This window comes from Pseudomonas sp. CC6-YY-74 (genome assembly GCF_002025205.1).
Taxonomy (GTDB): Bacteria; Pseudomonadota; Gammaproteobacteria; order Pseudomonadales; family Pseudomonadaceae; genus Aquipseudomonas; species Aquipseudomonas paeninsulae.
Genome location: NZ_CP019947.1, coordinates 7501 through 63366, shown reverse-complemented (window position 1 = coordinate 63366; position 55866 = coordinate 7501). Strand labels below are relative to the sequence as shown.

55 protein-coding genes, 3 tRNA genes, 2 rRNA genes and 2 pseudogenes (2 of these 62 cut by a window edge) are annotated in these 55866 nt (G+C 61.8%); 33 read left to right on the top strand and 29 right to left on the bottom strand.

Going from position 1 to position 55866, the window contains the following annotated elements:
- A protein-coding gene (locus tag B2D37_RS00335) for a hypoxanthine-guanine phosphoribosyltransferase (protein WP_079200860.1) crosses the window boundary here: on the bottom strand, nt 1-358 show its 5' portion. The gene continues 200 nt to the left of window position 1, outside the view; 358 of the gene's 558 nt are visible here — the first part of the coding sequence; the start codon lies at nt 356-358; its stop codon lies beyond the left edge, outside the window.
- Here B2D37_RS00335 and B2D37_RS22925 point away from each other — a divergent pair.
- Genes B2D37_RS22925 through B2D37_RS00325 form a run of 3 tightly spaced genes read left to right on the top strand, consistent with a single transcriptional unit; the run spans nt 357 to nt 2517 of the window.
- The gene (locus tag B2D37_RS22925; protein WP_154067009.1) at nt 357-572 is read left to right on the top strand and encodes a hypothetical protein; all 216 of its coding nucleotides are present in this window, start codon (nt 357-359) and stop codon (nt 570-572) included. The two genes, B2D37_RS00335 and B2D37_RS22925, sit on opposite strands and share 2 nt — an antisense overlap.
- Before the next feature lie 38 nt (nt 573-610).
- Nucleotides 611-1249, top strand: a complete 639-nt coding sequence (gene upp / locus B2D37_RS00330) for a uracil phosphoribosyltransferase (RefSeq protein WP_079200859.1) — start codon at nt 611-613, stop codon at nt 1247-1249.
- A 2-nt stretch (nt 1250-1251) separates the two neighbouring features.
- Nucleotides 1252-2517 carry a uracil-xanthine permease family protein gene (locus B2D37_RS00325; RefSeq protein WP_079200858.1) on the top strand — a complete coding sequence of 422 codons (1266 nt, stop codon included), beginning with the start codon at nt 1252-1254 and terminating at the stop codon, nt 2515-2517.
- Nucleotides 2518-2609: 92 nt separating this feature from the next.
- Here B2D37_RS00325 and B2D37_RS00320 read toward each other — a convergent pair whose 3' ends face one another.
- From B2D37_RS00320 to B2D37_RS00310, 3 genes are all read right to left on the bottom strand, one after another.
- Entirely contained in the window at nt 2610-3941 is a 1332-nt protein-coding gene (locus B2D37_RS00320) for an MFS transporter (protein WP_079200857.1), read from the bottom strand.
- A gap of 279 nt (nt 3942-4220) precedes the next feature.
- On the bottom strand, nt 4221-5243 hold the full coding sequence (gene hemH, locus B2D37_RS00315; RefSeq protein WP_079200856.1) for a ferrochelatase: 1023 nt from the start codon (nt 5241-5243) through the stop codon (nt 4221-4223).
- A gap of 16 nt (nt 5244-5259) precedes the next feature.
- Nucleotides 5260-6162, bottom strand: a complete 903-nt coding sequence (locus B2D37_RS00310; RefSeq protein ID WP_079200855.1) for a TIGR01777 family oxidoreductase — start codon at nt 6160-6162, stop codon at nt 5260-5262.
- Nucleotides 6163-6361: 199 nt separating this feature from the next.
- On the opposite strand from B2D37_RS00310, the gene B2D37_RS00305 reads away from it, so the two are divergent.
- From B2D37_RS00305 to B2D37_RS00250, 13 genes and pseudogenes are all read left to right on the top strand, one after another.
- Nucleotides 6362-7348 (top strand): NAD(P)/FAD-dependent oxidoreductase, encoded by a 987-nt coding sequence (locus B2D37_RS00305; protein WP_079200854.1) that lies wholly within the window; start codon nt 6362-6364, stop codon nt 7346-7348.
- On the top strand, nt 7345-7587 hold the full coding sequence (locus B2D37_RS00300) for a TIGR02450 family Trp-rich protein (protein WP_079200853.1): 243 nt from the start codon (nt 7345-7347) through the stop codon (nt 7585-7587). Before B2D37_RS00305 ends, B2D37_RS00300 begins: the two co-directional genes overlap by 4 nt.
- 256 nt (nt 7588-7843) lie before the next feature.
- Nucleotides 7844-8244: pseudogene (locus tag B2D37_RS24005) on the top strand (DUF523 domain-containing protein); the annotation flags it as partial.
- A gap of 198 nt (nt 8245-8442) precedes the next feature.
- The gene (locus B2D37_RS24000; RefSeq protein ID WP_371915438.1) at nt 8443-8811 is read left to right on the top strand and encodes a YbgA family protein; all 369 of its coding nucleotides are present in this window, start codon (nt 8443-8445) and stop codon (nt 8809-8811) included.
- 2 nt (nt 8812-8813) lie between these two features.
- Nucleotides 8814-9764 (top strand): MerR family transcriptional regulator, encoded by a 951-nt coding sequence (locus B2D37_RS00290; protein ID WP_079200852.1) that lies wholly within the window; start codon nt 8814-8816, stop codon nt 9762-9764.
- Nucleotides 9761-11209, top strand: a complete 1449-nt coding sequence (gene phrB / locus B2D37_RS00285; RefSeq protein ID WP_079200851.1) for a deoxyribodipyrimidine photo-lyase — start codon at nt 9761-9763, stop codon at nt 11207-11209. The genes B2D37_RS00290 and phrB overlap by 4 nt, the downstream gene beginning before the upstream one ends.
- Nucleotides 11206-11628, top strand: coding sequence for a nuclear transport factor 2 family protein (locus B2D37_RS00280; RefSeq protein WP_079200850.1), 423 nt, complete (start codon nt 11206-11208; stop codon nt 11626-11628). Before phrB ends, B2D37_RS00280 begins: the two co-directional genes overlap by 4 nt.
- On the top strand, nt 11625-12383 hold the full coding sequence (locus B2D37_RS00275; protein WP_079200849.1) for an SDR family oxidoreductase: 759 nt from the start codon (nt 11625-11627) through the stop codon (nt 12381-12383). Before B2D37_RS00280 ends, B2D37_RS00275 begins: the two co-directional genes overlap by 4 nt.
- A complete protein-coding gene (locus B2D37_RS00270) occupies nt 12380-13627 on the top strand; it encodes an NAD(P)/FAD-dependent oxidoreductase (protein ID WP_079200848.1) in 1248 nt (415 codons plus the stop codon). The genes B2D37_RS00275 and B2D37_RS00270 overlap by 4 nt, the downstream gene beginning before the upstream one ends.
- Nucleotides 13627-14439, top strand: a complete 813-nt coding sequence (locus tag B2D37_RS00265; protein ID WP_079200847.1) for a DUF1365 domain-containing protein — start codon at nt 13627-13629, stop codon at nt 14437-14439. The genes B2D37_RS00270 and B2D37_RS00265 overlap by 1 nt, the downstream gene beginning before the upstream one ends.
- Nucleotides 14426-15700 (top strand): cyclopropane-fatty-acyl-phospholipid synthase family protein, encoded by a 1275-nt coding sequence (locus B2D37_RS00260; RefSeq protein WP_079200846.1) that lies wholly within the window; start codon nt 14426-14428, stop codon nt 15698-15700. Before B2D37_RS00265 ends, B2D37_RS00260 begins: the two co-directional genes overlap by 14 nt.
- Complete coding sequence (locus tag B2D37_RS00255) at nt 15693-16220, top strand: DUF2878 domain-containing protein (protein WP_079200845.1); 528 nt, start codon at nt 15693-15695, stop codon at nt 16218-16220. Before B2D37_RS00260 ends, B2D37_RS00255 begins: the two co-directional genes overlap by 8 nt.
- 120 nt (nt 16221-16340) lie before the next feature.
- Complete coding sequence (locus B2D37_RS00250; protein ID WP_371915419.1) at nt 16341-16676, top strand: YkgJ family cysteine cluster protein; 336 nt, start codon at nt 16341-16343, stop codon at nt 16674-16676.
- A gap of 57 nt (nt 16677-16733) precedes the next feature.
- Here the strand turns inward: B2D37_RS00250 and B2D37_RS00245 are convergent, their stop codons facing one another.
- The 6 genes from B2D37_RS00245 to hemA form a co-directional block, all read right to left on the bottom strand.
- On the bottom strand, nt 16734-17249 hold the full coding sequence (locus tag B2D37_RS00245) for an acyloxyacyl hydrolase (RefSeq protein ID WP_079200844.1): 516 nt from the start codon (nt 17247-17249) through the stop codon (nt 16734-16736).
- 114 nt (nt 17250-17363) lie between these two features.
- Nucleotides 17364-18152 (bottom strand): glutamate racemase, encoded by a 789-nt coding sequence (gene murI / locus B2D37_RS00240; RefSeq protein ID WP_256573129.1) that lies wholly within the window; start codon nt 18150-18152, stop codon nt 17364-17366.
- Nucleotides 18145-18903 (bottom strand): molybdopterin-synthase adenylyltransferase MoeB, encoded by a 759-nt coding sequence (locus B2D37_RS00235; RefSeq protein WP_079204848.1) that lies wholly within the window; start codon nt 18901-18903, stop codon nt 18145-18147. Before B2D37_RS00235 ends, murI begins: the two co-directional genes overlap by 8 nt.
- Before the next feature lie 7 nt (nt 18904-18910).
- Complete coding sequence (gene prmC, locus B2D37_RS00230) at nt 18911-19744, bottom strand: peptide chain release factor N(5)-glutamine methyltransferase (protein ID WP_079200842.1); 834 nt, start codon at nt 19742-19744, stop codon at nt 18911-18913.
- An 81-nt stretch (nt 19745-19825) separates the two neighbouring features.
- Nucleotides 19826-20908 carry a peptide chain release factor 1 gene (gene prfA / locus B2D37_RS00225; RefSeq protein WP_079200841.1) on the bottom strand — a complete coding sequence of 361 codons (1083 nt, stop codon included), beginning with the start codon at nt 20906-20908 and terminating at the stop codon, nt 19826-19828.
- Complete coding sequence (gene hemA, locus B2D37_RS00220; RefSeq protein WP_079200840.1) at nt 20905-22185, bottom strand: glutamyl-tRNA reductase; 1281 nt, start codon at nt 22183-22185, stop codon at nt 20905-20907. Before hemA ends, prfA begins: the two co-directional genes overlap by 4 nt.
- 174 nt (nt 22186-22359) lie before the next feature.
- On the opposite strand from hemA, the gene B2D37_RS00215 reads away from it, so the two are divergent.
- The 10 genes from B2D37_RS00215 to B2D37_RS00170 all read left to right on the top strand — a co-directional run bounded on the left by B2D37_RS00215 (nt 22360) and on the right by B2D37_RS00170 (nt 29474).
- Nucleotides 22360-24090 carry a tetratricopeptide repeat protein gene (locus B2D37_RS00215; RefSeq protein WP_079200839.1) on the top strand — a complete coding sequence of 577 codons (1731 nt, stop codon included), beginning with the start codon at nt 22360-22362 and terminating at the stop codon, nt 24088-24090.
- On the top strand, nt 24090-24707 hold the full coding sequence (gene lolB / locus B2D37_RS00210) for a lipoprotein insertase outer membrane protein LolB (protein ID WP_079200838.1): 618 nt from the start codon (nt 24090-24092) through the stop codon (nt 24705-24707). Before B2D37_RS00215 ends, lolB begins: the two co-directional genes overlap by 1 nt.
- Nucleotides 24704-25579: a 4-(cytidine 5'-diphospho)-2-C-methyl-D-erythritol kinase gene (gene ispE, locus B2D37_RS00205; RefSeq protein WP_079200837.1), complete on the top strand. Its 876-nt coding sequence runs from the start codon at nt 24704-24706 to the stop codon at nt 25577-25579. Before lolB ends, ispE begins: the two co-directional genes overlap by 4 nt.
- A gap of 18 nt (nt 25580-25597) precedes the next feature.
- A tRNA-Gln gene (locus B2D37_RS00200) sits at nt 25598-25672 on the top strand.
- 55 nt (nt 25673-25727) lie between these two features.
- Nucleotides 25728-25802 (top strand) — tRNA-Gln (locus tag B2D37_RS00195).
- 46 nt (nt 25803-25848) lie between these two features.
- Entirely contained in the window at nt 25849-26790 is a 942-nt protein-coding gene (locus B2D37_RS00190) for a ribose-phosphate pyrophosphokinase (RefSeq protein WP_079204847.1), read from the top strand.
- 115 nt (nt 26791-26905) lie between these two features.
- The gene (locus tag B2D37_RS00185; RefSeq protein WP_079200836.1) at nt 26906-27541 is read left to right on the top strand and encodes a 50S ribosomal protein L25/general stress protein Ctc; all 636 of its coding nucleotides are present in this window, start codon (nt 26906-26908) and stop codon (nt 27539-27541) included.
- 69 nt (nt 27542-27610) lie between these two features.
- Nucleotides 27611-28201, top strand: a complete 591-nt coding sequence (gene pth, locus B2D37_RS00180) for an aminoacyl-tRNA hydrolase (protein WP_079200835.1) — start codon at nt 27611-27613, stop codon at nt 28199-28201.
- A gap of 20 nt (nt 28202-28221) precedes the next feature.
- Complete coding sequence (ychF, locus tag B2D37_RS00175) at nt 28222-29319, top strand: redox-regulated ATPase YchF (protein ID WP_079200834.1); 1098 nt, start codon at nt 28222-28224, stop codon at nt 29317-29319.
- Nucleotides 29320-29397: 78 nt separating this feature from the next.
- Nucleotides 29398-29474, top strand: a tRNA-Met gene (locus B2D37_RS00170).
- Nucleotides 29475-29574: 100 nt separating this feature from the next.
- Here B2D37_RS00170 and B2D37_RS00165 read toward each other — a convergent pair.
- The 6 genes and pseudogenes from B2D37_RS00165 to B2D37_RS00140 all read right to left on the bottom strand — a co-directional run bounded on the left by B2D37_RS00165 (nt 29575) and on the right by B2D37_RS00140 (nt 32774).
- Entirely contained in the window at nt 29575-29901 is a 327-nt protein-coding gene (locus B2D37_RS00165; protein WP_079200833.1) for an excalibur calcium-binding domain-containing protein, read from the bottom strand.
- An 86-nt stretch (nt 29902-29987) separates the two neighbouring features.
- Nucleotides 29988-30407: a type II toxin-antitoxin system VapC family toxin gene (locus B2D37_RS00160; protein WP_079200832.1), complete on the bottom strand. Its 420-nt coding sequence runs from the start codon at nt 30405-30407 to the stop codon at nt 29988-29990.
- Nucleotides 30404-30649 (bottom strand): plasmid stabilization protein, encoded by a 246-nt coding sequence (locus B2D37_RS00155; protein ID WP_079200831.1) that lies wholly within the window; start codon nt 30647-30649, stop codon nt 30404-30406. The genes B2D37_RS00160 and B2D37_RS00155 overlap by 4 nt, the downstream gene beginning before the upstream one ends.
- Nucleotides 30650-30684: 35 nt before the next feature.
- Nucleotides 30685-31674: a tyrosine-type recombinase/integrase gene (locus B2D37_RS00150; protein WP_079200830.1), complete on the bottom strand. Its 990-nt coding sequence runs from the start codon at nt 31672-31674 to the stop codon at nt 30685-30687.
- Nucleotides 31671-32330: pseudogene (locus tag B2D37_RS00145) on the bottom strand (hypothetical protein); the annotation flags it as partial. The pseudogene B2D37_RS00145 and the gene B2D37_RS00150, both read right to left, overlap by 4 nt.
- Before the next feature lie 168 nt (nt 32331-32498).
- Nucleotides 32499-32774, bottom strand: coding sequence for a hypothetical protein (locus B2D37_RS00140; RefSeq protein ID WP_079200829.1), 276 nt, complete (start codon nt 32772-32774; stop codon nt 32499-32501).
- A gap of 348 nt (nt 32775-33122) precedes the next feature.
- On the opposite strand from B2D37_RS00140, the gene B2D37_RS22920 reads away from it, so the two are divergent.
- From B2D37_RS22920 to B2D37_RS00130, 3 genes are all read left to right on the top strand, one after another.
- Nucleotides 33123-33350 (top strand): hypothetical protein, encoded by a 228-nt coding sequence (locus B2D37_RS22920; protein ID WP_154067008.1) that lies wholly within the window; start codon nt 33123-33125, stop codon nt 33348-33350.
- Nucleotides 33351-33470: 120 nt separating this feature from the next.
- Complete coding sequence (gene gfa / locus B2D37_RS00135) at nt 33471-34049, top strand: S-(hydroxymethyl)glutathione synthase (RefSeq protein WP_079200828.1); 579 nt, start codon at nt 33471-33473, stop codon at nt 34047-34049.
- Between the two features lie 253 nt (nt 34050-34302).
- Complete coding sequence (locus B2D37_RS00130; protein WP_079200827.1) at nt 34303-34836, top strand: DUF3087 domain-containing protein; 534 nt, start codon at nt 34303-34305, stop codon at nt 34834-34836.
- A 107-nt stretch (nt 34837-34943) separates the two neighbouring features.
- Here the strand turns inward: B2D37_RS00130 and B2D37_RS00125 are convergent, their stop codons facing one another.
- On the bottom strand, nt 34944-35834 hold the full coding sequence (locus B2D37_RS00125) for a DMT family transporter (protein WP_079204846.1): 891 nt from the start codon (nt 35832-35834) through the stop codon (nt 34944-34946).
- 28 nt (nt 35835-35862) lie between these two features.
- Complete coding sequence (gene can, locus B2D37_RS00120; RefSeq protein WP_079200826.1) at nt 35863-36507, bottom strand: carbonate dehydratase; 645 nt, start codon at nt 36505-36507, stop codon at nt 35863-35865.
- Nucleotides 36508-36866: 359 nt separating this feature from the next.
- Here can and B2D37_RS00115 point away from each other — a divergent pair, with 359 nt between their 5' ends.
- Nucleotides 36867-37274 carry a hypothetical protein gene (locus tag B2D37_RS00115; protein WP_079200825.1) on the top strand — a complete coding sequence of 136 codons (408 nt, stop codon included), beginning with the start codon at nt 36867-36869 and terminating at the stop codon, nt 37272-37274.
- Here B2D37_RS00115 and rimI read toward each other — a convergent pair.
- The 6 genes from rimI to B2D37_RS00085 all read right to left on the bottom strand — a co-directional run bounded on the left by rimI (nt 37263) and on the right by B2D37_RS00085 (nt 43822).
- A complete protein-coding gene (gene rimI / locus B2D37_RS00110; protein ID WP_079200824.1) occupies nt 37263-37715 on the bottom strand; it encodes a ribosomal protein S18-alanine N-acetyltransferase in 453 nt (150 codons plus the stop codon). The two genes, B2D37_RS00115 and rimI, sit on opposite strands and share 12 nt — an antisense overlap.
- Before the next feature lie 67 nt (nt 37716-37782).
- Nucleotides 37783-38577, bottom strand: a complete 795-nt coding sequence (locus B2D37_RS00105; protein WP_079200823.1) for an energy transducer TonB — start codon at nt 38575-38577, stop codon at nt 37783-37785.
- On the bottom strand, nt 38574-40121 hold the full coding sequence (locus tag B2D37_RS00100) for a 2-isopropylmalate synthase (RefSeq protein ID WP_079200822.1): 1548 nt from the start codon (nt 40119-40121) through the stop codon (nt 38574-38576). Before B2D37_RS00100 ends, B2D37_RS00105 begins: the two co-directional genes overlap by 4 nt.
- A 423-nt stretch (nt 40122-40544) precedes the next feature.
- On the bottom strand, nt 40545-41789 hold the full coding sequence (locus B2D37_RS00095) for a saccharopine dehydrogenase family protein (RefSeq protein ID WP_079200821.1): 1245 nt from the start codon (nt 41787-41789) through the stop codon (nt 40545-40547).
- A 30-nt stretch (nt 41790-41819) separates the two neighbouring features.
- Nucleotides 41820-42917, bottom strand: a complete 1098-nt coding sequence (locus B2D37_RS00090) for a carboxynorspermidine decarboxylase (protein ID WP_079200820.1) — start codon at nt 42915-42917, stop codon at nt 41820-41822.
- Between the two features lie 296 nt (nt 42918-43213).
- Nucleotides 43214-43822 carry a hypothetical protein gene (locus tag B2D37_RS00085; RefSeq protein WP_079204845.1) on the bottom strand — a complete coding sequence of 203 codons (609 nt, stop codon included), beginning with the start codon at nt 43820-43822 and terminating at the stop codon, nt 43214-43216.
- Nucleotides 43823-44058: 236 nt separating this feature from the next.
- Between B2D37_RS00085 and mksB the strand changes: the two genes are divergently transcribed.
- From mksB to mksF, 3 genes are all read left to right on the top strand, one after another.
- Complete coding sequence (mksB, locus tag B2D37_RS00080; protein ID WP_079200819.1) at nt 44059-45300, top strand: Mks condensin complex protein MksB; 1242 nt, start codon at nt 44059-44061, stop codon at nt 45298-45300.
- Between the two features lie 104 nt (nt 45301-45404).
- Nucleotides 45405-46100, top strand: coding sequence for an Mks condensin complex protein MksE (mksE, locus tag B2D37_RS00075; protein WP_079200818.1), 696 nt, complete (start codon nt 45405-45407; stop codon nt 46098-46100).
- Nucleotides 46097-48928 carry an Mks condensin complex protein MksF gene (gene mksF, locus B2D37_RS00070; protein ID WP_079200817.1) on the top strand — a complete coding sequence of 944 codons (2832 nt, stop codon included), beginning with the start codon at nt 46097-46099 and terminating at the stop codon, nt 48926-48928. Before mksE ends, mksF begins: the two co-directional genes overlap by 4 nt.
- A 57-nt stretch (nt 48929-48985) precedes the next feature.
- Here the strand turns inward: mksF and B2D37_RS00065 are convergent, their stop codons facing one another.
- The 5 genes from B2D37_RS00065 to B2D37_RS00045 form a co-directional block, all read right to left on the bottom strand.
- A complete protein-coding gene (locus B2D37_RS00065; RefSeq protein ID WP_079200816.1) occupies nt 48986-51289 on the bottom strand; it encodes a PqiB family protein in 2304 nt (767 codons plus the stop codon).
- Nucleotides 51282-51905, bottom strand: a complete 624-nt coding sequence (locus B2D37_RS00060) for a paraquat-inducible protein A (protein ID WP_079200815.1) — start codon at nt 51903-51905, stop codon at nt 51282-51284. The genes B2D37_RS00065 and B2D37_RS00060 overlap by 8 nt, the downstream gene beginning before the upstream one ends.
- A complete protein-coding gene (locus B2D37_RS00055) occupies nt 51892-52551 on the bottom strand; it encodes a paraquat-inducible protein A (protein WP_079200814.1) in 660 nt (219 codons plus the stop codon). The genes B2D37_RS00060 and B2D37_RS00055 overlap by 14 nt, the downstream gene beginning before the upstream one ends.
- 157 nt (nt 52552-52708) lie before the next feature.
- Nucleotides 52709-52824: ribosomal RNA gene (gene rrf, locus B2D37_RS00050) — 5S ribosomal RNA — on the bottom strand.
- 152 nt (nt 52825-52976) lie between these two features.
- Nucleotides 52977-55866 (bottom strand): 23S ribosomal RNA (locus B2D37_RS00045) (it continues 1 nt past the right edge of the window).

Here is a 55866-nt window from a genome sequence, read left to right as displayed (position 1 = left end):
CGATGATCGCGCCCAGGGTGTGCCCTTCGTCGAGGATGTCGTCGATGATCAGCACATCGCGGTCGATGAAGGAGATTTCCGGCTTGGCCTTCCAGAACAGCTCGCCGCCGCTGGTTTCGTTGCGATAACGGGTGGCATGCAGGTAGGACAACTCCAGCGGAAAATTGAGCTTGGGCAGCAATTTGCCGGAGAAGATCAAGCCACCGTTCATCACGCAGAACACCACCGGATTGCGCTCGGCCAACTCGCCATTGATCGCTGCGGCGACCTGGTCGATAGCCGCTTCCACTTCGGTTTCGCTGTACAGGCAATCGGCTTCCAGCATGACTTGGCGGATGTGCGCGAGATCGACGGGCATGGTCTTTCCTCTATGGGCGAGCGAACATTTAAACAGCACGAAAGCTGATCAATGCGTCAAAATAAAAGTTGGCAAAGGTAACCACCTGCCACGGGTGGAGCAAGCCCTGGCCGATAATCCGCAGGAAATACGCGAAATCGGCGACATTACCTATCAGATTCCTGCATGCCACCTGCGTCAGCGCGCCAGCAGCGCAAAGCCAATGTTAATCTAGCCTAATTTTTTTTTGCCAGCCCCGCCGGAGAACCTGCCATGCCCGTCCTCGAGATCCGCCACCCGCTGATTCGCCACAAGCTCGGCCTGATGCGTCGCGCCGACATCAGCACGAAGAATTTCCGCGAACTGGCCCAGGAAGTCGGCGCCCTGCTGACCTACGAGGCGACCAAGGATCTGCTCTTGGAAAATTACGAGATCCAGGGTTGGGCTGGCACCGTGCAGGTGGAGAAGATCGCTGGCAAGAAGATCACCGTGGTGCCGATCCTGCGCGCCGGCATCGGCATGCTCGACGGCGTGCTCAGCCTGATTCCCGGAGCCAAGGTCAGCGCCGTGGGCGTGGCGCGCAATGAGAAGACCCTGCAGGCGCACACCTACCTGGAAAAACTGGTGCCGGAAATCGACGAGCGCATGGCGATGATCATCGACCCGATGCTCGCCACCGGCGGCTCCATGGTGGCCACCATCGATCTGCTGAAGAAAGCCGGCTGCAAGGAAATCCGCGCCATGGTGCTGGTCGCCGCGCCCGAGGGCATCAAGGCGGTGGCCGATGCCCACCCCGAGGTGATGATCTTCACCGCCTCGATCGACGAACGCCTCAACGAGCACGGCTACATCATTCCCGGTCTGGGCGATGCCGGCGACAAAATCTTCGGCACCAAGCAGAAGGACGCCTGAGCATGCAGGAGCAGATGCAGGACGCCACCTGGCGACAGATCCTGGCCGGTTCGCAGATGCTCTTCGTGGCCTTCGGCGCGCTGGTGCTGATGCCGCTGATCACCGGCATGGACCCCAACGTGGCGCTGTTCACCGCCGGTCTTGGCACCCTGATTTTCCAACTGGTGACCAAGAACCAGGTGCCGGTGTTTCTCGCCTCGAGCTTCGCCTTTATCGCGCCGATTCTCGCTGCCAAGGCCGATTTCGGCCTGCCGGCGACCCTCGGCGGCCTGGTCGCCGCCGGCGTCGCCTACATGCTGCTGGCCGGCGCGGTGAAGCTCAAGGGCACCGGTTTTGTCGACCGCCTGCTGCCGCCGGTGGTAATCGGCCCGGTGATCATGGCCATCGGCCTGGGCCTGGCGCCCGTGGCCGCCAACATGGCGATGGGCAAAGCCGGTGACGCCAGCGTGCAACTGGTGCCCTATGACATCGCCCTGATGATTTCCCTGCCGGCGTTGCTCACCACCCTGATCGTCGCCGTGGTCGGCCGCGGGATCTTCCGCCTGATCCCGATTCTCTGCGGGATTGCCGTCGGCTATACGCTGGCCTGGTTGTTCGGCGTGGTCGACTTCAGCCCGGTGGCTGCCGCGCCCTGGCTGGCGGTGCCGAACTTCATCGCACCCGAACTGCACTGGGGGGCGATCCTGTTCATCCTGCCGGTGGCCATTGCCCCGGCCATCGAGCATATCGGCGACGTGCTGGCGATCGGCACCGTGACCGGCAAGAACTACCTGAAAGAACCCGGCCTGCACCGCACCCTGCTCGGCGACGGCCTGGCCACCTCGGCCGCCGGCTTGCTCGGCGGCCCGCCCAACACCACCTACTCGGAAGTCACAGGCGCGGTGATGCTGACCAAGAACTTCAACCCCAAGGTGATGCTCTGGGCAGCGCTGATCGCCATGACCCTGGCCTTTATCGGCAAGTTCGGCGCCGTGCTGCAAAGCCTTCCGGTGCCGGTGATGGGCGGCATCCTCTGCCTGCTGTTCGGTTCCATCGCGGTGGTCGGCCTGAATACCCTGATCCGTCACCAGGTCGACCTGGGCGAGCCACGCAACCTGGTGATAGTCGCGGTGACCCTGGTGTTCGGCATCGGCGGCATGGTCATCGGCGCTGGCGATGTCAGCCTCAAGGGCATCTCGCTGTGCGGCATCATCGCCATCGCGCTCAACCTGCTGCTGCCGGGCGGCCAGGGCTGGCGCAGCAAGGCGCTCAACGAAGAGCAGCCCTAAGCCCGACAAGGCCCGCGGCGGCGGTAACGCCCGCACTATTGCCGCGCGGCGGCCGCGCCGCGCGCCCAGCCAACGCAGCTTAACAACCCGCCTCAGGCCGACTGGAGTGCCCACTGCTGCACGCGCAGCACGCTGTCCCGGTAGGGTTTGAGGCTCATGCTCAGCAGCACGACCGAGCTACACACCGCCATGCTGCTGACGATTAGCAGCGAGTAACGCAGCGCCATGTCATCGGCGAAGACATAGTCGGTCACCAGCGCTACGGCGGTCGGACCGATGCCCAGGCCGATCAAGGTGATGACGAACAGGTAGATCGCCGAAGCCTGGCCGCGCATCGAGTTGGGCATGATTTCCTGGATCGCCGCCGGCGCCACGCCAAACGGCATGCTCAGACAGAATACCGACGGCGCCATCAGCACCGCCGCCCACACCCCACTGTCCATCAACGGAAAGCTCAACACACAAGGCACGGCGCCGATAGCGGCATACAGGCCGACGCGCATATTGGCGTCGCTGCTGCCGCGCCTGGCCATCCAGTCGGCCAGGCGCCCGCCGAAGAGGATGCCCAGGCAGCCGAATACCGCGACGATGCTGCCGTAGACGATGCCGACCTGGCCAGCCTCCCAGCCATAGGTACGAATGAAGAAGGTCGGAATCCAGGCGGCACTGCCATAGCCGGCGAAGGCCAATCCGGCAAAGCCGAAGTTATGGCAGAGCACGGTGCGCTTGTTGGCGCGGATATAGCGGCCGACATCAGCCAGCGGCACCGCGACGCCGGCACCGACGCCGCGCCGGGCCGGTTCCTTGACCGCCAGCATGAGCAGGGTGAAGAGCACTCCGGCGGCGCCGAGCAGCAGGAAGATCAACTGCCAGGGCCGCACTTCGCCCACTACCGGCAGCAGCACATCACCCTGGGCCGAGGCAAACTGGATGACCAGGCCGCCGAGCAAAAAAGCCATGCCAGAGCCCAGGTAGACGCCCATCGAATAGACGCTGATGGCGGTGGCGCGGCGCTCAGCGGGAAAGCTGTCGGCGATCAGCGAATAGGCCGCCGGCGACAGCGCCGCCTCACCCACGCCCACACCGATGCGACAGATCAGAAACTGCCAGTACAACCTGGCCAGGCCGCAGGCGGCGGTAGCAGCGCTCCAAAACAGGATGCCGATGGCAATGACCCCACGCCGGCTCTTGGTATCGGCCAAGCGCCCCAGGGGAATCCCGCAAACGGTGTAGAACAGGGCGAAGGACAAGCCCATCAGCAGACTCATCTGGGTGTCGCTGATCATCAGGTCGCGGCGGATGGGCGCGACCAGCAGGTTGAGAATCTGCCGGTCGATAAACGACAGCACGTAGGCCACCATTAGAATGGCGACAGTGGCCCAGGCGCGGGAGTTGGAGGGATAGCCGTTATTGTTGTTAGGCACTGGCGGTCTCCTCGGCACCGCTTACGCGATGCGCGACGGTTGAAAGTGCCGCCAGCTTAGGCCGATCTACACGGCAGTAAGTATCGCCAACAGGCGTTATCAACCAGGCGAATGCAGTGCCTCCCTTCGAACTGATAACCGCCCGACACTCCTGGTGTCGACGGCCAACCCCGAGCAAAGCGCGGTGCAATCCGCCGTAGCCGCCATCCCGGACCGCGCCACGGTTTATCCGGGCCAGTTAGCGCCGGTCCTGGGCACGAACAGAGGTTCCATGGTCGCTCAAATCAGCAACGGTGCCCGCTCGCAGAGGGTATTGAGCGCCTCCGCCCAGCTCGGGTGATCGTTGAGGCAGGGCACCAGCTGCAAGCTTTCGCCACCGGCTGCCTGAAATTGCGCGAGGCCGCGATCGCCGATTTCCTCCAGGGTTTCGATGCAGTCGGCAACGAATGCCGGGCACATCACCAGCAGCTTCTTCACCCCCTGCCCGGCCAACTCCTCGAGACGGCTCTCGGTATAGGGCTCGATCCACTTATCCCGGCCCAGGCGCGACTGGAAGGACACCGACCACTGTTCAGGGCCCAGGCCCATGCGTTCGGCGAAGGCGGCGGCGCTGCGCATGCATTGCGCGCGGTAGCAGGTCGCAAGCACTTGCGGCGGCGCCGTAGCACAGCAATCGGGACCCTTGAGGCAGTGCTTGCCAGGATCGAGCTTGCGCAGATGGCGTTCCGGCAAACCGTGAAAGCTCAGCAACAGGTGATCGAAGTCCTGCTCGAGGTAAGGCCTGGCGCTGTCGACCAGGGCCTCGAGGTATTCCGGCTGGTCATAGAACGGCGCCAGCAGGGCGAAGTGCATGTCCAGGTTGCCCGCGCGCACCACCCGCTTGGCTTCCTCGATTACCGTGGTGGTGGTGCTGTCGGCAAATTGCGGATACAACGGCGCCAAGGTCACCTGCTTGATGCCTTGCGCCGCCAGACGCTGGAGCACCGTGTCGATCGACGGCTCGCCGTAGCGCATCGCCAGCTCGACCGGGCCCTGGCTCCACTGCGCCTGCATCGCCTGCTGCAGGCGCTTGCTCAACACCACTAGGGGCGAGCCGTCCTCCCACCAGATCGACGCATAAGCATGCGCCGAGGCCGCAGGCCGTTTGATCAGAATCAGCGAGACCAGCAGCCGCCGCAGCGGCCAGGGCAAATCGACCACATAAGGGTCCATCAGAAATTGATTGAGATAGCGCCGTACATCAGCCACTTCGGTCGACGCCGGGGAACCCAGGTTGACCAGCAGCAAGGCGTGATTGCTCATGAAAAATCCTTATCAGTCAGTGTCGACCCAGCAAATCCGCCAGGGCTATATCCAGATCGGTGAAACGAAAACGAAAGCCGGCTTCCTGCAGTCGCGCCGGCAATGCCCGCTGGCCCCCCAGCAACAGCCCCGCCAGTTCGCCGAAGGCCATGCGCAGGAGGAACGCCGGTGCCGGCAGCAGCGCCGGGCGATGCAACACGCGGCCCAGCGCGCGGGCGAAGTCGGCGTTGCGCACCGGCTCGGGAGCGCAGGCATTATAAGGACCGCTGGCCTGATCCTGCTGCAAGAGAAAATCGATCAGGGCGATCTGATCGGCGAGGTGAATCCATGGCATCCACTGCCGGCCATCGCCCACCGGACCACCGAGGCCCAAACGGAAGGGCAGCAGCAGGCGCGCCAGGAAGCCGCCGTCCGCAGCCAGCACCAGACCGGTGCGCACCAGCACCACCCTGATGCCCAGGGCTTCGGCGCGCTGCGCCGTCTCCTCCCAGGCGCCGCACAACTGGGCAGCGAAATCGTCGGTGATCTGCGGGCTGTCCTCCTTCAGTTCGCGCTCGCCGCCATCGCCATACCAGCCCACCGCCGAGCCGGACAGCAGCACCCGTGGCTTCTGCTGGCGCTGCTGCAACCAGGCCAGCAGTTGCTCGGTGAGGGTGATCCGGCTGGCCCAGAGCAGACTCTTGCGCTTGCGCGTCCAGGGCCGGTCGGCAATCGGCGCGCCAGCCAGGTTGACCACCGCATCCAGCGCCTGCTCGCCGATTTCGTCGAGCTGGCCGATGCCGCGCACCTGCGCCCCACACAATTCGGCGACCCGCTGCGGGGTGCGGCTCCACACCGTCAGTTGATGGCCCTGCTGCGTCCAGTGGCGACACAGGCCGCGACCAATCAACCCGGTCCCGCCGGTGAGCAATATGTGCATGGCATCCTCCTCGCGTGGCGTAAGCCAACCTGATAACCATCAGTCTGGTTTATCAGAGAGCAACGTGCCTTTAATCCGGCTCAGGATTGTCTTTACTACAAAGAGGCACGATTGAAGCCGATAAGCCCTGTACATACAATCAATATTGTATAGGTTTTGTCTAAAGCGTAGCCTAGCGCTCTAAAGCAAGAGGTAGATCATGACCGCACCCATTGCCATCATCGGCACCGGCATCGCCGGACTGTCCGCCGCCCAAGCTCTTCACGCCGCCGGACATGAGGTTCAACTGTTCGACAAAAGCCGTGGCAGCGGCGGCCGCATGGCCAGCAAGCGCAGCGATGTCGGCGCCCTGGATCTGGGCGCGCAGTACTTCACCGCCCGCGATCGCCGCTTCGTCGATGTGGTTCAGCAATGGCAGGCTCGCGGCTGGGTCGCCGAATGGACGCCGAACCTCTATCACAGCCGCAACGGGCAACTCAGCGCCTCGCCGGACGAGCAGGTGCGCTGGGTCGGCAGCCCGCGCATGAGTGCCATTACCCGCGCCATGCTCGGTGCCTTGCAAGTGCACTTCTCCTGCCGGATCACCGACGTATTCCGTGGTGAACAGTACTGGAGCCTGCAAGACGCCGAAGGGCAAAGCCATGGCCCCTTCAGCCATGTGCTGATCGCCGCTCCAGCTTCGCAAGCCAGCGCCCTGCTGACGGCCGCCCCGAAACTCGCCGGCGCAGCTGCCAGCGTGGTCATGGAGCCAACCTGGGCCGTCGCCCTGGCCTTCGCCCAACCACTGGATACCAAGGTCGACGGCTGCTTCGTGCAGGACAACCCGCTCGACTGGCTGACGCGCAATCGCAGCAAACCCGGCAGCGACGGCAACCCGGACACCTGGGTGCTGCACGCCAGCAGCAGTTGGAGCAAACAGCACCTGGACATGCCCAAAGAGGCGGTAATCGATCACTTGCACGGCGCTTTTGCCGAGCTGCTCGACTGCGCCATGCCTGCGCCCATCTTCAGCCTGGCGCACCGCTGGCTCTATGCCCGTCCTGCCAGCGCCCACCAGTGGGGCTCGCTGGCCGATGCCGATCTGGGCCTGTATGCCTGCGGCGACTGGTGCCTGTCCGGCCGAGTCGAGGGTGCCTGGCTGAGCGGCCAGGACGCGGCGCGCAAACTGCTCGCGCACCTGCAATGAACAAGCGCGCAACCGAGGTGGCCAGCCGCCGCCTCAACCCAGGCAAACTGCTGCTGTCCAAATGGACGGCGGTGCTGCCGCAAAACCGCGAGAAACACTTCCTGGTCAGCGAACTGTTCTGCGACGAACAGGGCCAGGTGCTGCAGATCGAACTGCAGGCAGTGCTCAGCCAACGCTGCCAGCGCCTGGACTGGCGCGTGCTGGAAGATGCCATGAGCTGGCACATGGGCTGGAAGTAGCCCTCCCCCGATCAGCCTGCTGCTGCCGCGGCAGGTATGCGCATTACCTGCCTGCCGAACCCGCCTAATCGCCCCCTCCTCATACCCTGTGCCAGCGAGCCGCCGCCATCGCGCAACGTGGCGGCCGACATCTGCCCGACCAATAAAACCCGACAATAGCTGTACAAATAATTTGACTTGTACAAGTACACCTCTATGATGAACACAAGTTGTACATTTTTAACAATGTGTACAGGTAATCAACAGAGGTTGTGCCATGAAGCCGTCCCCAGTCGCCGCCAGCAAACCCAAACTCGCCATCAGCGCCTGCCTGCTGGGCGCTGAAGTGCGCTACAACGGCGGCCACAAGGAATCACGGCTGTGCAGCCGCACCCTCACCGAGTATTTCGATTTCGTCCCGCTGTGCCCGGAAGTGGCGATTGGTCTGGGTACCCGCGCGAACCCATCCGCCTGGTCGGCGACCCCGCAGCCCCGCGAGCGGTGGGGACGCTACAGCGCGAGCGTGACCACAGCGAACCGCTGGCCGCCTACGGCGCGCAAATGGCCGAAGCACTGGACGATATCTGCGGCTACATCTTCATGCAGCAGTCGCCATCCTGTGGCCTGGAGCGGGTCAAGGTTTACCAGGACAACGGCCGCCCCAGCGAAGCCAAGGGCCGCGGCATCTACGCCGAGGCGTTCTGTGCCCGCCGCCCGGACCTGCCGGTGGAGGAAGATGGCCGGCTCAACGACCCCATCCTGCGCGAGAACTTCATCACCCGCGTGTACGCCTACGCGCAATGGCAGCAACTGCTGCGCGACGGCCTGACCCGCAAGACCCTGCTGGACTTCCACTCGCGCTACAAATACCTGCTGATGGCCACCAACCCGCTGCAGTACAAGGCGCTCGGTCGCCTGCTCGGCAATCTGCACCAGCATGATCTGCAGCAGTTGGCGCCGCGTTACTTCAGCGAGCTGATGAGCGCACTGAAAAAATGCGCGACCCGGCGCACCCACAGCAACACGCTGCAGCACCTCAGCGGCTATTTCAAGCAAGTCCTGAGCAGTGCAGACCGGCAGGAAATGCAGCAACTGATAGGCCAATACCGCAACGGCGTCGTGCCGCTGGTGGTGCCCCTGACCCTGCTCAAACACCACTTGCGCCGGCACCCGGACGACTACCTGGCCCTGCAGGTTTACCTGCAACCTCATCCAGAAAATCTCAGCCTGCGTAATGCCCTCTGAGCATGGATAACCTCACTCAGCGCGACTCGCCCGCTGCGGCCGGCGATGATTACCAGCACGCACTGGCCAAGGGTTTAAGGCCAATTCGCGAGGTTGCCCGGCTGACCGGCGTCAACGCCGTGACCCTGCGGGCCTGGGAACGCCGCTATGGCCTGATCGTGCCGCACCGCACGCCCAAGGGGCACCGGCTCTACTCGGACGAACATGTGGCACAGATCCAGACCATCCTCACCTGGCTCAATCGCGGCGTCTCGGTTGGCCAGGTCAAGGGCCTGCTGCGCGCCAATCAGCCGGCGTTTGCCGACGCCACCTCGCAGTGGGACGAGAAGTGCCAGCGCCTGCAGGCAGCCATCTGCAACCTGGCCGAACGGCGCCTGGACGAGTGCTTCAATAGCGAACTGGCGCTCTACCCGCCGCCTACCCTGTGCCAACAGCTGCTGCTGCCACTGCTCGAAGCCCTGGAACTGCGCTGGCGCGGCCAGTTCGGTGCCCAGGCCGAGCAGGTATTTTTCTACTCCTGGCTGCGCAGCAAGCTCGGCGCGCGGATCTACCACAACAACCGCCAACAGGGCGGCGCACCCATGCTGCTGGTCAATCTTTCCGACTTGCCGATGGAGCCGGGGCTGTGGCTCACCGCCTGGCTGGCCAGCAGCGCCGGCGCGGCGGTCGAGGTTTTCGACTGGCCAGTGCCACCGGCGGAGCTGGCCATGGCGATCGAGCATATCCAGCCCAAGGCGCTGCTGCTGTATTCCAGCCAGCCGTTGCACAGCGCGCATTGGCCGCGCTTGCAGGCGGGGTACGCCTGCCCGTGCCTGGTCATCGGCCCGGCTGCGCACATCCATCATCAGGAGCTGCAGGCCCTGACTCGGCACAACAGCGCGCTGGGCATGGCGCAAGACCCACTTGGCGCCCTACAAACTCTCTCCGACCTCAACCTGCTGGACAACCAATGACCACGCCACAACTGCTATGGCTGCGCACCGATCTGCGTGTGCAGGACAACAGCGCACTGGCCGCGGCCATGGCGGCCGGGCCAACGGTCGCGCTGTTTCTGCTCAGCCCCGTGCAATGGCAAGCGCATGACGATGCACCGAGCAAGGTCGATTTCTGGCTGCGCAACCTGGCCGAGCTGACGCGTGAATTGGCCGTACTCAACGTGCCCCTGCTGGTGCGTCAGGCCGACGACTGGAGCGCCGCGCCGCAAGTAATCGCCGAGCTGTGCCAGCAGTTGCAGATTGCCGCGGTGCAGGTCAACGAGGAATACGGCGTCGACGAACGTCGCCGCGACCAGGCGGTAGCCCAGGCTCTGGACGCGCTCGACATCGACTTCCACAGCCACCTCGATCAGCTATTGTTCAGGCCCGGCAGCGTGCTGACCCAGTCCGGCGGCTACTTCCAGGTCTACAGCCAGTTCCGCAAGGTCTGCTACCAGCGCCTGCACAGTGCCCTGCCCGCGCTGATCAGGCGCCCGGCCGCGCAAGCGCCGCTGAATATCGCCAGTGACCCGGTGCCCGGTGCGGTGCCTGGCTTTAGCCAGCCCGACGCCAGCCTGCGCCAGCTCTGGCCGGCCGGCGAACAGGAAGCCAACAGACGCTTGCTCGACTTTACCGACGAGCAGATCAACTACTACCAGAGCGAGCGCGACTTTCCGGGCAAGCTCGGCACCAGCCGCTTGTCCGCCTACCTCGCCGCCGGTGTGCTGTCGCCACGCCAGTGCCTGCACGCCGCCCTGCAAGCCAATCAGGGCGAGTTCGACAGCGGCAACAGCGGCATCGTCACCTGGATCAACGAACTGCTCTGGCGCGAGTTCTATAAACACATCCTGGTCGGCTACCCGCGCGTCTCCATGCACCGCGCCTTTCGCCCGCAAACCGATGCATTGGCCTGGCGCCAGGCGCCGGACGAACTGGCCGCCTGGCAACAGGGGCGCACTGGTTTGCCGATCATCGATGCGGCGATGCGTCAGCTGCTCGCCACCGGCTGGATGCACAACCGCCTGCGCATGGTCGTGGCGATGTTCCTGAGCAAGAACCTGCTGATCGACTGGCGCGAAGGCGAGCGCTTCTTCATGCGCCACCTGATCGACGGCGACCTGGCGGCCAACAATGGCGGCTGGCAGTGGAGCTCATCGACCGGTACCGACTCCACCCCCTACTTCCGCATCTTCAACCCGCTCAGCCAATCGCAGCGCTTCGACCCGGATGGCCGCTTTATCCGCCACTGGCTGCCGGAGTTGGCCGGTTTGAACAACAAGGACATCCACAACCCGGCGGCCCTGGGCGGCTTGTTCGGGGTGGCGGATTACCCGCGACCGATTGTCGACCTCGCCAGCAGCCGCACTCGCGCCCTGGCAGCCTTCAGACGCCTGCCGCACCTGGCAAAGGAGACAGCAACATGAGCGACTTCCTGCGCCAATTCGCCCAGGTCTTCGAGACCTTGAACAAGGGCAACCTCGAGCGCCTCGGCGAGTTGTACAGCGACGATGCACTGTTCCGCGACCCCCTGCATGAGGTGCGTGGGCTGGCCAACATGCAGCGCTATTTCGCCGAAATGTACGCCAATGTCAGCGAACTGCGCTTCGACTTCTACGGCTTCGATCAGGTACGCCCAGGTGAAGGCTACCTGCGCTGGACCATGAGCTACCGCCACCCGCGCCTGGCCGCCGGCCAACTGATCCGCGTGGAAGGCTGCTCGCATCTGCTGTGGACCGACAAGGTCCATCAGCACCGCGATTTCTTCGATGCCGGCGGCCTGCTCTACGAGCACCTGCCAGTACTCGGCCAGCTCATCCGCTGGCTGAAAAGGCGACTGGCATGAGACGCATCTGGCTCACCGGCGCCAGCAGCGGCATCGGCGCGGCCCTGGCCGAACTGCTGCTGCAACGCGGCCATCGCCTGGCACTCAGTGCGCGCACGGTTGCCCCCTTGCACGCCTTGGCCAAGCGCTACCCAGGACAGGTGTTGCTAGCCCCCGGCGACCTCAGCGACGCCGCCCAGGTGCGGGCGATTGGCGAACGCATCGCCCAGCTCTGGGGGGCCCTGGACACAGTCATCCTGAATGCCGGCACCTGCGAATACCTCGAGGTGCAGAGCTTCGAGGCCGCGCTGATCGAGCGGGTGGTGCGCGCCAACCTGTTCTCCGCCAGCTACTGCATCGAAGCGGCGCTGCCGCTACTGCGCCTGGGTCATGAGCCGCACTTGGTCGGGGTCGGCAGCTCGGTGACCTACCTGCCACTGCCGCGCGCCGAGGCCTACGGCGCCTCGAAGGCCGGCCTGCGCTACCTGCTGGAAGCGCTGCGCATCGACCTGGCGGCCGAGGACATCGCCGTCACCGTAGTCAGCCCCGGCTTCGTCGACACCCCGCTGACGCAGCACAACGACTTCCCCATGCCGATGCGCTGGCCGGTGGACAAGGCCGCCCGGCATATCGCCGAGCGGCTGGAGCAGCGTCCGTTCGAGATCGCGTTTCCCTGGCCGTTCATTGCCATCCTGCGGCTGCTGGCCCACCTACCCAAACGTCTGCAAGTGGCCATCGGCAAGCGCATGGCCCGTACGTCCGAGGACAGCGCATGAGAATCGCCATTATCGGCAGTGGTATTGCCGGCTTGACCAGCGCCTACCTGCTCAATCGCAGGCATGCCATCAGCGTGTTCGAGGCCGGCGACTGGGTGGGTGGCCATACCCATACGGTGGACGTCGAAGTCGATGGCCGCCCGTACGCAATCGACACCGGTTTTATCGTATTCAACGACTGGACCTACCCGAACTTCATCCGCCTGCTCGGCCAGCTCGGCGTCGGCTTCACACCCACCGAGATGAGCTTCTCGGTGAGTGATCCGCGCAGCGGCGTGGAGTACAACGGCCACACCCTCAACAGCCTGTTCGCCCAGCGCGGCAACCTGCTGTCGCCGAAGTTCTTCGGTATGTTGCGCGATATCCTGCGGTTCAACCGCGAGGCGCAGGACGACCTGCAGCACCACCGCATCGATGCCGTCACCAGCCTTGGCGAGTACCTGGAGCAGCGCGGTTACGGCGAGCGCTTCATCCAGCACTACATAGTGCCGATGGGCGCGGCGATCTGGTCGATGTCACTGGCCGACATGCTCGGCTTCCCCCTGCAATTCTTCGTGCGTTTCCTCAGCAATCACGGCCTGTTGTCGGTCAACCAGCGTCCACAGTGGTGCGTGGTCGAAGGTGGCTCGCGCAGCTATGTGGCGCCCTTGTGCTCCTCGTTCAAGCAGCACATTCGCCTGAACTGTCCGGTGCTACGGGTCGAGCGTGACGAGCACGGCGTCACCCTGCATACCCACGCCGGCCGCCAGTATTTCGACAAGGTGGTATTCGCCTGCCACAGCGACCAGGCTCTCAAACTGCTTGCCCAACCCTCGCCGGCCGAGCAGGAGATCCTGGGCGCCCTGCCCTATGCCGACAACGATGTGGTGCTGCACAGCGACACCCGCCTGCTGCCCAAGCGCCCCCTGGCCTGGGCCAGCTGGAACTATCGCCTGGGCGGGCCGAGCAATCAGCCGGCCGCGGTCACTTACAACATGAACATCCTCCAAGGCATTCAGAGCGACACCACCTTCTGCGTCAGCCTGAATCAGACGGCGCTGATCGACCCGAGCAAGATCCTCGCGCGCTATCGCTACGCCCACCCGCAATACAGCCTGGCCGGCATGGCGGCGCAGGCGCGCTGGGAAGAACTGCTCGGCGCCCAGCACAGTTATTTCTGCGGCGCTTACTGGGCCAACGGTTTCCATGAAGACGGCGTGGTCAGTGCCCTGCGCGTGGCGCACGCCTTCGGCGAGGTGCTGTGATGAACAGCGCCCTGTACAGCGGCTGGGTGCAGCACCGGCGATTTGCCCCCAAAACGCACGCCTTCCGCTACCGCATGGGCCTGCTGTACCTGGACCTGGACGAGCAGCAGCAACTGTTCGATCTCTCGCCCCTGGCCGGCAAGGGCCGCTGGGCGCCTTTCGCCTTTCGCGAGACGGACTACCTGGCGCAATTTACCCGCGCCGGGGTCAGCCTGAGCGATGCCGTGCGCCAGCGGGTCGGCGCCGCCCTCGGCCATACGCCGCAAGGCTCGATCTGCCTGCTGACCCAGCCGCGCAGCTGGGGCCTGGCCTTCAATCCGGTGAGTTTCTTCTACTGCCATGACGCCGACGGCCGCCTGACCGCGATCCTCTGCGAGGTGAGCAGCACCCCGTGGCGCGAGCGTTACCACTATGTGCTGCCGGCAGACGGCGCAGGCCATCAACACTTCGCCGTGGCCAAGGCCATGCATGTCTCGCCCTTCCTGCCGCGCGAACTGGAATACCGCATGGCCTTCAGCCCGCCTGGCGAACGCCTGGGTATCCACATGGCCGACTGGACGACCGACGGCCAGGGCGCCACCAAGGTATTCGACGCCAGCCTCAGCCTGCAGCGCAGCGAGCTCGACCGCGCCAGCCTGCATGCCTACCTGCGCAGTTTTCCCTGGATGACCGGCAAGACCGTCGCGGCCATCTACTGGCAAGCCCTGCGCCTGTTGCTCAAGCGCCTGCCCTTATTCAGCCATCGAGCCGCGCAGGGTGAATGCCGTGTCGCGCGCCCAGTATCCAAGGACGTGCCCCATGAAGAGCCCTAGCCTGTCATCCGCCAAAACCTCGGTGCGTGCCGGCAGCGGCATCGGCGCCAACCTGCTGCGCCGCGCCGTGCTGCGCCAACTGGGCCAGTTGCGCCACGGTCACCTGCGGCTCATCGACGGCGATGACTACCTGGAGTTCGGCGATGCCGGCGCCAGCCTGCGCGCCGAAATCAGGGTACTGGACGGTGCGCTCTGGGGCCTGGTTGCCGGCAACGGCTCGATCGGCGCGGGCGAGGCCTATATCCACGGCTACTGGAGTTCCCCCGACCTGACCGCGGTGATCCGCGTGTTCGTCAGCAACCTGGCTCTGCTGGACGCCATGGAGCGCGGCCTGGCCCAGCTCGGCCGACCGCTCGTACAGAGCCTGCACTGGCTTAACCGCAACACCCGCAAGGGCTCGCGCCAGAACATCGCCGCCCACTATGACCTCGGCAACGAGTTGTTCGAGCAGTTACTCGACCCGACCATGATGTACTCCGCCGCCATGTTCGCCAGCCCGCAAGACAGCCTGGAGCAGGCGCAACTGAACAAGCTTGAGCGCATCTGCCAGAAGCTGGCGCTCAAGCCCAGCGACCACCTGCTGGAAATCGGCACTGGCTGGGGCAGCATGGCGATCCATGCCGCCACTCATTACGGCTGCCGGGTGACCACCACCACCTTGTCGCAGGAACAGTACGCCTACACGCAGCGGCGGATCGCCGAGCTCGGCCTGGGCGAGCGCATCACCCTGCTGCTGGAGGACTACCGCGACCTCAGCGGCCAGTATGACAAGCTGGTGTCGATCGAGATGATCGAAGCGGTCGGCCACCGCTTCCTGCCGACCTACTTCAAGCAGTGTGCGCGGCTGCTCAAAGCTGACGGGCTGATGCTGCTGCAAGCCATCACCATCCGCGACCAGCGCTACGAGCAGGCGAAGCGCAGTGTCGACTTCATCCAGCGCTACATCTTCCCCGGTGGCGCGCTGCCCTCGGTGCAGAAAATGCTCGCGATCATCACCACCAAGACCGATATGAACCTGCATCACATGGAAGACTTCGGCCAGCATTACGCGCGCACCCTGCGCCTGTGGCACGCCAATCTGCACCAGTCCCGGCACAAACTCGAGCAGCTCGGCTACGACGAGCATTTCTATCGGCTCTGGGAGTTCTACCTGTGCTATTGCGAGGGCGGCTTCATCGAGCGCACCATCGGCACCGCGCAATTGCTGCTGGCCAAGCCGGCGGCGCAACCGCAACCCCTGCTAGGAAAATTCGATGCCTAAACTGATCGCCAACGCCCTCCTCTTTCAGCTCGGCTGGTTCGCCTGCGTATTCGGCGGCGACAGCCCGTGGCTGCTGCTAGCCGGGGTGGCAGTGGCGGTGCATCTACTCTGGGTCAGCAGTTGGGCCGCCGAGGGCAAACTGCTGCTCAGCGTGTTTCTCGCCGGCAGCGCCCTGGATAGCTTCTTGCTCAACCTCGGGGTGTTCGACTTCGGCGAGCCGCGCAACCTGATCCCGCTGTGGCTGGCCCTACTCTGGCTGCTGCTGGCGACCACGCTCAACCATTGCCTGGCCTGGACGGCCCGGCCCTGGTGGCGCGCCAGCCTGCTCGGCGCCTGCGCCGGCCCGCTGTCCTATTACGCTGGCGCCCAGCTAGCCGGCGTCGGCATGCCGTACGGCACCTGGCCAACCCTGCTGTTGCTCGCGGCGATCTGGGCGCTGGTGCTGCCCGTGCTGCATGGATTCGCCAGACTCTACCGCAGCCAATATGAGCACAGCGTCCGCGCGCGCCAATCGACCTAGGACGGAAGACCGCGCGGCGTATTCCACCAACGGCAACCCGGCAAGACCCGCGGGGTGCATCGCCCGGGAACAAGAGCGCGATTCACCCTACGTCGACAGCCGAACAACCGGGAGGCAGACATGGCGTACACTGCAGCCATGACCGAAAGCCACCAGATCCCCCTCACCCAGTTGCCCAGCGAAGCTGCCGTCAGTTGCTCCAACTGCGCCGCCTGCTGCTGCCAGCTGGAAGTGCTGCTGATCACTGACACCGGCGTGCCGCCGCGTTTTATCGCCACCGACGAGTGGGGCGGCGAAGTCATGCATCGCCTGGATGACGGCTGGTGTGCGGCGCTGGATCGCGACACCATGCGCTGTACCATCTATGAAGTACGCCCGCTGATCTGCCGCGAATTCGAGACCGCCTCCCCCGAGTGCCTCGACGAGCGCCGCGGCATGACCAGCATCTACCGCTGAAGCGGGTTTAATACAGAAACAAAAAATCGGCCAGCGGGCCGATTTTTTTGCCGCGCGCTAGAAACTCAAACGGTAATGCAGGGTATAGGCCTCGATGCCATTGTTCGGCTCCTTCAGCCCGGCGTTGGAATAGTGCAGCGCGCGCAGGCCGACTTCCTGATCGGCGAAGCGCAGGCCGACGCCGAGGCGATCCTCGAACTGGAAGGACGAGCCCAGGTTGCTGCCCTCCAGTTCGGTGCGGGAGAAGAAGGCCACGCCGACGCCGGCCTCGATATAGGGCCGCACGTTGTCTCCGGCAAACTCATAAACGAACACCGGGGAGAAGGACAGGCTGTGGTTGCTCGCCGACTCATCGCCTTCCCAGAAGGTATAACCGGCATCCCAGTAGCCGCCCAGGTAGCCGGTAGCGCTGTCCATCCAGCGGTGGTTGAAGTCGAATTGAGCACCGACCCGGTAAACCATGGTCGACTCGTCGGTGCTGCCCACGGCGAAAGTCACATCGGCCGCGTGCGCAGCGCTAACCGAACCTAGAGTCAAGGCCACCAGCGCAGCCGCAGAAAACAGCGTGTTCATTGGAGTATCCTTGTTCACCCGGTGGAGGGAGTTCCACCCTTCGCTGCTGGGAGTATAGAAATATTTGCTCTTAGTGAAAGGCTGACAATGCATAAACGTGCCGGCTCGACGCAGTCAAAGCGCCCGCACCTGCGCCGGCTCGCCCCATAACCCGGGTAATACCGCCTGCATGCGTAGCGGCTCGGCGCTCGACCAGAAGCGCGCCACCTGCGCTGGCCCACGAGCCAGCAACTGGCGCTCGCCGAGCATGCGCTGCAGGTGCCGCGCTACCGCCGCACCGGTGTCGATCAGGCTGACTGACTGGGGCAGCAACTCGCGCAACACCGGCTTGATAAAGGGGTAATGGGTACAGCCGAGGATCAGCGTGTCGCAGCCCTCGTCCAGCAGTGGCTGCACCCAGCCGCGCAGCATGTCGCGGGTCTGCGCGCCATCCAGCTCGCCGGCCTCGATCCGCTCGACCAGGCCTGGGCAAGGCTGGGTAATCACCCGCACATCGCTGGCGAAGCGGTCGAGCAAGGCGGCGAACTTGGCGCTCTTCAAGGTACCGGTGGTGGCCAGCACGCCGACCACCCCCGAGCGGGTCGCGGCGGCGGCCGGCTTGACTGCTGGCTCCATGCCGACGATCGGCAACTGCGGGTACAGCTCGCGCAAGTCGGCAACCCCGGCTGCGGTTGCGGTGTTGCAGGCCAGCACCAGCGCCTTGGCGCCTTGTGCTAGGAGAAAGTCGGCCAGCAGCCGGCAGCGCTGGCGAATAAATTCCGGGCTTTTTTCGCCATAGGGCACATGGCCGCTGTCGGCCACATACAGCAACGACTCATTGGGCAGCAGTGCACGAATCTCGCCCAGCACCGACAGGCCGCCGACGCCGGAATCGAATACGCCGATTGGCGCGTTATTACTCACGGCCAGCACCGCCACACACGCGGCAGGCCGGATCACGCTTGACCCGCAATTCACGAAAGCGCGAGCCCAGCGCATCGATCAGGAGCAAACGACCGACCAGCGGCTCACCGAACTGCGCCAGCAATTTCAGGGCTTCCAAGGCCTGCAGGCTGCCGACCAAGCCCACCAGCGGACCGACCACGCCTGCCTCGCTGCAGGTCAGTTCGGCTTCGCTGCCGTGGCCGTACAGGCAGTGATAACAGGGGCTGTCGGCACGCCGTGAATCGAACACCGACAGCTGCCCTTCCAGGCGAATCGCCGCGCCACTGACCAGCGGCACCTTGGCCGCCACACAGGCGGCGTTGACCGCCACGCGGGTGGCGAAGTTGTCCGAACAGTCCAGCACCAGATCCACCGCGCTGACTGCCGCCGCCAGCGAGTCGCCGTCCAGCGCCTGCCGATGACTCTGCAGACGCAGCTGTGGATTGATCGCCAGCAGGCGCCGCGAGGCCGAGTCGACCTTGCTCTGGCCGACGCTCTGGGTGTCATGGACGATCTGCCGCTGCAGGTTGGTCAGGTCGACCGTGTCGAAATCCGCCAGGTGCAATTCACCAACCCCGGCCGCGGCCAGATACAGCGCCACCGGCGAGCCCAGCCCACCCAGGCCGACGATCAGCGCGCGGCTGTGCTTGAGGCGCAACTGGCCGTCGATATCGATCTGTTGCACCAGGATCTGCCGGCTGTAGCGCAGCAGTTCGTCATCGTTCAGCATGTTCTGCTCACTCATGGTCGTAACGTCCGAGGCTGATACGTTCATGGCCACCCAGGTCACGCCGGCTCTCCACCGCGCTGAAACCGCGCGCAGCCAGCAGCCCGCGCACTGCGGCGGCCTGGTCGAAGCCGTGTTCCAGCAGCAGCCAGCCGCTGGGTTCGAGATAGGCCGGCGCCTGCTCGATGATCAGGCGAATATCATCCAGCCCATCGACCCCGGCCACCAGCGCACTGCTTGGTTCGAAGCGCAGATCGCCCTCGCCCAGATGCTGGTCACCGGCGGCGATATACGGCGGGTTGCTGACGATCAGCTGATAACGCTGGCCGGCCAGAGCCGCAAACCAGTGACTCTCGCTGAAACGCGCATTGGCCAACTTCAGCCGCGCGCGGTTGCGCTCGGCCAGGGCCACCGCCTGCGGCACCCGGTCGACCCCGCTCACCTGCCAGGCCGGCCGCTCGCTGGCCAGGGCCAGGGCGATCGCGCCGGTGCCAGTGCCCAGGTCGAGTACCGCCGTGGGTGTGGCCGGAATCAGCTGCAACGCGGTCTCCACCAGCAACTCGGTGTCCGGGCGGGGAATCAGGGTGTGCGCCGCGACGTCCAGTTCCAGGCTCCAGAAACCCTGACGGCCGAGAATATGCGCCACCGGCTCACCGGCCTGGCGCCGCGCCAGGTCGGCGGCAAACCGTGCGCCTGGTGCGGCGTCGATTTCACGCTCGGGCCAGGTGTGCAGGTAACTGCGCGACTTGCCCAGGGCCTGGGCGAGCAACAGCTCGACGTCCAGCCGCGGCGTCGGCGAGTCGGGCAGTTCGGCATTGTTGAGCAGGGATTCGATGGTGGCCATGGCATTCGTCTGGTGGAGATTCGTAGGGTGGACAACCGCGCAGCGCTGCCCACCAGCGACACCTTGGTTATCCGCAGCAGATCAATCGCCCAACGCAGCCAACTGGTCGGCCTGGTATTCGGCGAGCAGCGGCTCGATCACCGCGTCGACGCCACCGGCCATCACTTCATTGAGCGAATACAGGGTCAGGCTGATGCGGTGGTCGGTGACCCGGCCCTGGGGGAAGTTGTAGGTACGAATCCGCTCGGAACGGTCACCGGAGCCCACCAGTAATTTGCGCGTGTCGGAAATTTCCTTGTGCGCGGCGGCTTCCTGCTGGTCCTTCAGTTTTGCCGACAACCAGGCCATGGCCCGCGCACGGTTCTTGTGCTGGGAACGCTCTTCCTGGCATTCGACCACCGTGCCGCTGGGAATGTGGGTGATGCGGATCGCCGAGTCGGTGGTATTGACGTGCTGACCACCGGCACCGGAAGAGCGGTAGGTGTCGATGCGCAAATCGGCCGGATTGATGTCGATGGCGGCCTGCTCATCCGGCTCGGGCAACACCGCCACGGTGCACGCCGAGGTGTGGATGCGGCCCTGGGATTCGGTTTCCGGAACCCGTTGTACGCGGTGGGCGCCGGACTCGAATTTGAGTTTTCCGTAGACATTCTCGCCTTCGACCCGGGCGATCACTTCCTTGTAGCCGCCGTGCTCACCTTCGCTGGCCGAGAGAATCTCGACCCGCCAGCCACGCCGTTCGGCATAGCGCGAATACATGCGGAACAGGTCGCCGGAGAAGATCGCCGCCTCGTCACCGCCGGTCCCGGCGCGCACTTCGAGAAAGACGTTGCGGCCGTCGCTGGGGTCTTTCGGCAACAGCATGCGCTGCAGGTTGTCTTCCAGCTCGATCAGCTTTTCTTTAGCCTCGCTGGCTTCTTCCTCGGCCATTTCCCGCATGTCCGGGTCGCTGTCCTTGAGCAGAGCCTGGGCACCCTCGAGATCGGCCTGTACTTTGCGAAACGCCCGAAACGCGCTATTAACCGGCTCGATCTCGGCATATTCCCGGGAATAAGCCCGGAACTGGTTCTGATTGCCGATCACCTCGGCGTCGCCAAGCAGCGCGGTCAGCTCTTCGAAGCGATCCTGCAGCATGTCGAGTTTGTTGATCAGGGACGCTTTCATTGCAAGCCTTTGTTGGACGGCGCGCCCTCATCGAGGGCAAAGAGTTCTTGGGCCACACCGAGCGCATCGACGCGGCCGTCGGCAGAGAGTTTTTTCAGTTGCACGCTGGGCGCATGCAACAGCTTGTTGGTCAGTCCGCGTGCCAGTTGCACCAGCACATCCTCGGCCGCAGCGCCGTTACTGAGCAGGCGCAGGGCCTTGGCCAGTTCTTCGTCACGCATGCGCTCGCCTTGCTGGCGATAAGCCTTGAGTACATCCACCGCGGCCAGCTCGCGCAGGCGCAGCATGAAAGTCTCGGCACCCACGGCCACCAGTTCTTCGGCCGCCTGCGCCGCACCCTGGCGGCTCTTCAGGTTCTCCTCGATCACCTCGTGCAGGTCGTCGACGGTATACAGGTAGACATCGTCGAGCTCGCCGACCTCGGCCTCGATATCCCGCGGCACGGCGATATCGACCATGAAGATCGGCTTGTGCCGGCGCAGCTTCAGCGCACTCTCCACCGCGCCCTTGCCGAGAATCGGCAACTGGCTGGCCGTCGAGCTGATGACGATGTCGCTGTGCACCAGCTCCTGAGGGATGTCAGAGAGCAGCACCGCATGCGCACCGAACTGCTCGGCCAGGCTGCTGGCGCGCTCCAGGGTACGGTTGGCCACGACGATGCGCTTGACCCCCTGCTCGTGCAGGTGCCGCGCCACCAGGCTGATGGTCTCGCCGGCACCGATCAGCAGTGCCTGGCTGCGGTGCATGTCGCTGAAGATCTGTTTGGCCAGACTCACCGCGGCAAACGCCACCGACACCGGGTTCTCGCCGATCGCGGTATCGGTGCGCACCGTCTTGGCAGTGCTGAAGGTGGCCTGAAACAAGCGCCCGAGCAGCGGCCCGACGGTGCCAGCCTCGCGGGCCACGGCATAGGCGGACTTCATCTGCCCGAGAATCTGCGGCTCGCCCAGCACCATCGAATCCAGCCCCGAGGCCACACGCATCATGTGGCGCACCGCGGCATCGTCCTCGAGCACATAGGCACAGGCGCGCAACTCATCGAGGCTGAGCTTGTGGTACTCGGCCAGCCAGACCAGCACCCCGTCGACGGTCAGTGCATCCTGTTCGAGGTACACCTCGCTGCGGTTGCAGGTCGACAGAATCGCCGCCTCACGACTGGCCGTGCACCGGCAGAGCTGCTGCAGGGCCTCGACCAACTGCTCTGGGGGAAAAGCCACGCGTTCGCGTACGGCCACCGAAGCGGTTTTATGGTTGATACCGAGGGCAATAAAGGCCATGCAAAGTCGCTGACAGGAAGATAGCGCGCAATTGTCCTACTTCGACCGAGTGAGAACAACCACCGCCGAATATTGTCTTATAAGGCACCAATCAGCTATCGAACCTCGTCCCATGGGCTTGCCCTACGGCTTGTGTCATGATGACCCGACCGCAGGTAAGTCGCCATTCTCCCTATGAATAGATCATTCGCATTGCTGGCCGCCCTGGCTTTATTAGGCGGTTGCCAGACATTTACCGCCTCCGCACCAGACGGCTCACCGCCAGTGGAAGAAGCCTCTGCCGTAGCAGAAGTGCCGAAGCCCGAAGCCTATAGCTCGTTCAGCCAGGAAACCCTGCTCGCCTTGCTTACTGCCGAACTGGCCGGGCAACGCAATCGCTTCGATATCGCCATCGGCAACTACGTGCAACAGGCCCAGGTGACCCAGGACGCTGGCGTGGCCGAGCGCGGCTTCCGGATTGCCGAGTACCTCGGCGCCGAGCAAGCGGCGCTGGATACCGCACTGATCTGGGCAAAAAACGCCCCGGACAGCCTCGACGCCCAGCGTGCCGCCGCCATTCAGCTGGCCCGCGCCGGCCGCTATGACGAAGCCATGGTCTACATGGAGCAGGTGCTGCAACGCAAAGGCAGCACCCACTTCGATTTCCTCGCCCTGTCCGCCATCGAAACCGATCCGGACACCCGCGCCGGCCTGCTGCAAAGCTTCGATCGCCTGCAGAGCAAGTACCCGGACAACGGCCAGCTGCTATTCGGCAAAGCCTTGCTCCTGCAGCAGGACGATCGCCCGCAGGAAGCCCTCGAGCTGCTCGAAGCACAATCGGCCAACCAGGACGAAATCCCCCCACTGCTGCTCCACGCACGGCTGTTGCAAAGCCTCAAGCGTGGCGATGAAGCCCTGCCACTGCTGCAAAAAGGCATCCGCCTGCACCCCGACGACAAACGCCTGCGCCTGACCTATGCGCGGTTATTGGTCGAACAGGACCGCCTGGACGACGCCAAAGGCGAGTTCGCCTCACTGCTGCAGCAATTCCCCCAGGACGACGACCTGCGTTTCTCGCTCGCCCTGGTCTGCCTGGAAGCCGAAGCCTGGCGCGAGGCCATCGTCTACCTCGAAGAGTTGGTCGAACGTGACAGCCATGTCGATGCCGCCCACTACAACCTGGCCCGCGCCTACGAAGCCCTCGGCGACAAGCCCAGCGCCTTGATCGAATACGCCATGGTCGGCCCCGGCGATGACTTCCTCCCGGCCCAGGCGCGCCAGGCACAGCTGCTGCTCGACAGCAAGCGCGCGGCAGAAGCCTCACAGCGCCTGAGCCAGGCCCGCAGCGCACAGCCCGACTATGCCATCCAGCTTTATCTGATCGAATCGGAAGCCCTGGCCAGCCACGAACAGCACGAACAAGCCTGGCAAGTGGTGCAGCAAGCGCTGGAGCAATTCCCCGACGACCTCAACCTGCTCTACACCCGCGCCATGCTCGCCGAGAAACGCGACGACCTGGATCTGCTGGAGCAGGACTTGCGCTTCATTCTCGAACGCGAACCGGACAACAGCATGGCGCTCAACGCGCTGGGCTACACCCTGGCCGACCGCACCACGCGCTACGACGAAGCCAAGGGCCTGATCGAACAAGCCCTGCGACTCAACCCCCAAGACCCGGCGATTCTCGACAGCCTCGGCTGGGTCAACTATCGCCTGGGCAACCTCGACAAAGCCGAGCGCCTGCTGCGCCAAGCGCTGGCGCGCTTCCCCGACCACGAAGTCGCCGCCCACCTGGGTGAAGTGCTCTGGGCCCAAGGCAAGCAGCGCGAGGCGCGCAAAGTCTGGGCCAATGCCCTCAAGCAACAACCTGACAGCATTTTATTGCGCAGCACTCTGCTGCGCCTGACCGGATCAGAGACGTTTTGATGTTCGCCCGCCCGCTCCTCGTGTTCAGCTTGATTGCCCTGCTCGCCGGCTGTACCGGCCTGACCTCCCGCGAATCCCTCGAAGGAGAAGGCAGCCCGGCGCTCTGGCAAAGCCATAAACAACAGATCAGCAGACTCGACGCCTGGCAAATCAGCGGCAAGGTCGGCATTCGCGCCCCGCAGGATTCCGGCAGCGGCACCCTGTTCTGGCTGCAACGCCAGGACTATTACGACATCCGCCTGTCCGGCCCGCTCGGTCGCGGCGCCGCACGACTGACCGGGCGCCCAGGCGACCTCCAGCTGGAAGTCGCCAACCAGGGGCGCTACCAGGCCGCCTCACCCGAGCAACTGCTGCAGCAACAGCTGGGCCTCAATCTGCCGGTCTCGCACCTGCTGTGGTGGATTCGCGGCCTGCCAGCGCCTGACAGCAAAAGCCGCCTGACCCTCGACCGCGACAGTCGCCTGGCACACCTGAGCCAGGACGGTTGGCAGGTCGAGTACCTGCGCTACACCGAGCAGGATGGCTACTGGCTGCCCGAGCGCCTCAAGCTAAGCGGTCACGATTTGCAAGTCACCCTGGTAATCAAGGACTGGCAACCGCGCCAGCTCGGCCAATGACCCCGCCGGCAATACCCGCCGCCGCCGAACTGAGGCTGCCGGCACCGGCCAAACTCAACCTGATGCTGCACATCCTCGGCCGCCGCGCCGACGGCTATCACGAGCTGCAGACCCTGTTCCAGTTTCTCGACTTCGGCGACGAGCTGGGTTTCGCCGTGCGCGCAGACGGCGCAATTCGCCTGCACAGCGACATCCCCGGCGTGGATCACGACAGCAACCTGATCGTGCGCGCCGCCCGTGCCCTGCAACAGCAGGCGGGCTGCGCGCTGGGTGCCGACATCTGGCTGAGCAAGCGCCTCCCCATGGGCGGCGGCATTGGCGGCGGCAGCTCGGATGCGGCGACCACCCTGCTCGGCCTCAACCGCCTCTGGCACCTGCATTGGGACGAAGAGCGCCTGGCCGGCCTGGGCCTGACCCTGGGTGCCGACGTACCGGTTTTCGTGCGCGGCCGCGCAGCCTTCGCCGAAGGCATTGGCGAAAAACTCACCCCAATGACCCTCAGCGAACCCTGGTTTCTCGTGGCAATTCCGCAAGTACTTGTCAGTACTGTGGAAATTTTCTCCGACCCTGAGTTGACACGGGATACGCCGCCCATTAAAGTTCGCAGCCTTCTTGAGGGGGGTAGTCGTAATGACTGCCAGCCAGTCGTCGAGAAGCGTTATCCAGAAGTACGTAACGCGCTGATCTTATTGAACAAATTCGTATCGGCAAAATTGACTGGCACTGGAGCTTGTGTGTTTGGGAGCTTCCCAAACAGGGACGATGCTGATAAAGTCGCCCGCCAACTTCCAGCCACTCTGCCAAGTTTTGTGGCACAAGGTCGTAACATCTCGATGTTGCACCGCGAGCTTGAAGTATTGGCAAAGAAGTGAATGCGTAGCATCAGTTACAGGGGCGTCGCCAAGCGGTAAGGCAGCAGGTTTTGATCCTGCCATGCGTTGGTTCGAATCCAGCCGCCCCTGCCATTACTGCCCTAGGGCAGCGATAAACTGACAAGCAGCATTGGGTTACACACGATACAGGGGCGTCGCCAAGCGGTAAGGCAGCAGGTTTTGATCCTGCCATGCGTTGGTTCGAATCCAGCCGCCCCTGCCATTTTCTATACTCATCCAGGTATACCCTCAGCCGGCAGGTACTGCGCGTGTCCAAGATGATGGTCTTTACGGGGAACGCTAACCCCGATCTGGCGCGACGTATCGTACGTCAGCTGCACATCCCCCTCGGCGATGCCTCTGTCGGAAAATTCTCCGACGGCGAAATCATGATTGAAATCAACGAAAACGTTCGCGGTAAAGACGTTTTCCTGATTCAGCCGACGTGCGCGCCAACCAACGACAACCTGATGGAACTGGTAGTGATGGCCGATGCCTTCCGCCGCTCCTCAGCTACCCGAATCACTGCTGTCATCCCCTACTTCGGCTATGCCCGCCAGGATCGCCGACCGCGCTCCGCCCGCGTGGCAATCAGCGCCAAAGTCGTGGCCGACATGCTCACCGTAGTAGGCATCGACCGGGTTCTTACCGTCGACCTGCACGCGGATCAGATTCAGGGCTTCTTCGATATCCCGGTAGATAACATCTACGGCTCACCAGTACTGGTGGACGATATTGAAGACCAACGCTTCGAAAACATGATGATTGTCTCCCCAGATATCGGTGGCGTGGTGCGTGCACGTGCGGTCGCCAAATCCCTGGGTGTTGACTTGGCGATCATCGACAAGCGTCGCGAAAAAGCCAACCAGTCCGAAGTGATGCACATAATCGGTGACGTAGAAGGCCGTACCTGCATCCTGGTCGACGACATGGTGGATACCGCCGGCACCCTGTGTCACGCGGCTAAAGCGCTGAAAGAACATGGCGCCGCCAAGGTCTTCGCCTATTGCACCCACCCGGTACTCTCGGGTCGTGCGATCGAAAACATCGAAAACTCCGTACTCGACGAGCTGGTGGTGACCAACACCATCCCGCTGTCCGCCGCTGCGCAATCCTGTTCGCGTATTCGCCAACTGGATATCGCCCCGGTAGTCGCTGAAGCGGTGCGCCGTATCAGCAATGAAGAATCGATCAGCGCGATGTTCCGTTAACGCGGAAATCGCCCTGAACGCGAAACGCCCTACTGTATTGGTGGGGCTTATTACCTAACCGTCCGGTCGCTGGTCGCAAGCGTGAAGGGCGGTTTGGTTATTTTGGAGAAGTGAAATGACCGTTGAATTTGCCCTGAATGCTGTAGTGCGTTCCGACCTGGGGAAAGGTGCGAGCCGCCGCCTGCGTCGTAACGTTGCCATGGTTCCTGCCGTAATCTACGGTGGCGACAAAGCCCCGCAGTCGATCAGCCTGCTGGCCAAAGAACTGGCCAAACTGCTGGAAAACGAAGCGTCGTTCAGCCACGTACTGACCCTGACCGTCGACGGCAAGAAAGAAAGCGTGCTGATCAAAGCCCTGCAGCGTCACCCAGCCAAAGAATTCGTGATGCACGCCGACTTCATCCGCGTCGTCGCCGGCCAGAAACTGCACGCCCACGTCCCCCTGCACTTCCTCAACCAGGAAACCGCGGTTGGCGTGAAGACCCAAGGTGGCGAAGTTTCCCACACCCTGGCTGAAGTTGAAGTTTCCTGCCTGCCGAAAGACCTGCCGGAATTCATCGAAGTCGATATGGCTGCCGTTGAAATCGGTCAGATCGTTCACCTGTCCAACCTGACCCTGCCGAAAGGTGTGGAACTGGTTGCACTGGCTCATGGCAACGACCTGGCAGTGGCTAACATCCACGCTTCGCGCGTAGCCAAAGAAGTAGACGCAGAAGCAGAAGAAGGCGAAGGCGAAAGCGCTGCCGAGTAATCTGCGCACCACCGGAAAACAGCCCAGGCGCATTAGCTGCTGGGCTATTTCCACGAAAGGGCTCCTGACATGACTGCCGTACAACTGATCGTCGGCCTGGGTAACCCCGGCCCCGAATACGACCAGACCCGGCATAATGCAGGGGCCCTTTTCGTTGAGCGCCTGGCTAACAGCCAGGGCGCCAAGCTCAGTGTCGATCGCAAATATTTCGGCCTGATGGGCAAATTCAGCCATCAGGGTCGTGACGTTCGCCTGTTGATCCCCACCACCTTCATGAACCGCAGCGGCCAGTCCGTGGCGGCCTTGGCGAATTTCTTCCGCATCGCGCCGGAAGCGATTCTGGTGGCCCACGACGAACTCGACATGCTGCCAGGCGTCGCCAAACTCAAATTGGGCGGCGGTCACGGTGGACATAACGGACTGCGCGACGTCATCGCCCAGCTCGGCAACCAGAATAATTTTTACCGCCTGCGGCTTGGCATCGGCCACCCGGGGCACAGCAGCATGGTGTCCAACTTCGTCCTCAGCCGCGCCCCGCGCAGCGAGCAGGAACTGCTCGACACCAGCATCGATTTCGCTCTCGGCGTACTGCCGGAAATGCTCGCCGGTGATTGGAGCAAAGCGATGCACAAGCTGCACAGCCAGAAAGCCACCTCTTAACTCTCCGCGAGGGACACACCATGGGATTCAACTGCGGCATCGTCGGCCTGCCCAACGTCGGCAAGTCCACCCTGTTCAATGCCCTGACCAAGGCCGGTATCAGCGCGGAGAACTTCCCCTTCTGCACCATCGAGCCGAACACCGGTATCGTGCCGATGCCCGACGCGCGCCTGGAAGCCCTGGCCGCCATCGTCAAGCCCGAACGCGTGCTGCCGACCACCATGGAATTCGTCGACATCGCCGGCCTGGTGGCCGGCGCCTCAAAGGGTGAAGGCCTGGGCAACAAATTCCTCGCCAACATCCGCGAGACCGATGCCATCGCCCATGTGGTGCGCTGCTTCCAAGACGAGAATGTTATCCACGTCTCCAACAGCGTCGACCCCAAGCGCGACATCGAGATCATCGACCTTGAGCTGATCTTCGCCGACCTCGACAGCCTCGAGAAGCAGCTGCAGAAGGTCACCCGCAACGCCAAGGGCGGTGACAAGGAGGCCGTGGCGCAAAAGGCCCTGATGGAAAAACTAATCCCACACTTCAGCGAAGGCAAGCCGGCGCGCACCCTGCTCAAGACCCTGAGCGACGACGACAAGCAGCTGATCAAGAGCTTTCACCTGCTGACTGTCAAACCGGTAATGTACATCGCCAACGTCGCCGAAGACGGCTTCGAGAACAACCCCCTGCTCGACGTGGTGCGTACCATCGCCGACGCCGAGGGCGCCATCGTGGTGCCGATCTGCAATAAACTGGAAGCCGAGATTGGCGAACTTGAAGACGACGAGAAAGCCGAGTTCCTCGCCGACCTGGGCATGGAAGAGCCCGGCCTGAACCGGGTGATCCGCGCCGGCTACGAGCTGCTCAACCTGCAGACCTACTTCACCGCCGGCGTGAAGGAAGTCCGCGCCTGGACCGTACGCATCGGCGCCACCGCCCCTCAAGCCGCGGCAGTGATCCACACCGACTTCGAAAAAGGCTTTATCCGCGCCGAAGTCACAGCCTACGACGATTTCATCCAATTCAAGGGTGAAGCCGGCGCCAAGGAAGCTGGCAAATGGCGCCTGGAAGGCAAGGAATACATCGTCAAGGACGGCGACGTCATGCACTTCCGCTTCAACGTCTAAGCACTTGATCACGCGCGAAAATTTTAGCATTTCAGGGTTGACAGAAACGTCCTATCCGCGAATAATGCGCGCCACATCGGCTACGTAGCTCAGCTGGTTAGAGCATAGCATTCATAATGCTGGGGTCCGGGGTTCAAGTCCCTGCGTAGCCACCAAACAAAACAAGGGTTTAGCGAAAGCTAAGCCCTTTTTTGTTTTCCGAAGTGACTACCAAGTGACTACGGCGTGCCCACAGCCGCAACGGCTAGTAAATCTTTACCGGCACCACTGCTGCTCACACGGAACACCATCATCGTTGCCATCCATCTTCGTTCCAGGGCAATTCTCAAGGAAGTACGTGGCCTCCTCACAGGAACGCATCTGTGAACAATGCGTTCGGCCATCACAGCTATAGGAAGATGCCGTCGAGGCAGATAATGAAGTCGCTGGCGATCTAGCGTTACTGAAAGCACCCGAAATCACTGGGCTGATCAACACGCTACCGTCGCTACCTATGTTGGTTATGACAGGGCTATCGGATGACTTCGGGTAGTACTGCCACACAGCAAAACCAATCGCGATAATCAAAAGCAGCTTTTTCATTCCGTAGACTCAAAGATCCCTATTTCGGCGCAGGATAGCTCTACACCAATTGATTAAGCATGAAACTCTCAATCAGCTCACCCACCTCAAGCCTCCCAAGGATTGATAACGGGAACGCCCAGGTAGTCAAAGTGCCGAACATTGCGCGTAGCGACTCGCGCATCATGCAAAGCGGCAATGGCAGCGATCTGCCCATCGGCCATATCCACGACCCTCCCTTTCGCCTCACTCTCAGCGGCTAAGCCGGCATAGTGAACAGCCGCTTCTGTATCAAACGGAAGAATACGGCCAGAAAAATCCTCTTCGAACATCAGCGTCGCCAGCTCTAACAAACCGTCCTTACGCTTGCCGTCAGGCATGCGGGCGATGCCGTAGAGAATTTCAGCAACGGTGATGGCACTGGTGAACAGCTCGCTTGAAGGCTGGGCATCAACCCACGCCAAGACTTCAGCAGCAGGCTTGGCCCGCATCAACTCTGAAAGCACGTTGGTATCCAGCAAGATCATTCGTCAAAGCTCGCGGCACGGGCCTTGTCCTTGCGAGCAGGCACTTCGAGATCCACCCCACCAACGGCAGCGAATCGAGCATTGATGCGACTACCCAAGCCACCGCTTTTTTCTGACTTAAACAGCGCATGGCGAATAATGACCCTGACCTCTTCTTCCATCGAACGGCCATGGCTTGCGGCAACAACACGCAGTTGAGCCTTGATGTCGTCGTCTAGGTTTCGAATAGTGATGCTGGCCATATCGCCTCCGAGTGAAATCATTGAATGCATTGCTATCACCTCGAAGTATATCCGCACTGCGCAAGGGGCGACAGCCTCAACGCCGACTCCAGATGATCGGGTGATAGATGTGCATAGCGCATGGTCATGGTGATCGAGGAATGGCCGAGGATTCGTTGCAGGCTGAGGATATCCCCTCCCACCATCATGTAGTGACTGGCAAAGGTATGCCGCAGGATGTGGGTTAGCTGCCCTGGCGTCTGGAAACCACAGCGTTCGTAAGCGCTTCGAAATGCCGCCCGGCAGGACATGAACAACCGACCGTTCCCAGGCATGGAAACCTTGAACGCAGCGTCTTCGACTGCCTTGGGTATTGGCACCGAGCGAGACTGCCGGTTCTTCGTCCGGTGAAAGTGGGCCTTGCCGCCAAAGATCGCTCCCCGCGTCAGGCTTTCCGCTTCATCCCAACGCGCACCAGTGGCCAAGCAGATCAGGGCAACCGGATAGGTATGGTTGTTCGTCGACTTCCTGCACTCATCGAGGAGCTGCCCAATTTGCTCCAGGGTCAGAAATGACAGCTCGGTCTGATCGGTCTTGATCTGGCGAACATTGGCCAGCGGGTTGATGCCTGACCATGCGCCCAAGCGAATCAGCTCGGAGAACACTGCGGACAAGTAGCGCTGTTCGTGATTTACCGTGCTGGGTGAGGCGTCTTTCAGACGTGACTGGCGATAACGCGCCCAGGCCAATGCATCGAAGTCGGAGACGCGAGGATCGCCCAGGCGCTCGACTACAGCCAGGGTTCGCGATAGCCGGGCTTTTTCATCCTTGAGCGAACAACCGTGCAAGGCATGCCAGACGCTAACCAGATCGGAGAGGCGATCATCGAGCGGTCTGCCGGTCTGATTCAGGGAGGCGAAGTAGTCCGATTCGTAACGCTGAGCAGCTGACTTGGTAGCAAAGCCCTTTTTGCGAATACGCCGACCGACACGACCATTCTCATAGAAATCAGCGGTCCAGGTTTTCCCATCTTTGCGAACCGTCATACCGCCCTGCCCCACCTAACGTTGCGCTCCTCCAGTAGCGCCTTGATGTGCTTGAACAGATCGCGTTCGCTCATTTCCTTAGCGGCGTAGTGGTCACGGATAACCGGCCAGCAGTCCCATTGCTGGAGGGTATCAAAAGCTTTTTTTGCGCCCACCCGCTCCCGTGCTGGTAGGCTTACGAAGTTTCCCAGGAATAGTTCCACGTTCTTGCCGGAGAAGCCGCGAGAGGTCTTGTAGTAGCGCTTGTATTCGGTGTTATCGAGCAGGGAGTCCACCGGCAGATCGACCCGCACGTCATCGCGGATCAGCGTCCAGATCGGCGCGAAGTAGCCAGGACGGGCCAATAGTTTGAATTGACCCAAACCATAGCGCCACAGACCGTCCAGATGGCCCGAGAACGCAGCAAACGACCGGGTGTCGATAGCTTCGCCTGTCTTGACGTCAACGGAGCCGCTGGCGAACTGCTGGATTATCGAATGGTGATAACGCAGCTCTACCCGCCAGACGTCTTGATCTGGGTTGTAGTTGTCCGGGTCGCTATCGCCGAAGCTGTCGCGGCGTTTCCACACGCGTTCCCAGTAGTCGAGTTTGTCGGTGGCGCGGGCTTGCTCGGTCTTGTTGTAGATCGTCAGCTGAACGCCACCAGCGGAGCCGAATGTAGTGCCTAGGATGTGGGTTAACTGTCCTGATGCCTGGAAACCGCAGCATTCATAGACGCTATGGAAAGCAGCACGGCAGGAGAGTGGCAATCGCCGCTTTAACCGTGTGTCGGCGCGGCTACTGTCCACTCAAACCGAGCGTTGATCCTGATGCGGTACGAGGAGCTACCCCTCAGCAGATACAGGTGCCACCTCGAAACACATGCGCCATCCCTCGTTATTGATCCCGAAACGCCCGATAGAGACCGTCCTGTCGGGGTACATCAGCTGAAACCGCTCACACAGCGTCATCGCGATTGCGTGCTTTACTTCCTGAGTACGATCTTCTGTAGCCACATCGACATTAACGAACCTGAAGTGTGCCCCTAGGGTCGGATCAGGATCTGGCAGGCGGCCCAGCGGCATCAACTCATCCGCGTATTCCTGTGCTGTTTTGCTCATGTCACATATCCTGTCTAAGGGCTTAATGATCGCTGGCGACTGATGCACGAGCTGTCGCTTGCGCCTGGATTGCTGGCTGCCCCTGCCTGCATCGTGCAGATCTGCGGACAAAGCTGGCGACTCAAGGACAAGCTTGAGACGGGACAAGTTCCCTGGGGAGATCTCGACCTCACGCCAATAAATGGTTTAGCGGACGGCTCGGTTTTTAACCGACACGGGCAGTCTGCACGGAGTTATCGGTTTTCGCCCAACCCTTACCTAGCCTTTCCACCTCACTGACCTCCTCTTACCCCGGCCGGGTGTCTCATGCATGCAGGGATGAACCATCCCAGACTTAAGGAGGCAGGCATGCTAGCGGGTCTTTCAATGCTCGTCCTGGCGGCGGCGTTTCTGCTGATGACCGGCTGCGCCTATCACGAGTACACGACCTCAGCAGGGACCATCACAGATGGCGCGGATCGCCATCATGCCACAGGGCATCACAAACCCAATCAGCACCCGAATGAAGAGCAAAAATGCCAACACCACAAACATCGCCAGCCGGATCGTGAGGCTGGTAAACACACGCATCGTTGAGATGCCACGCCCCGCCACTGCGCGGGGCTTCTGGTTTCGCCCTTACCTGCTACGCTTAAATCTCCGCCCGGTAGGCTGAGATGACAGCCCCGGACCTTCTGCTGACTAAGGAGGTGGCTAATGACAACCACATTTTCGCTTCACCCGTCGCTCGACGACGGTATTCAGGCGGGCGCCGAGGACTTCCCTGGCGGCTCGCTCGTCTGCCGCTGCAGCCAGGATCCTGTCCGGGTGCAAATCGACTCGCAATCGGCCTACAACCACGCCTGCGGCTGCACCAAGTGCTGGAAACCGAAGGGCGCACTGTTCTCCGTGGTGGCGGTGGTGCCGCGCGACAAGCTTAAGGTCACCGAGCATGCCGAGAAGCTTACGGTGGTCGATGCCCAGGCCACCATCCAGCGGCACGCCTGTAGCCAGTGCGGCGTGCATATGTACGGCCGCATCGAGAACAGCACTCATCCCCTCTACGGATTCGACTTCATTCACACGGAACTGTCCCCGGAGAAGGGCTGGTCCGCGCCGCAATTCGCCGCATTCGTCTCTTCAATCATCGAATCAGGCGCCAACCCGGCGATCATGGGTTCGGTACGTGCGCGACTCAAGGTTCTCGGCCTGGAACCTTATGACTGCCTGTCGCCAGAGCTGATGGATATCATCGCGACGCACGCCGCCAAGGCCTCTGGCGCGCTGAAGTCCTGACGTGACGTGACGCGGGAGCGGAGGCGGGGCCACTTGCGAGCGTAAGTCGCGCTGACCCATTGCCTCCTTACCCCTGGCTGCGGCTGCGCGCGCGAATAAATCCCCCCAGCCGGCTCACCTACAGCGCCATCCAGGCGCGGCCAACGCAGGCAAGACCAGCACGCCCACAACGTTAATCGCGCCAGCGCGATTGCTGTGGGTGATAATGTCCGCCACGTTGTCATCCGCTCAACAGAGGAGTCCTGCGGGAGTGATGTTCGAGATCAAGCAGTTGAACCCTGAAGAATACCGTCAGCAAACGCGCCGCAGCACGATAATCATTGTGGTGATCTTCCTGTTGCTGGGCATGCTGCTGTCTAGCACCGCCGTGCTGTTGTTCGGCGAACCCGGCGGCGATAATTTCCGCTGGAATCTGGGCGGTATTATTGCCGGGCTGCTGCTGACCGTAGCACTGGTGCGGCTCAAATTCTGGCAGCAGCCCTGGATGGCGCCGGCGGTCTACGGCTGGCAACTCAAGCGCAGGCTGATGAGCATCACCAACGTCATGCATCACCTCACTGCCGGCGTAACTGCTCAAGATCAGACGGCGATGAAATTGCTGCGTTTCTATCACCTGGGCCTGACCCAGATGCACCAACTGGACGGCAACTCCAGCGCCCTCAGCCAGATGGTGGCGGAGATCAATCGGCACAAGGAGAGCATGGAGGCTCGGGGCATGAATACCGAGCTGAAGCAGATGAACCCAGCCTGGCTTGCGACGGTGAAGAAAGCTAACGCCGCGCGGTAAACGCGCCCATCACCAGCGAAACAGCCTACGGCTATCGCGCCGCTTGACCTAACCGATCCGACCCGGTCTCTGCGGCGCGCCCCTTCCTACCAAGCGGCATAATCACCCTATCGATCAGCCGGCTTCGGCGCCATCTGTGTGCCCAGCAACAAGCCGGCGAAGATCAGCCCGCCGCCCAGCCAGTGGAACGCCTGCAAGCCCTCACCCAGCAGCAGCCAGCCGAGTACGGCAGTGATCACCGGCATCAGGTAGCTGGAGAGTGCCGCCTTGGCGGCGCCGAGTACGCGCACGCCGTGATTCCAGGCGAGATAGGCGACCAGCGAGGCGAACACGGCGGTATAGGCAATCGCGCCGAGGTTGCTCAGGCTGACGACGAAACGAGCACCCTGACTGAGCTCGTAGAGGTAGAACGGCAGAATCAGCGGCACGCCGAGCAGCATCAGTACACCGAGCAGGGCCAGCGCCGGGATCGGCAGCAGGTACTTGGCCCAGCGTCGCAGCAGCAGGGAATACAGCGCCCAGTCGGCCACAGCCAGGAGCATGATCAGGTCGCCACGGTTGAACGACAGCGCCGTCAGGGTCGTCCAACTGCCCTGGGTGATCAGCACCAGCAGGCCGATCGCGGCCAGCCCCATGCCCCACCAGGCGCGGCGCTGCGGCCATTCGCCGAGCAGCAGACCGGCGCCGATGAAGGTCATCAGCGGCAGACAGGTGTTGACCAGGGTGATGTTGATCGCCACGGTGGTCTGGGCGGCGCTGTAGAGCATCGAATTGTAGCCGGCGATGCCGAGGCCGCCGAGCACCAGCAGGCGCCAGCCAGCCGCACGCAGCTGCGGGCGATGACGCCACATCGGCGCCAGGACGAAGGGCAGCAGCAGGCTCAGGGCCAGGCACCAGCGCCAGAACGACAGGGCGAAGGGCGGGATCTCACCGGCGAAGGCGCGCGCCACCAGGGCGTTGCCCGACCAGCAGAGCACCGCCAGCAGCAGGCCGAGCATGGCCAGGCTGCGCGAACTGTTCGTCACCTCAGCTCTGGCCGAGCGGACGCAGGCGGTATTGCGGCGGCAGCTGTTCGATGCCACTGACGGTGACGTTGAGGTTCTTCCAGCGACCGTCCTTGATACCGTAGATGCAGCCATGTACCGACAGTTCCTGACCGCGATGCCAGGCGTTCTGCACGATGGTGGTGTGGCTGACGTTGGCCACCTGCTGGATCACGTTGAGTTCACAGAGGCGGTCGACCCGCTCCTCCTCACTCGGCAGGGTCGCCAGGTAGTCGCGGTGCTCGTAATACAAATCGCGGATGGTCCGCAGCCAGCCGTCGATCAGGCCGAACTGGGTGTCCTGCATAGAAGCACGCACGCCGCCGCAACCGTAGTGGCCGGTGACCAGGATGTGTTTGACCTTGAGCACGTCGACCGCGTACTGGATCACCGACAGGCAGTTGAGGTCGGTGTGCAGCACCACGTTGGCGACGTTGCGATGGACGAACAGATCGCCCGGCAGCAGACCGACGATTTCGTTGGCCGGCACCCGCGCATCGGAGCAGCCGATCCACAGGTATTCCGGCGCCTGCTGGCGGGCCAGCTTGGCGAAGAACGCGGGGTCTTGCTGGGTGATGGCCTCGGCCCAGCGCGCGTTGTTGTCGAAGAGGTGTTGTAAGTCACTCATACCATCGGCTCCCTGGAGTATCGATGCGCACCATACGGAGCGCGCATGGCCTTTGACAAGTCACTTGGCGTTGCCGTCACAGCCGAGATCGACAGCAACAGCCTCGATGCAAGCGGGTCGCGACACCAACCGCTGCCCGCCCCCGCAGGGTGCCGCTCGCACAACCACGCAGCGTTTCACGTCCGCGAGTCGAGCCGGCATCGAACCTGGGCACCCTAACGCAGGTGGCAAGAGCACCAAGACCCGCCGATTCGCGTCAGTCGAACCGGCCCACTCGAACGACCGCAGGGAAAATCAGCGGGAATCTTCCGCGCCCAGGACCGTCAACTCCCTATGGCCACCCAAAAAGAGGAATACCGATGAGCCGCTCCAGTACAACGAACGCAGCAGCCCAGCAGGCCTCGAACCAGCAAGAGGAGCACACGCGCAAGCAGGCTGCCGAGGAAGCAGCGCTGAACGAGCCCAGTGCCCAAGATCAGATAATGGAGGCGCTTTCCTCCAGCCAACGTCGTGAAGCAGGTCTGAGCGGCGATGATGATCGCGGCTGTGGCCCCGACAGCGACGACCTCGAAGCAGAAGACCTGATCAGCAACGACGGCGCCCGCTCGCCCTCTGAACACGGTGAGGTGCAGGCGGCGGACATGGATCTGCGCATCGTCGACGCAGACGAAGCCGGCACCGGCGATGTTCTCGATGAAGAGGAAATGGCCGGCCAGGAGCCGCTCAACTCGGCGCGCCAGCGCACTCCGGACGGTTCAATCGATTAGCGTGCAGGCCATCACCAGCGCGTCCTCGCGACCGCCGACTGCGGGGTAGTAGTCGCGGCGCCGGCCGATTTCATTGAACCCGTAACGCTCGTACAGGCGATAAGCCGACTGGTTGCTGGCGCGCACTTCGAGGAAGCATTCGCCGGCATTCAATTCCATGGCACGCTGCATCAGGCGCTCCAGCAGCAGCAAGCCGAAGCCACGGCCCTGACTCTCCGGTTTGATGGTGATATTGAGCAGATGGGCCTCGTCGATGATCACGTTGATCACCCCGTGGCCAACCTGCTGCTGGCCCTCGAACATCACCCAGCAATCGTAGGACTTGAGGCTGTCGAGGAAGATCCCGCGCGTCCAGGGATGGCTGAACGCGGCGTACTCGATTTTCAGCACGGCCTCGATATCCGCTTCGGTTATCCGGCGGAAAGAAATCGCATCACTCATTCAGGTTGACTCGACAGGCGGTGGATACGTAGGCGAAGTGGCCGAAACAAGGCCACGCAGGACGTGCTCAAGAGTCAGCCAGCCAGCGCTGCCGCACCCGGCGCATGGCCTGCCACAGTTCGGCCTTGCGTTCTGGCTCGTCCATCAGCAATTCCAGCCCCGGCAGTGCCCAGGCCGCACCCAATTCGTCGATCTGCAACTCGCGGTTGTAGACCTCGGCATCGGCGTCGCCGGCAAAGCGAATGGCCGGCAAGCCGACCAGCCACAGGCAGCGGCAGGGTTGCTGCTCTTCCAGGCGCGCGGCGATGAAGCTCTGCACGTAATCCAGCGCGGCCTGTGGCCCCTGATCCATGCTGCCGCGTGCTAGCAATGGCCAGCGTACCGGCTCGCCGACCAATTGCGGGCTGTCCGGCAGACCGGCGGCGCGCAGCAGATCCCTGAGCAGCAGATAGGCCGGATCACGGCCCTGCAAGGGCTCGCCAGTGGGCAGCTCGACCAGCAAGGCGCAGCCACCGGCGCGCAGCAGTTGCAGAGCGAAACGCGGCGGCGCCGCGACCACCGGCTTGGTTACTACGGGCGGCTCGGCCGCATCGGCGGCGTCCGCTTTGCCGTTGCGCGGAGCGCTGCTGGGCCGCGGCACCTCGATCTTCGGCCGCTCGGCTCGCGGCTCGGGCTGGCTAGGTGGCGCCGTTTCGCTGACGGGCACGGCGGCCGGCGGCTCGGCTGCGACTGGCACCTCAGGCTCTGCCGGCTGCAGCAGCTCCGGGCGTGAGGGCGCGGCAAACGGCAACTCCACCCGCGGCAGCCAGCTGGCCACCTGCATGGCGCTCAGGTAGGCGCGACGACGCAGCTCTGCAATCAAACGTCAGCCACCTGCGGGTGAGCCTTCTGGCCGTCCTGCATCAGGTTGAGGGCGTTGATGTAGGCCTTGGCCGACGCTACCAGGATGTCGGTATCGGCGCCGTTGCCATTGACGATACGTCCGCCCTTCTCCAGGCGTACGGTGACTTCGCCCTGGGAGTCGGTGCCCTCGGTGATGGCGTTGACCGAGTACAGTTGCAGGTTGGCCTGCGAACTGGCAATCGACTCAATAGCCTTGAAGGTCGCATCCACCGGACCGGAGCCCTGCGCGGCCGCACGGCGCTCCTGGCCATCGACACTGACCGCGATCTGCGCCTGCGGCACTTCGCCGGTTTTGCTCGTCACTTCCAGGCTCAGCAGTTTGAAGTGCTCAGGTGCTTCGGCGGTCAGGCTGTCGGAAACCAGTGCCTGCAGGTCTTCGTCGAAGATCTCGTGCTTCTTGTCGGCCAGATCCTTGAAACGGGCAAAGGCGGCGTTCAGTTCGCCCTCGCCGGCCAGGACGATACCCAGCTCCTCCAGACGCGAGCGAAACGCCGCACGCCCGGAATGTTTGCCCATGACCATCTTGTTGGCATTCCAGCCAACCGACTCGGCAGACATGATCTCGTAGGTTTCACGGTGCTTGAGCACGCCGTCCTGGTGGATCCCCGATTCGTGGGCGAAGGCGTTGGCGCCGACGATCGCCTTGTTCGGCTGCACCGGGAAACCGGTGATGCCGGAGACCAGGCGCGAGGTACTGAGGATGTGCGGGGTGTCGATGCGCGTATGTACGCCGAGCAGGTCTGCACGGGTCTTGATCGCCATGACGATCTCTTCCAGCGCGGCGTTGCCGGCCCGCTCGCCGAGGCCGTTGATCGTGCACTCGACCTGACGTGCGCCAGCGACCACGGCGGCCAGGGAGTTGGCCACGGCCAGGCCCAGGTCGTTGTGGCAATGCACCGAGAATACTGCCTTGTCGGCATTGGGCACGCGGTTGAGCAGCTGGCGAATGGTCTCGGCGTACTGGTGCGGAATCGCATAGCCCACGGTATCCGGAATATTGATGGTGCGCGCACCGGCATCAATCGCCGCCTCGACAATCCGACAGAGAAAGTCGATGTCCGAACGACCGGCATCTTCGCAGGAGAACTCGACATCGGCACACAGGTTGCGCGCACGCTTGACCGCATGCACCGCCTGCTCGACCACCTGATCGGGCTGCATGCGCAGCTTGTACTGCATGTGGATCGGGCTGGTGGCGATAAAGGTGTGGATGCGCCCGCTGTTGGCGCCCTTGAGGGCTTCGGCGGCGCGGTCGATGTCACCATCTAGGGCGCGCGACAGGCTGCACACGGTGCTGTCCTTGATACTGTCGGCAATCGCCTTGACCGCGGCGAAGTCACCTGGGCTGGCGATGGCGAAGCCGGCTTCGATGACGTCGACGCGCAACCGCTCCAGAGCCTTGGCGATGCGCAACTTTTCTTCACCGGTCATGGACGCGCCGGGACTCTGCTCGCCATCGCGCAGGGTGGTGTCGAAGATAATGACGCGGTCGTTGCTGCTCATGCTGGGTTCCTCACGAATGCGCAGAAGCACAGGCCCGACGTGGGGCCTATGTCGATAAGTGCTGATTGTCGCGTGAAACGCCGCAGGCGGGAAGCGTGGAAAGCAGCGCCACACTCCGCATCAAAGCGTAGGGCGGGTGCAACCCGCCAATGGCCAAGAGATTCCGGCGGGTTGCACCCGCCCTACCGATCGCCCTCGCGCATCGCGCACTTCTGGACGCGTGATGGACGCAAGAGCTCAAAGGGAGGATCTCGCTGTTTACATCCGCCATCGACATGGCGCGGCGGGTTCGTGGAGGAAAACGCTTCGCGGTTTTCCATCCGATGGCCCGGAGCGCATGAGCCATCGGCAAGTAACCAGGATGAGCCTGCAAAGCCGGCACTAAAAACAAGACCCGCCGAATTGGCGGGTCTTGTTGGTCGATCAGCGCTTCTGATCCCAGGGCCGGTCGCCGTTGGCGTCCTTGATCCGGGTCGGCAGGCCCATCGCATCGAGCAGTTTGAGGAACGGCTCGGCCGGCAGCTGTTCGACGTTAGCCATACGCGCCACGTCCCAGTCGCCACGGGCGACCAGCAGAGCAGCGGCGACCGGCGGTACGCCAGCGGTGTAGGAAATGCCCTGGCTGTCGGTCTCGGCATAGGCATCGGCGTGGTCGGCGATGTTGTAGATAAACAACTCCACCGGCTTGCCGTCCTTGCTGCCCTTGACCAGGTCGCCGATGCAGGTCTTGCCGCTGTAACTCGGCGCCAGCGAGGCTGGATCCGGCAGCACGGCCTTGACCACCTTGAGCGGCACCACTTCAAGGCCTTCGGCGGTTTTCACCGGTTGCTCGGAGAGCAGGCCGAGGGTGTTCAGCACGGTGAAGACGTTGATGTAGTGCTCGCCGAAGCTCATCCAGAAGCGCACGTTGGGTACGTTCAGGTGCTTGGACAGCGAGTGCACTTCGTCATGCCCGGTCAGGTACAGATTCTGCTCACCGACCACCGGCAGGTCGTCGCTACGTTTGACTTCGAACATGCTGTTGCTGGTCCACTGGCTGTTCTGCCAGCTCCAGACTTGTCCGGTGAACTCACGGAAATTGATTTCCGGATCGAAATTGGTGGCGAAATACTTGCCGTGGGAGCCGGCGTTGACGTCGAGGATGTCGATCGACTCGATGCTGTCGAAGTACTGCTGCTGCGCCAGTGCGGCATAGGCATTGACCACGCCCGGGTCGAAACCGACACCGAGGATGGCGGTCACGCCTTTTTCCTGGCATTCGGCCAGGTGCTTCCACTCGTAGTTAGCGTACCAAGGCGGCGTTTCGCAGACCTTGCCCGGTTCTTCGTGGATGGCGGTATCAAGGTAGGCGGCGCCGGTATCCATGCAGGCGCGCAGCACCGACATGTTGAGGAAGGACGAACCCACGTTGATGACGATCTGCGATTGGGTCTCGCGGATCAGTGCCTTGGTTGCTTCTATATCCAGCGCATTGAGGGCATAGGCCTGGATTTCGGCCGGCTGCTTCAAGCTGCCTTTGGCCTTTACGCTGTCGATGATGGCCTGGCATTTGGAGATGTTGCGCGACGCGATAGCAATACGACCGAGTTCGTCGTTGTGCTGCGCGCACTTGTGGGCCACCACCTTGGCGACACCTCCTGCACCAATGATCAGAACATTCTTCTTCAATTTCTTTATCTCTCCTTTAACCGCCGGCCTTCAGGACAGGCTGGACAGGTAGTCGTCGAATCCAAACTCACGAACAACCTCGACGCTGCCGTCGAGCTGTCGCACTGCAATAGACGGCATTTTAAGCCCGTTAAACCAGTTTTTCTTGACCATGGTGTAACCCGCTGCGTCGATAAACGACAACCGATCGCCGATGGTCAGCGGACGATCGAAGCGGTATTCGCCGAAAATGTCCCCCGCCAGACAGGATTTACCGCACACCATGTAACTGTGCTCGCCGTCACAGGGGGCCATCTTGGCGTCCAGGCGGTAGATCAACAGATCGAGCATATGCGCTTCGATGGAGCTGTCGACCACCGCCAGGTGCTTGCCGTTGAACAAGGTGTCGAGCACCGTGACTTCCAACGAGGCGCTCATGGTGATGGCAGCTTCACCGGGCTCCAGATAAACCTGCACGCCGAAACGCTCGGAGAAGGCCTTGAGGCGCGCGCAGAACTGCTCCAGCGGATAGCCGTCACCGGTGAAGTGAATACCGCCGCCCAGGCTGACCCACTCGACCTGCTCAAGCAGATGGCCGAAGCGCTCTTCGATGGTGCTGAGCATCTGCTCGAACAGCTCGAAGCTGTCGTTCTCGCAGTTGTTGTGGAACATGAAGCCGGAAACCTTATCCATCACTGTGGCGATTTTTTCCGGGTCCCACTCGCCCAGGCGGCTGAACGGGCGCGCCGGGTCGGCCAACAGGTAATCCGAGCTGCTCACCTGCGGGTTGACCCGCAAGCCACGTATCTTGCCGGCAGACGCCTCGGCGAAGCGCTCGAGCTGGCCGATCGAGTTGAAGATGATCTTGTCGCAGTTGGCCAACATCTCGTCGATTTCATCGTCGGCCCAGGCCACGCTGTAGGCGTGGGTTTCGCCAGCGAACTTCTGTCGACCGAGCTTGAGCTCATACAGCGACGATGAGGTGGTGCCGTCCATGTACTGCTGCATCAGGTCGAATACCGACCAGGTGGCAAAACACTTGAGCGCCAGCAGTGCCTTGGCACCGGAGTGCTCGCGGACGTAGGCGATCTTCTCGAGATTGCCCAGCAGCTTTTGCTTGTCGATGAGGTAGTACGGCGTCTTGATCATCTGTGTGCCTATACAAGGTCAGCCGGCAGGAAATCAGCGGTGCCGACCCCCTCCCCAAAAAGTGGAGGCGAATTGTGCCGATAACCGACGCATATCGAAAGAGCCATGGGCATATTTCGTCGGTCAACCGACCGTTGGCGACGCTTTATCGCAAGGCCGGTCAGCCGCAGCCCAGCTGGAGCGCCCGTGGCGCAATGTGCAGGCGCCAGACAGGATGAACCGCATGGATGACCAATGGGTGACTGCAATGTGCCACTGAGCCTGTCCAATTGCTGGCAATTGTGGCGTCAGGCGGCTCAGGTCTGGCGAAACAACCCGAGCAGGTGGCGGGCAATGGCACCCTTGATCGCGTTGATGCTCGACGCCGAGCAGTGCGCCAACTGGACGAGGTTGATGCGGTGCAGGTGCAGCGACGGCATGCGCGTCTCGAAGCCGCGCAGCTCCTCCTTGATCAACACCGGCAGGAACCACTCGCCCCTGGCCCGATAGCGCTGAATCAGCAACCTGAGCCCATCCTGAAACGGCAACTCCGTGGAGGCCACCAGGCGATTGTGGCTGGGGATTTTCAAGTAGAGACCTGGATAGCCCAGGGTTTCGCCCGGCAGAATATGGATACCGGTGGGTTCTACCGCATGGGCCGGGATGTCATGGAAGGTTTCGTTCCAGCAGCGCTCGTCCGGGAGGATGGTGATATAGCCATGCTCGCTCGGCGGCACCACGAAGCTGTAGTTGCTGTAGAGCTTTGCCGCATAAGCCGAATAGACACACCGGCGGTTCTCGAAGCGCTGCAGGAAGGCAATCGCCTCGCGGCGGTCGGTAATGGCGTCGAGGTCCCAGGCCAGATCGCCCTGATCCTGCAATTCGCACCAACAGGCAGCGATATAGGCAGCGGAGGTGAACGGCATAGGCTCGATCCCGGCCTGGTGTTTGATCTGTGATCGCAGAAAACATGCCAGCAAATTCAACCACTTGAATAGGGCTCCCAGCGCGTCAAGATCACCGGACAACGGTTGCGGCGGTCGCAAACTGCCGCACTGCGTCACCCGCACGCGCAAAGCGCCTCCGATCGGTTCGGGCTCAATCGATTGTCGGCCGATGCAGTACAATCGGCGTTTTTCCCAGATTGAGCGACCGGCTTTCGATGATCGATCCCAAGCGCGTATTGCGTGCCCTTGCCGAACACTGGACGTTGCTCGAACCGCTCTGCGAGCGGTTCGATAGCGGCACCCTGAGCCTGGTCGAGCTGCGCAAGCAACTCACGGCGCAGTTGCCGGACAGCACGCCGGTGGACATTACCGCCCTGCTCGACCAGTGGATCCGCCTGGATATCCTGGTGCCGGTAGCCAAGAGCCCCAACCGCTTCGAGCTCAACGCGCAGATCCACGACTTCCTTGCCTACCTGCGCCGCGAACACCGCCTGGGCCTGTGCCTGGAGATCGAGGCCTACTTGCGCCACCTGGAGCGCCTGGCCGGCTATATCAAGGATGCCTTCGAGGTGCGTGACGCGGCCGACCTGGCGCGGCAGTTGCGCCTGCTGGATATGCGCGTGCGTGATGTGCTGAAGAAGCTGGCCAACGACGAACAGGCGCTGGTCGCCGTGGCCGAACGGGCCAAAACCAGCGACCGGCAGATCCCCCTGCGTCAGCGTTACGCCGAAGTGCTGGCGACCTGGGACGAATATGTCGAACCGATGATCCAGCTGGTCGCCGCCGACGGCGCCTTCGAGCAGGGCGTCTATCGCGTCGAACATGTACTGCTGCGCCTGCTCAGCGAACAGCAGCGCCTCGGCCGGCTGGTCGATGACGACCTGCTGCTGCGCACCCACGCACGCATCCTGGAGATGCAGACCACCGCCCAGCTGACCCTGCGCCGCGCCCGCGAGCTGCTCCTGCCGCTGCGCGAGGAAGCCCGCCGGCACAATGCCGTGACCCGCGGTGCAGCCCTGGCCCTGGCGGCTATTCGGCGTAAAGGCTTGGACGCAGTGCCGCAGGCCTCGCTGCCGCTGTTCAGTCGTCCGCAGAGCACCTTTCTCGGTACGGCGTCGCAGGTCGAGGCCTATGTCTATGCGCTGGCGCGCTTCGAACCAAAACCGGCGCAGTTCCCCAAGGCCAGTACCACGCGCAAGGGCGAAGTGCCCCGCGCGCCACGTACCGCGCGGGAGATGCTCGAACGCTGCGAACGAGCCCTGCCGTTACCGGACTTGATGGGTTGGCTGCTGCAGCAGGAGCCCGAAGGCGCCACAGACGAGCTGCTGTATTGGTTCTCGCGCCTGTCCCGCGATGCCCGTTTCCAGCGCGAGCGCCTGCAGCGCCGTGACTATTTGACCGCCGAACACCAGCTCAGCCTGAGTTCCTATGCCCTGATGGCCAGCGCCCATGGTTAACCCCTGCTTGCCCACCATCCTGCGCCATCAACTTTCCGCTGGAAAACGCTTCGCGGATTTCCAACGGGCGGCCATCAACATTACAAGCCTGTGCGAGTGACCGCATGAATATCGACCTGAAAGAACTGACCCAACTGGCACCGATCTTCCGCGAGCTATTCAAGGGCTATCACGTCAGCCGCCGCGACCCGGAGCTGTACGCCCAGCTGTCCAACTTGCAGGACCAGTACCGCGCGCTGTTCAAGGCGCTCGGTTATGAGCTGATCTGCGACAGCCGTGGCTTCTACTATTTCGTCCCCGAGCAGATGGGCGCCCAGGTCAACAAGACCGCCCAGCGCCTGGCGCTGTTCACCTTCATCCTGGTTGAACATTTAGCCGATCAGGGCCGCGACCCGTTGGCCGTACTCGACGGTGGCAGCCTCGGCCGCGATGAACTGCCGCCGCTGCTGGAAAAATACCGTGATCTGTTCCTCCAGGCCGAAGTCACCACCATCGAGGAGTTGGAAGAAAAGATCATGCGCCGCCTGAACCAGCTGGGCTTTAGCGGCGAAGAAAATGGCGTCTACCGCTTCCTCGCACCGATGCACCGCTTCCTCGATGTCTGCCTGAGTGTGCAGCAGGATCGCGACCTGGCCGCCACCCTGCATAGCGCGCAGCCACTGCCGACGCCAGTGCTACTGGACGATGAGCCAGAGGATGCAATCATCATTCTCGCCGAAGGTGAGCCGGACCTCAGCGAAGAGGATGCCCTGGCCCGCGCCATGGCCGCCGAACGCGCCGTACAGGAGATAGATGCATGAGCCAGGAACGCTACGGCATCCGCCGCTTTGCCCTGCTGAACACCGCCGGCTACAGCCTCGGCCTGTTTCCGCTGGAGAACCCGCTGTCGGTGTACGGCGCCAACAACCTGGGCAAGTCCGCCTCGATCAACGCTCTGCAGTTCCCAATTCTGGCACGCATGTCGGACATGAGCTTCGGCAAGTACAGCCTGGAGCAATCGCGCAAGTTCTACTTCGCCACCGACACCAGCTACATCCTGGTGGAAGTCACTCTGCCCCACGGCCCCCATGTCATCGGTGTGGCCGGGCGCGGGCCGGGGGGCGGTTTCGGCCACCAGTTCTTCGCCTACCAGGGCGAGCTGAACCTGGCTCACTACCAGACCAATGGCACCTGCCTGCGCCAGCGCGAGCTGTTCAATGCCCTGGAGCGCGACGGCATCAAGGCCTATGAACTCAAGCCGGACGAGCTGCGCCGCCTGCTGGTCGGCGGCCACACCTCGATCCCGCTGGACCTGACCCTGATCCCGCTGCGCTCCACCAGTGAGCAGAGCCTGAAGACCTTCCGCGCCCTGTTTATCAACCTGTTGCATATGCGCGAAATCACCGCGGCAAAGCTCAAGCAGCTGTTCCTCGATGCCTTCGAGCACAGCCTGCGCTCCGGGAGCGTCGACTATATCGCCGCCACCGAAGAAGCCTTCCGCGATGTGCGGCGCATGGAGCAGGACTACCAGGCGCTGGTCAGCGCCGGCCCCTTGATCGACGCCCTGGCCGCTGGCGTCACCCAGCGCGCACAACTGCGCGGCAAGCTGCATCGCCTCTCACCGCTGCTCGATTCCCTGCTTGGCACCTGGCAGGACTACGCCGGCGCGCGCCGTGAGGAACTGGTGATCCAGGCCGAGCACTACCAGGGCGAGCAGGATGGCCTGCAACAGCAACAACGTGGCGACACCGCCGAGCTGATGCGCATGGAACGTGAAATCAGCGAGATCCAGCGCTGGCTTGGCGAGCTGTCCGTACTGAAAAACCGTTTCGCCCTGGTCAGCGACGCGCACGTGCTGGAGGCGCAGCTGCTCGCCGCCAAGGACGCCCACGACGAACTGGCCGGCGCTCTGGCGCAATCACGGCAATTCTCCAGTGAAGACCTCGAGGAGCGCCTGCGCGATCTGGAAAAGCGCCTCAAGTCGGTCAAGCTGCAACTCGATCACGCCGACAACAACAGCTACTCGCGCCTGCGTGAAGAATTCTCCCAGGCCGATGTCGACCGCCTGATGCGCCTGTTCAACGGCCAACTGTTCAGCCTGCCTTTAGGCGAAACAGGCATTCAACTGGACCACGGCGATACCTGGGTGAAATCTCTGGAAGCCGTGCTGGAGAGCTTTAAGGGCGAGCGCTTCGAAGTACCCGGCCTGTCCATCGACCTCAGTCATATCGAGCCACCGGCGCTGCAAGCGCTGGCCGACCGCGCCGCCCTGCGTGATCAGAAAGACCGCCTTGACCGCGAGTACAAGCAGCTCAAGACCCAACAAGCAGTCGCGGCCGACCGCGCCGCGAGCAAGGCCCAGGCCGAGCTTCTGTACAAAGCTGTGCTGGATGCGCAGAAAGCCCTGGAAGACTTCCGCCGCAGCCAGACCCTGGCAGTGGAAGAAGACCGCAAGCTGGAACAACTGGCGCAACTGGAAGCGGCGCAGGACGAACTCAAGCGCAGCAGCGACGCCTTCACCGAACGGGTGCAGCAACTGTCCGCCAAGCTGCAACTGGTCGGCCGGCAGCTGGCCGACCTGGAAGCCAAGCAGCGCACCCTGGAAGACGCCTTGCGCCGTCGCCAGCTACTGCCGGCCGATCTGCCCTTCGGCGCGCCTTTTACCGATCCGGTGGACGACTCGCTGGACAACCTGCTCCCCCTGCTCAACGACTATCAGGACGCCTGGCAGGGCCTGCAGCGGGTCGACGGGCAGATCGAGGCGCTGTATGCCCAGGTACGCCTCAAAGGCGTGGCCAAGTTCGACAGCGAGGACGACGTCGAGCGCCGCCTGCACCTGCTGGTCAACGCCTACGCCCATCGCCAGGACGAAGCCCTGACCCTGACCAAGGCCCGCCGCGCCGCCGTCACCGATATCGCCCGTACCCTGCGCAATATCCGCAGCGATTACGACAACCTGGAACACCAACTGGCCCTGTTCAACCGCGAGATCAACAAGCGCCAGGTCTCCAACCTGGAAAGCTTCCGCATCGTCCTGGCGCCGAACAAGGACGCGCTCAAGCACATCGACCAGATCATCCACAGCGCCGGCCAGTACGAGCAAGGCGAGACCCTGTCGGTGTTCGACCTGCAGCAGAGCAGCGCTCAGGACAGCAAGAACGAGGAGGCCAAGGAATACCTGGCACGCCTGGTCGCGGCCAATCACAACCAGCTGGGCTTGAAAGATCTGTTCGAGCTGGCCTTCGAGATCACCAAGGTGCATGGCCAACCGGTGATCCACACCGACATCGACGGCGCGGCCTCCAACGGCACGACCATGACCATCAAGGCGCTGACCAACATGTACTTGTTGCTGCACCTGATGGATCGTGATCAGGCTGGACGCATCCGCCTGCCCTACTACCTCGATGAGGCGGCGGACATCGACGAGAAAAATCAGCAGGCGCTGATCGAAACCAGCCTGCAACTGGGCTTCGTACCGATCCTCGCCTCAGTCAAGCCCCAGGTCTCGGCCCACGTGGCCATCGACCTGGAAGGCGGCAGCGGGCCAAACGGCATCTATATCGACGAGGCGGACTGGAAATACATCCAGCGCCGGGAGACCAGCACCTTGCAGGTCCAGCCCGTCCCGGCTGTCGAGCCGGCCTGAAGCAGCAGCCACAAACGACCAGGGCAGCACATGCGGCCCTGGCTGTATGCGACTTGCCTATTTCGGCAAGGCGATCTTCGGTGCCCAGCCCAACCATTCTTCCTGCGGCTCGTCGAACATAGGAAAGGTTTGCCCTGGCCTGGCCTGGTGAGTCATGGGCTCGCTATCCGGGGTCGCGAACGCCACGCCGCCCTCGATCAGGGTTTCCAGGGATTCGCTACGCACCTTCACGCCCTTGAACAGGCCCGCCTCGAAACCAACGCCCGAGGTATTCCAAAAACGGCTACCGGTGCGCACCAGATCGGCATAACGCGGTTCGATGAGGATATGAATCAGCACCCGGTCCGCCGTCGGTCCGAGTTCATAACCGGTCACCTTGCCCACCGGAACTTCCCGATAGCTCACCGGTACCCCGGCTTTCAGCGAGCTGCGCCGGGCAGTGCTGAGTACCAGACGCAGACCGAGTTCCTCCACCACCTGATTCGGCGGACGGGCCAACGCGATGAATTCGACCTGCCGGACCGCGCCCTTGGCCGCCGGCAACACTTCCAGGTACTGGCCACTGACCAGGGTGTCCAGGTTGGTCACACGGGTGAGGCTAAACTCAGGCTTGACCACCCAGAACTGCGTACCCACTCGGGCGATCTGCTCAGTCGCCAGAGTCACTCGGGCACGCAAAACCACAGCCTGCAGGTCATCGCTGAGCTCTATGCTGTCGACCTTGCCGACATCCAGACCTCGGTAGCGAATCGCGGTACCTGCGCTCAGGCCATCACTACGTTCCGTTTGGATGGTAATGGCCACCCCATCCTGCATGGCCGCCTCGCGACTGGCATGGAGGCTGAAGCGTGGCACTCGCTTGCTTACTGCAGGCGCCCGCAGATCCGGGGTTTCAAACACGATGCCACCAGACAACAGGGTCTGCAGCGATTCACTCTTGACCTCAACCCCGGACAAACCGCCTTTCAAGGTAATCCCACTGGCATTCCAGAAGCGCGTTGAACTGTTCACCAGATGCGCGTACTCGGGCTCGACGTGCAACCCGAAGACCACCCGTCGATTGTCGCGCGCGAGCTGAACGCTCTGCACCGAGCCGACAGGGACCTGCTTGTAGAGGATCGGGCTACCAACCTCAAGTGAACCGCGGCTGTCGCTGAACAGCACCATGTGCAGGCCGGGCGCATCCAGATTCAGCGGCGGTGCCTTGGGTCGCGCGACGAAATCGCGCTTGGCCGCCGCACCCTTTTCGCCGGGGCGTACGGCGATGTAATTTCCTTTGACCAGTGCTTCCAGACCAGTGATGCCAGCCAGGGAAATAGACGGTTTGACCACCCAGAATTCAGTACCTTCAACCAGATAGTCTTCAGTGCGTGGATCGAGGGTCAATTCGGCCAAGGCACCGGTCAGGTCATCATTAACCTTCAGCGTCTTCAAGGTACCGGCCTGTATGCCGTTGTACATAACCGGCGTGCGCCCGGCCTGCAAGCCTTCGAAATCGGTCATCTTGACCTGCACCCGGATGCCGGCCTGGGCTGCTTCAAAATCTTCATACAGACGAAATGGAATGCTCGGGTCAGTCGCCGGACTCTCTTTCCGATGCTCGGGCGTGGCGAAAGCAATGCCGCCCGCCACTATGCTGGCCAGCGACTCGCTGCGCAGCTTGAAACCCGACAAACCGGCGTCGATGCTGATGCCGCTGGCATTCCAGAAACGGGTATGTTTACGCACCAAAGCGGCATAGGTCGGCTCTATGTAGAGCTTAACCTCGACCGTGCTCTGATCCTTGGCGAGGGCATAGCTTTTCACCCGGCCAACCTGAATCTGTTTGTAGAACACCGGACTGTCGCGATTCAACGAGCCGAGGCGTTCAGCTTTCAGGGTCAGATGTAACCCAGGCCTGTCGTCCGATAAAGGGGGCGGCTCGGCCAACGCCTCGAACTCCAGAGCCGGCTCGCCATCGCCAGGGCTGACCGCAATATAATTACCCGACACCAGGGTCTCCAGCCCGGTGATACCAACCAGACTCACGCTAGGTTTGACCAGCCAGAAGCGCGTGTTGCTGCGCAAATACGGTTCTACCTTCTTGTTCATTTCCACAGTGGCAACAACCCCGAGGTTTTCACCGCTGTCATCCAGGGCCATGGCCTTGACCTTGCCGATCGCCATGCCCTTGTAGATAACCTCAGTCTTGCCAGACTGAATACCCTCCCCTCCCGGGAAAACCACTTGGATTTCAATCCCAGCCTGACTGTAGGCCTGCCAACCCAACCAGGCACCAATCAGCAAGGCAATCAATGGCAATACCCAGATCGCCGACCAGTTGGAAGCAGGACGGGTTTTCGCCGTCGGTAGATCAGTCATGGTTGTCATCCGACTCGGTGTTATCCCAGATCAAACGGGGATCGAAAGTTAAAGCCGCAAGCATCGTCAGAATCACCACACTGGCGAAGGCTATCGAACCGAAACCTGGCTCGATACTCGCCAGGCTGCCGAACTTGACTACCGCTACGAGAATCGCGATGACAAAAATATCCAACATCGACCAGCGACCAATCCACTCGATAAAGCGGTACACGAGTATTCGCTGACGCGCCGACATCGGCTGATGCCGCTGCACCGAATACAGCAGCAAGGCAATGCCCGTCAACTTGAATATCGGCACTAGAATACTGGCAATGAAAACCACGGCAGCAATCGGCAGCATACCGAGATGCACCAGTTCGATGATGCCCGACATGATAGTGTCGGACTGCCCCTTGCCCAGCGAATTGACGGTCATTATCGGCAACAGATTGGCGGGGATGTACAGTAGCGCCGCCGTCAGCAGCAATGCCCAAGTACGAACAAGACTGTCCGGACGACGGTCATGAATAACGCCCCCGCAGCGCGAACAGAACTGTTTGCGACTAGCGGGCTCCTGTTTATTCAGCATATGGCATTCGTGGCACAACAACAGCCCCGCATCAATTGCTCTCATGTGCGTCTTCCTCGGATAACGCCTGCCAAATCTGATGCGGGGCCATAGTCACCTCCAGCCACAGTTGGACCAATAACAAGCCCACGAAACACACCAAACCGATCCCCAGGCTCAAGTCGGCAATATCAGCCAACTTGACGATCGCCACCAGGATGCCCATCAGGTAGACCTCGAGCATGCCCCAATCACGCAGGTGATGATAAATCCGGTAGAACAGCAAGCCATAACCACGGCCAATGTTCCAGGCAATGCTCAGCAACACCAGCAACTGGCAAAGCAGCTTGAGCAACGGCACCGCCATGCTGCAGAGAAAGACCACTATGGCTACGCTCTGCATGTCGCTTTGATACAGGCTGACCACAGCACTCCATAGCGTGTCCTCGCTCGTCTGACCGAGCAAGTTAAGCCGCATGATCGGCAGGAAATTAGCAGGGATGTAAAGCAACAGGGCGGCAAGCACCAGAGCCAGGCTACGTCTTACCACGTGATTGCGCTGGGAATAAAGCTCGTAGCCGCAGCGCGGGCAATCAGCCCGTTCACCATCCGCCAGCTGCGGCCGGTGCATCAAGAGGTCGCACTCATGGCAAGCAACCAACTCATCCAGTGGAAGCGCCGATACGTCATGAGTGCCAGTCGAGTCGGCCATTTGCAAAGGCTCGTGCGAAGTGAACAACTATTCTAGACGAGTGGAGCACAGAACCGCTCACTCCGGTACCGCCCGATGGCTTACCGATGATTAGTCTTTTCTGCCCACAAAGACAAACCCCCCACCCGTTTTCACGGATGGGGGGTTTGGAATACAAGCTTGACGATGACCTACTCTCACATGGGGAAACCCCACACTACCATCGGCGATGCATCGTTTCACTACTGAGTTCGGGATGGGATCAGGTGGTTCCAATGCTCTATGGTCGTCAAGCAATTCGGGTGGAACATCGTGCTTCTTTTATCAAGAAGGACGCGGCTCCAAATTGGGTATGTGATAAAGGGTAGTGCGTGGTCTTGCAAACTTTCGGTGTGTTGTCGACTTCGATCGTCTAGCACACAAACAGCAAATTGTTTGGGTGTTATATGGTCAAGCCTCACGGGCAATTAGTATTGGTTAGCTCAACGCCTCACAGCGCTTACACACCCAACCTATCAACGTCGTAGTCTTCGACGGCCCTTTAGGGAACTCAAGGTTCCAGTGAGATCTCATCTCGAGGCAAGTTTCCCGCTTAGATGCTTTCAGCGGTTATCTTTCCCGAACGTAGCTACCCGGCAATGCCACTGGCGTGACAACCGGAACACCAGAGGTTCGTCCACTCCGGTCCTCTCGTACTAGGAGCAGCCCCTCTCAAATCTCAAACGTCCACGGCAGATAGGGACCGAACTGTCTCACGACGTTCTAAACCCAGCTCGCGTACCACTTTAAATGGCGAACAGCCATACCCTTGGGACCGGCTTCAGCCCCAGGATGTGATGAGCCGACATCGAGGTGCCAAACACCGCCGTCGATATGAACTCTTGGGCGGTATCAGCCTGTTATCCCCGGAGTACCTTTTATCCGTTGAGCGATGGCCCTTCCATACAGAACCACCGGATCACTAAGACCTACTTTCGTACCTGCTCGACGTGTCTGTCTCGCAGTCAAGCGCGCTTTTGCCTTTATACTCTACGACCGATTTCCGACCGGTCTGAGCGCACCTTCGTACTCCTCCGTTACTCTTTAGGAGGAGACCGCCCCAGTCAAACTACCCACCATACACTGTCCTCGATCCGGATAACGGACCAGAGTTAGAACCTCAAGGTTGCCAGGGTGGTATTTCAAGGTTGGCTCCACGCGAACTAGCGTCCACGCTTCAAAGCCTCCCACCTATCCTACACAAGCAAGCTCAAAGTCCAGTGCAAAGCTATAGTAAAGGTTCACGGGGTCTTTCCGTCTAGCCGCGGATACACTGCATCTTCACAGCGATTTCAATTTCACTGAGTCTCGGGTGGAGACAGCGCCGCCATCGTTACGCCATTCGTGCAGGTCGGAACTTACCCGACAAGGAATTTCGCTACCTTAGGACCGTTATAGTTACGGCCGCCGTTTACCGGGGCTTCGATCAAGAGCTTCGCGTTAGCTAACCCCATCAATTAACCTTCCGGCACCGGGCAGGCGTCACACCCTATACGTCCACTTTCGTGTTTGCAGAGTGCTGTGTTTTTAATAAACAGTCGCAGCGGCCTGGTATCTTCGACCGGCGTGGGCTTACGCAGTAAATGCTTCACCCTCACCGGCGCACCTTCTCCCGAAGTTACGGTGCCATTTTGCCTAGTTCCTTCACCCGAGTTCTCTCAAGCGCCTTGGTATTCTCTACCTAACCACCTGTGTCGGTTTGGGGTACGGTTCCTAGTTACCTGAAGCTTAGAAGCTTTTCCTGGAAGCATGGCATCAACCACTTCGTCGTCTAAAAGACAACTCGTCATCAGTTCTCGGCCTTGATCTCCCGGATTTACCTAAGAAATCAGCCTACCACCTTAAACACGGACAACCAACGCCGTGCTGGCCTAGCCTTCTCCGTCCCTCCATCGCAGTAACTAGAAGTACGGGAATATTAACCCGTTTTCCATCGACTACGCATTTCTGCCTCGCCTTAGGGGCCGACTAACCCTGCGTCGATTAACGTTGCGCAGGAAACCTTGGTCTTTCGGCGTGGGTGTTTTTCACACCCATTATCGTTACTCATGTCAGCATTCGCACTTCTGATACCTCCAGCAAGCTTCTCAACTCACCTTCACAGGCTTACAGAACGCTCCTCTACCGCTCATCCTAAGATGAACCCGTAGCTTCGGTGTATGGTTTGAGCCCCGTTAAATCTTCCGCGCAGGCCGACTCGACTAGTGAGCTATTACGCTTTCTTTAAAGGGTGGCTGCTTCTAAGCCAACCTCCTAGCTGTCTAAGCCTTCCCACATCGTTTCCCACTTAACCATAACTTTGGGACCTTAGCTGACGGTCTGGGTTGTTTCCCTTTTCACGACGGACGTTAGCACCCGCCGTGTGTCTCCCGTGCTGACACTTGTTGGTATTCGGAGTTTGCATCGGGTTGGTAAATCGGGATGATCCCCTAGCCGAAACAGTGCTCTACCCCCAACAGTGATACACGAGGCGCTACCTAAATAGCTTTCGAGGAGAACCAGCTATCTCCGAGCTTGATTAGCCTTTCACTCCGATCCACAGGTCATCCGCTAACTTTTCAACGGTAGTCGGTTCGGTCCTCCAGTTAGTGTTACCCAACCTTCAACCTGCCCATGGATAGATCGCCCGGTTTCGGGTCTATTCCCAGCGACTAGACGCCCTATTAAGACTCGCTTTCGCTACGCCTCCCCTATTCGGTTAAGCTTGCCACTGAAAATAAGTCGCTGACCCATTATACAAAAGGTACGCAGTCACCCAACAAAGTAGGCTCCCACTGCTTGTACGCATACGGTTTCAGGATCTATTTCACTCCCCTCTCCGGGGTTCTTTTCGCCTTTCCCTCACGGTACTAGTTCACTATCGGTCAGTCAGTAGTATTTAGCCTTGGAGGATGGTCCCCCCATATTCAGACAAAGTTTCTCGTGCTCCGTCCTACTCGATTTCATGACTAAGAGATTTTCGCGTACAGGGCTATCACCCACTATGGCCGTACTTTCCAGAACGTTCCGCTAATCTCAAAGCCACTTAAGGGCTAGTCCCCGTTCGCTCGCCACTACTAAGGGAATCTCGGTTGATTTCTATTCCTCAGGGTACTTAGATGTTTCAGTTCCCCTGGTTCGCCTCACACACCTATGTATTCAGTGTGTGATAACCATCTTATGATGGCTGGGTTCCCCCATTCAGACATCTCCGGATCAAAGGTTGTTTGCCACCTCCCCGAAGCTTTTCGCAGGCTACCACGTCTTTCATCGCCTCTGACTGCCAAGGCATCCACCGTATGCGCTTCTTCACTTGAC

Coding starts and splice junctions, on each gene's coding strand:
- B2D37_RS00325 (WP_079200858.1), top strand. CDS start 1,252: ATGCAGGAGCAGATGCAGGACGCCACCTGGCGACAGATCCTGGCCGGT.
- B2D37_RS00215 (WP_079200839.1), top strand. CDS start 22,360: ATGAATAGATCATTCGCATTGCTGGCCGCCCTGGCTTTATTAGGCGGT.
- hemH (WP_079200856.1), bottom strand. CDS start 5,243: ATGAGCAATCACGCCTTGCTGCTGGTCAACCTGGGTTCCCCGGCGTCG.
- B2D37_RS00060 (WP_079200815.1), bottom strand. CDS start 51,905: ATGAGAGCAATTGATGCGGGGCTGTTGTTGTGCCACGAATGCCATATG.
- can (WP_079200826.1), bottom strand. CDS start 36,507: ATGAGTGACTTACAACACCTCTTCGACAACAACGCGCGCTGGGCCGAG.
- B2D37_RS00130 (WP_079200827.1), top strand. CDS start 34,303: ATGTTCGAGATCAAGCAGTTGAACCCTGAAGAATACCGTCAGCAAACG.
- prfA (WP_079200841.1), bottom strand. CDS start 20,908: ATGAAAGCGTCCCTGATCAACAAACTCGACATGCTGCAGGATCGCTTC.
- B2D37_RS00065 (WP_079200816.1), bottom strand. CDS start 51,289: ATGACTGATCTACCGACGGCGAAAACCCGTCCTGCTTCCAACTGGTCG.
- B2D37_RS00275 (WP_079200849.1), top strand. CDS start 11,625: ATGAGACGCATCTGGCTCACCGGCGCCAGCAGCGGCATCGGCGCGGCC.
- B2D37_RS00235 (WP_079204848.1), bottom strand. CDS start 18,903: ATGCTGAACGATGACGAACTGCTGCGCTACAGCCGGCAGATCCTGGTG.
- mksE (WP_079200818.1), top strand. CDS start 45,405: ATGAATATCGACCTGAAAGAACTGACCCAACTGGCACCGATCTTCCGC.
- B2D37_RS00185 (WP_079200836.1), top strand. CDS start 26,906: ATGACCGTTGAATTTGCCCTGAATGCTGTAGTGCGTTCCGACCTGGGG.
- B2D37_RS00290 (WP_079200852.1), top strand. CDS start 8,814: ATGGATAACCTCACTCAGCGCGACTCGCCCGCTGCGGCCGGCGATGAT.
- mksF (WP_079200817.1), top strand. CDS start 46,097: ATGAGCCAGGAACGCTACGGCATCCGCCGCTTTGCCCTGCTGAACACC.
- B2D37_RS00140 (WP_079200829.1), bottom strand. CDS start 32,774: ATGAGCAAAACAGCACAGGAATACGCGGATGAGTTGATGCCGCTGGGC.
- B2D37_RS22925 (WP_154067009.1), top strand. CDS start 357: ATGGTCTTTCCTCTATGGGCGAGCGAACATTTAAACAGCACGAAAGCT.
- B2D37_RS00160 (WP_079200832.1), bottom strand. CDS start 30,407: ATGATCTTGCTGGATACCAACGTGCTTTCAGAGTTGATGCGGGCCAAG.
- B2D37_RS00150 (WP_079200830.1), bottom strand. CDS start 31,674: ATGACGGTTCGCAAAGATGGGAAAACCTGGACCGCTGATTTCTATGAG.
- gfa (WP_079200828.1), top strand. CDS start 33,471: ATGACAACCACATTTTCGCTTCACCCGTCGCTCGACGACGGTATTCAG.
- B2D37_RS00260 (WP_079200846.1), top strand. CDS start 14,426: ATGAAGAGCCCTAGCCTGTCATCCGCCAAAACCTCGGTGCGTGCCGGC.
- B2D37_RS00250 (WP_371915419.1), top strand. CDS start 16,341: ATGGCGTACACTGCAGCCATGACCGAAAGCCACCAGATCCCCCTCACC.
- hemA (WP_079200840.1), bottom strand. CDS start 22,185: ATGGCCTTTATTGCCCTCGGTATCAACCATAAAACCGCTTCGGTGGCC.
- B2D37_RS24000 (WP_371915438.1), top strand. CDS start 8,443: ATGGCCACCAACCCGCTGCAGTACAAGGCGCTCGGTCGCCTGCTCGGC.
- prmC (WP_079200842.1), bottom strand. CDS start 19,744: ATGGCCACCATCGAATCCCTGCTCAACAATGCCGAACTGCCCGACTCG.
- B2D37_RS00155 (WP_079200831.1), bottom strand. CDS start 30,649: ATGGCCAGCATCACTATTCGAAACCTAGACGACGACATCAAGGCTCAA.
- B2D37_RS00280 (WP_079200850.1), top strand. CDS start 11,206: ATGAGCGACTTCCTGCGCCAATTCGCCCAGGTCTTCGAGACCTTGAAC.
- B2D37_RS00085 (WP_079204845.1), bottom strand. CDS start 43,822: ATGCCGTTCACCTCCGCTGCCTATATCGCTGCCTGTTGGTGCGAATTG.
- ychF (WP_079200834.1), top strand. CDS start 28,222: ATGGGATTCAACTGCGGCATCGTCGGCCTGCCCAACGTCGGCAAGTCC.
- B2D37_RS00055 (WP_079200814.1), bottom strand. CDS start 52,551: ATGGCCGACTCGACTGGCACTCATGACGTATCGGCGCTTCCACTGGAT.
- phrB (WP_079200851.1), top strand. CDS start 9,761: ATGACCACGCCACAACTGCTATGGCTGCGCACCGATCTGCGTGTGCAG.
- lolB (WP_079200838.1), top strand. CDS start 24,090: ATGTTCGCCCGCCCGCTCCTCGTGTTCAGCTTGATTGCCCTGCTCGCC.
- B2D37_RS00245 (WP_079200844.1), bottom strand. CDS start 17,249: ATGAACACGCTGTTTTCTGCGGCTGCGCTGGTGGCCTTGACTCTAGGT.
- B2D37_RS00125 (WP_079204846.1), bottom strand. CDS start 35,834: ATGCTCGGCCTGCTGCTGGCGGTGCTCTGCTGGTCGGGCAACGCCCTG.
- B2D37_RS00165 (WP_079200833.1), bottom strand. CDS start 29,901: ATGAAAAAGCTGCTTTTGATTATCGCGATTGGTTTTGCTGTGTGGCAG.
- B2D37_RS00255 (WP_079200845.1), top strand. CDS start 15,693: ATGCCTAAACTGATCGCCAACGCCCTCCTCTTTCAGCTCGGCTGGTTC.
- upp (WP_079200859.1), top strand. CDS start 611: ATGCCCGTCCTCGAGATCCGCCACCCGCTGATTCGCCACAAGCTCGGC.
- B2D37_RS22920 (WP_154067008.1), top strand. CDS start 33,123: ATGCTAGCGGGTCTTTCAATGCTCGTCCTGGCGGCGGCGTTTCTGCTG.
- rimI (WP_079200824.1), bottom strand. CDS start 37,715: ATGAGTGATGCGATTTCTTTCCGCCGGATAACCGAAGCGGATATCGAG.
- B2D37_RS00300 (WP_079200853.1), top strand. CDS start 7,345: ATGAACAAGCGCGCAACCGAGGTGGCCAGCCGCCGCCTCAACCCAGGC.
- B2D37_RS00090 (WP_079200820.1), bottom strand. CDS start 42,917: ATGATCAAGACGCCGTACTACCTCATCGACAAGCAAAAGCTGCTGGGC.
- B2D37_RS00310 (WP_079200855.1), bottom strand. CDS start 6,162: ATGCACATATTGCTCACCGGCGGGACCGGGTTGATTGGTCGCGGCCTG.
- B2D37_RS00270 (WP_079200848.1), top strand. CDS start 12,380: ATGAGAATCGCCATTATCGGCAGTGGTATTGCCGGCTTGACCAGCGCC.
- pth (WP_079200835.1), top strand. CDS start 27,611: ATGACTGCCGTACAACTGATCGTCGGCCTGGGTAACCCCGGCCCCGAA.
- mksB (WP_079200819.1), top strand. CDS start 44,059: ATGATCGATCCCAAGCGCGTATTGCGTGCCCTTGCCGAACACTGGACG.
- B2D37_RS00115 (WP_079200825.1), top strand. CDS start 36,867: ATGAGCCGCTCCAGTACAACGAACGCAGCAGCCCAGCAGGCCTCGAAC.
- B2D37_RS00265 (WP_079200847.1), top strand. CDS start 13,627: ATGAACAGCGCCCTGTACAGCGGCTGGGTGCAGCACCGGCGATTTGCC.
- B2D37_RS00100 (WP_079200822.1), bottom strand. CDS start 40,121: ATGAGCAGCAACGACCGCGTCATTATCTTCGACACCACCCTGCGCGAT.
- B2D37_RS00305 (WP_079200854.1), top strand. CDS start 6,362: ATGACCGCACCCATTGCCATCATCGGCACCGGCATCGCCGGACTGTCC.
- ispE (WP_079200837.1), top strand. CDS start 24,704: ATGACCCCGCCGGCAATACCCGCCGCCGCCGAACTGAGGCTGCCGGCA.